The sequence below is a fragment of the Bradyrhizobium zhengyangense genome (assembly GCF_022012435.1).
Lineage (GTDB): Bacteria > Pseudomonadota > Alphaproteobacteria > Rhizobiales > Xanthobacteraceae > Bradyrhizobium > Bradyrhizobium zhengyangense.
The window spans coordinates 56,533-111,250 of the sequence record NZ_JAKLUA010000008.1 but is presented as its reverse complement, the minus strand read 5'-3'; the positions used below and the strand labels follow the sequence as shown (position 1 = coordinate 111,250).

Here is a 54,718-nt window from a genome sequence, read left to right as displayed (position 1 = left end):
ATGCCGGCACCACCAAGCACGTCGCCCATGGCAATCTCGAAGGGCTCTCGGCGGAAGATTTCCAGCGGCTCTACGGCGTCAACACCATCGGCCCGTTCCAGATGGTGCGTGCGGCGCGCAGCCTGCTCGAGGCTGCTGCAAACGCGTCGGGGCGCCCATCGGCTGTAGTGAACATTTCCTCCGTCGCCGGCATCAGCGGCGTCGGCTCGTCGATCGCGTATGCTGCGAGCAAGGGCGCGCTCAACACGATGACGCTGTCGCTCTCGCGTGCGCTGGCGCCCTTGATCCGCGTCAACACGGTGTGCCCCGGCTATATCGACACGCCCTGGTTCACGAAAGGCCGCGGCGAGGAGCAGGCAAAACAGGTGCGCGACAGCGTGATCGCAAAGGTGCCGCTGAAGGTCGCCTCTTCAGCCGAGGACATCGCGCAACTCGTCTGCTTCCTGGCGATGCCGGCCTCCAGCAACATGACCGGCGAGGTCGTGCGCATGGATGCGGGGATGCATTTGGTTACGTGATTGCGCACTCCGCTTGCGCCACCAACACAGTCGTCGTCCCGGCGCAGGCCGGGACGACGACGGAGTGTCAGGCGGTAGCGCGCCTCTTCCCCGCGCTCAAGCACTACCCCTTGATCACGCCGCTCGAAACCAGCCGGTGCCAGATGAACAGCACCACCACCGCGCCGATGGTGGCCATGATGAATCCCGCGCCCTGATCCGGGCCGTAATGGCCGATGGCCTGGCCAATGAAGGTCGCCAGAAACGCGCCGACGATGCCGAGGATGGTGGTGAGGATGAAACCGCTCGGGTTGTTCGGTCCCGGCGCCAGGAAACGCGCGATGAGGCCGGCAATGAAGCCGACGATGATGATCCACAACAGGCCGCCCATGCTCATGTCAGTGCTCCCCTTGCCGCGTAGGCGTCGATTCAACTTCAGCTAAATTCGTCCTGACAGCTCGTTCTCGGTCGGCAGCCGTCCGTCCGGCGTCAAATGATCGACCACCTGCGGCAGGTACTGGCTGAGGCCGGAGAGCAGCTCGTCGCGTGACAGGCCGCTTTGCGCCGACAGGCTCTGGATCTGGTCAGCGCCGAGCGCATTGGCGAGATCGCCGGGCGCGATCGGCTTGTTCTCGCCCTTGCCGACCCAGGTATTCGCGGTTTCGCCATGGCCGCCCTGCTGGAGCTGGTTGAGGAGATCGCCGAGGCCGCCGCTGAGCACGGAGCCGGCCGCGCCGCCCGCGAGCAGGCCGCCGAGGCCGCCCTTGAGGACATCACCGAGGCCACCGCCGCCGCCGAGAGCACCGCCAAGACCTCCGCCAAGACCACCACCAGGTCCCGCATTCACGGGCGGGGGCACGGGAGTCGGTGCCGATTGTGGTGCTGCGTTCGGCTGGCCTGCGGTCATATGCTTGAATGCCTTCCAGGCGAGCAGGCCGAGGATCGCCATGGTCATCGGTGACATGCCGCCGGAGGATGATTGTGAGCTCGGCGTGCTCGGGCCGCGCGGTCCGTTCTGCATGCCGTTGAGGACATCGAGTAGACCCATGGTGCTCTCCTTTGGCGTTCTCGTTCAGCGAACTCTCGCCGCTGACAGCGCCCCCGGAGCGAAAACATATGGGGCTCTGATGACGGTTACAAGGCAGATGCTCCTTGGCTGCAATGGGCAGGCGCCCTCGCCTGCGCTTGCCGGCTCTGCTATCGAAAGCCGGTCATTCAGGGAGCAAGTCAGGTGGGGACGGATCGACCGATCGTGGTGGCAGGCGCGGGCGCCATCGGCTGTTTTGTCGGCGGCATGCTGGCGGCTGCCGATCGCCGGGTCGCGCTGCTGGTGCGACCACGGGTGAAGACCGAGATCGAGCGGTTCGGCCTGCGGCTGACGGATTTCGACGGGGCCGAGACGAAGCTGGGTGCCGGCCGGGTAGCGCTGTCGGAGGATCCTGCGATCTTCCACAGCGCGGGCATCGTGCTTGTCACGGTCAAGAGCGCCGACACGGCTGATGTCGCTGATCAGATCGCGCAGCACGCGCCGCAGGATGCCGTGATCGTGTCGTTGCAGAATGGCGTCGGCAACGTTGCCATTTTGAACGAGCGTCTCGGCGGCCGCCGTGTGCTCGCCGGCATGGTGCCGTTCAACGTGGTCGCGATGGGCGAGGGGCGTTTCCACCGCTCGACCTCGGGCGACATCATTGTCGGCGAAGACGTGGAGAACACGGCGGCGGCGCTCTCGGTATCCGGTCTCACAATGCGTGGCAGCCGCGACATCACAGGCGTGCAATGGGGCAAGCTGATCATCAATCTGAACAACGCGCTCAGCGCGCTGTCTGACATGCCGCTCGCGGCCCAACTGGCAAGCCGTGACTGGCGACGGCTGTTCGCGGACCAGATGGCTGAGGGCCTCGCCGTGCTCAAGGCCGCCGGCATCACGCCGGCCTCGGCGACACCGATCCCGCCGAACTGGATGCCGACCTTGCTGCGATTGCCCGACATGGTCTTCAACGCAATCCTGGGGCGCACGATGAAGATCGATCCGCAGGCGCGCTCCTCGATGTGGCAGGATCTGAAGCAGGGCCGCAAGACCGAGATCGACTATCTCCAGGGCGCGGTCATCGCGCTCGCCGAGCAGAACAACGTCAATGTGCCGCTGATGCGCCGCATTGTTGCGCTGATCAAGGAGGTGGAAACGTCAGGCAAAGGCCCGCCGCGCCTTTCGCCGCAGCAAATTCGCGGTGTGGCTTGACCGCAGATGGAGGAACCGATGAGGCGTTGTCTTTTAATGGGGCTTGCGCTGGTCTCGCTCTGCGAGGCGTCGACGCTCGCTTACGCGAGGCCGCCGACTGTCATGAACTCTCCTGGCTATGACGCGCGCCTGCAGGAGAGCCGCAAGGCGCTTGAGAATTCACAGACGCCGACAACACCCACGACTGCCCCAGCCGCTGCACCGAAGCGCAGCAAGAAGAAGCACGCGAACTGAAGCAGCGCACTCCATTGTCGCCCTGAATCGGCGCTCCGCCCCGGACAACGCTACGCGTTGCCAAGGCTCGCATGTCCGGGATGACAGCGCAGTGCGCGGTGGCTATCTCAGCCCTTCTTCGCCGGCTTGCTGGGTGTCGGGTTGAACAGCTTCTTCAACTCGCTCAAACCTTCCGACAGGCGTGGCCATTCGCAGGAGAACGAGCCCTTGGTGCAGGGCGCGCCTTTCTGTCGCAACACTTTCGGCCGCTCGACAGGAACGGGCACGCGCTCGACCTCGGTTCGCAGCGCGACTTGCTGAAGCTGCTGCGCTTGCTGTTCCTGCTGCTCGCGCTGCTGTCGCGCCGTCGCCTGTGCCGCTTCGTTGCTGCGGCGCTGATCGGCGAGATAGGCGGTGTAGGACTCGTCGATCTTCTTCTGCTCTTCCGGCGTCGGATTGGGGCCTGCGATGTCGAAGCTGCGGTCCTGGAGGAAGTCGTAATAGGTGTAGCCGCCGCCTGCCTTGCGCCGGCCCGCGAACTTTGCATTGCAGTCGGCAAGTGCTGCGGTCTTTTCGGCCTTGCTTGCGGATTTTTCGGCGGCGTCGGCGCATTCCTCGAAATCGACAGGCGCGCGCTTCCACCATTGCGCGTGGGCATGCGGCAACGTCAGCAGAAAAACTCCTGCTGCGGCAACGAGGAACGGCGCCGCGCGACGCGATGCAACCACAATCGACATTCTACGAGAGCATTCCTTGTAAAACTCAACCCAAACTGAGTCGTGGCCGATTTTTGCCTCTTTCTCGCCGGCTTGTCACCCATGGAACCGGGGAATTTCATGGCTGGGCTGCTGACATTTTTTGCTTGACGTGGCTCGGGAGTCACAGCCGCCCGGCACATGATGCGCATAGAATTTTATCGGTTTGATGCGACAGGGACATGTTCGCCATGAGAGCGCTGAGCTGGATGGCCGCAATCGCTTTGGTGATGGTTTGCGGCCGCGCGCTGGCCGCGGAGGACGAGGTCCCTAACGACAAGCCGGTAAAGATCGTGGCCGATGCGCGGCTCTCGGTTGGCGGCCAGGGACTACTGCCGCTTTATCTCTCCAGCGACTGGTCGATGCCGCTGCCTGCGATCTCGCGCGCCGTCATCGTGCTGCATGGCCGCCTGCGCAATGCGGACGAATATTACATCTCTGCCCATACCGCGCAGGTCGCTGCCGGCGACGACGGCAGGAGTGCGCTCATGATCGTGCCGCAGTTCCTGGCGCAGGTCGATATCGACGCGCACAAGCTGCCCGCCGACATGCTGCGCTGGTCGCTGGCGGGATGGGAGGGCGGCGATGCCGCGCTCGCGCCGCATCCGGTTTCTTCCTTCGAGGCGCTCGATGCGATCCTGGCAAAACTCGCCGACCGGCGCATCTTCCCGAACTTGAAGCAGGTCGTGATTTCAGGCCATTCCGGCGGCGGCCAGGTCGCGCAACGCTACGCCATCGCCGGCAAGGGCGAGGCGGCACTATCGCGTCAGCATATCGACGTTCGCTACGTCGTCGCCAATCCGTCGTCCTATGCTTATTTCAGCGGCGAACGGCCGGTGCCGGCGATTGCCGCGTCCTGCCAGGGCTACAATGTCTGGAAATACGGCATGGACGGGCGGCCGCCTTATCTGGCGGACGCGACTCCGGCCGCGCTGGAGCAGCGCTATGTCGAGCGTGACGTCATCTATCTGCTCGGCGCGCTCGACACCAAGCCCGCGGCGGACAAGAGCTGCATGGGCGAGGCGCAAGGCCCCAATCGCTACGCCCGCGGTCATGCCTATGCCGATGCGATGGCCAAGCGCGGTCACGGCACGCCCAATCACAGGGTGTGGGACGTCGCCGGCGTCGGGCATGACGGCGACAAGATGCTGACCTCCAAATGCGGCCTCGCCGCGCTGTTCGATATCCCGGGCTGCGGCGCAGAGCGTTGATCTGGACGTCTTGAAGGCAGATGCTTGAAGGCGGATGCTTGAAGGGTGGCCTCCGGCTGTTACACTTCGTTTTGCGACGCGCTTCGCTCTGAGGCGACGCCAAGAACACGAAGTGGAAACGCCCGATGCTGCTGCCCCTATCCGATGTGCCGCGCTGGTATGCGCAACGCAAACCAGAGGGCACGATCGCCGTCCAGCATGGGCAGGACAGGCTGACATGGGACCAACTCGAGCGCGGTGCCAACAGGCGCGCGCGGGCGTTTGCAGCCAAGGGCGTCAAGCCCGGCGACTTTGTCGCGATCGGATTGCCGAACGGCAACGCATTTTTCGAGACCACGTTTGCGGTGTGGAAATGCGGGGCAACGCCGACCTCGCTGTCATGGCGGCTGCCGCGCGGCGAAGCCGCAGCCGTGCTCGACATCCTGAAGCCGGCGCTGGTGGTCGGCGGCGAAGCCGACTGGAACGCACCGAACCGGCTGCCCGCGGATTTCGCGCCGGACGGTTTCTCCGACGAGCAGATCGATCCGCCGGTGGCGCGCTACTGGAAGGCCATGACCTCAGGCGGCTCGACCGGCCGCCCAAAGGTGATCCTCGATCACAATCCTGCGGTGACCGACACGGCGGCAGCGCCGGCGCTCAACATGCCGTTCGGCGCCTCACTGCTTAATCCGAGCCCGCTCTATCACAATGCGCCATTCATCGTATCGCACTATGCGCTGTTCGGCGGCGGCAAGCTCACCGGCCTCGTCAAGTTCGACGCCGAGGAGACGCTGCGGCAGATTGAACGCGAGCGCGTGCAATGGGTCAATTTCGTCCCGACCATGATGCACCGGATCTGGGCGCTGCCGGAGAGCGTGCGCAATGCCTATGACGTGTCGAGCCTTCAGACCGTGTTTCACATGGCAGCTCCCATGCCGCCTTGGCTGAAGGAGAACTGGCGCCTGGCTTGGGCCGGAGAGGGTGTGGGAGCTCTATGGCGGCACCGAGCGGCAGGGCGCCTGCATCATATCAGGCACGGAATGGCTGACGCACAAGGGCTCGGTCGGCAAGATCGGCGAGACGGCGAAGCTCCGCATTATCGGCGAGGACGGCAACGACGTCGCGACAGGCGAGACTGGCGAGATCTACTTCCTCAACAATGACGGCAAGGATGCCACCTATCACTATCTCGGCGCCGAGCCGAAGCGTCGCGCCGACGGCTGGGAATCGCTCGGCGATATCGGTCGGCTGGACGCCGAGGGCTATCTCTATCTCGGCGACCGTCTCGCCGACATGGTGCTGCGCGGCGGCGCCAATATCTATCCGGCCGAGGTCGAGGCCGCCGTTTCCGAATGTCCGGGCGTGCGCTCCTGCGTGGTGGTGGGCTTGCCAGATCCGGAGCTCGGCCAACGCGTCCATGCGATCATCGAGCCGGAGGGGAACGCGGATGGCCAGGCCATTGCGGACGGCATGGCGGACTTTTTGAAAGATCGGCTCAGCCGCTACAAGCACCCGGAGAGCTTTGAGGTCGTCGACGCACCGCCGCGAGACGATTCCGGCAAGGTCCGCCGCACGCTGTTGCGCGACGAGCGCGCGACGTGGATGAAGGAAGGGCGCGCCTTCCGCATCATGCCGGCAAAGGCGCGGGCGCACGCCGAATAAGACATCACAAGGACCAGACTCCTTGACGATTACGATCGCAGCGAACAGCGTGCCGAAACCGCCCGCCGATATAACCGAGGGCTTTCGGAATGCGCCGACCTCGATCATTTCCGACAATCTCAGCCGGCTGCCGGGCGCGGTCGGGCTCAAGCCCTATCCTCGCAGCGGCAAGCTGGTGGGTGCCGTTTTCACGGTGCGCACCCGGCCCGGGGACAATCTCGCCATCCACCGCGCGCTCGAGCTGGTCGGCCCCGGCGAGATCAACGTGCCCGTGACCGTCGGCGGCAGCGTGATCTCGCCCGGCGACATCGTGGTCGGCGACGGGGACGGCGTGGTGTCGTTTCCCGCCGCCGGCGCCGCGACCCTGCTGGAGGCGGTGCGTGTCCAGTCAAGCGCGAGGACGACACACTGAAGGCGATCCGCGAGGGCCGTTATCAGGGGGCTTACGGGAAGTCCTGATCGGCAGCTTGTTGTTGAGCGGAGGGCTTCCGATTCGGCCCTCGCTTTGATATGTACACCTCCAGGCAACCTGCCTTATCGGTGGGTTCCGCGGTCCCGTAGCTCAGCCGGATAGAGCGGCGGTTTCCTAAACCGTAGGTCGCATGTTCGAGTCATGCCGGGATCGCCATTACGGCTTCAGGACGCTTGTGAGAAAGCGTGATGTCGCCTCATGCACGTCAGGCCGATTGAGGATGGTGTGCACGTTTGCGTCCACGACGAGGACCGCTGCGTGCGGATTTCCCTTCAGCGCACCACCGCAGTCGTCAGTGACGGCGTAGTCCTTGTTCCAGGGATTGCTCGGCGAGAAATAGGGATCACGCGCAGAGATCGCGTTGAAGACCGGCTCCTCGGGGCCGAAGCCCGGACGTGGACGATCGACAAAGTAGTTTGCCTCGCACGACCACGAATAGATGAGTCGCGCCGTGCTGACTGGACCTGCATAGCGGCTCACTGCGACCGAACCCTCGCTGGTGCCGGCGATCACGATCCGGGCGGGTCCACCCAGGCCCACGATTTGGAGGCGTTCAGCGCATACTCGAGTTCGGCAAGGCGTAGCGTGTGAACGCGTTCATAAATATCGACCGAGACCGGCGACGTGTAGGTCAGCCGATCTGGAATCGCCAGGCTGTCGGGTGCAACCGAGGCGAGCCCGAGCGCGTCGGCAAGCCAGATCTGGAAATCCTTGATGGCAGGTGCGACGCCGCTCGATCCATGCAACAGCACGACCAACGGCGCCTTACCAGCGACCTCGGGAGCCGCTGAGGCGAGGCCCTGCCAGCGGTGGCCGCCAGCCATTGCCGCTGGCAGGACGAGGCTGGCTCCTGCCCAAGTGGCCGCAAGATTTTCCGGGGTCGGTTCGAGCGTCTTGCCCTTGATGTCTCCCGGCTGGTCAGCAGCGAGTGCCGCCGCTGCTGTTAGAACTGATGCGAGGCAGGCGACCAGGCCCTGCCACATGGTGCCTCTCCCGATTGAAACCATCTCGAAGCTTAGCCCCTCATCGTGAACCGCTTTGACTCGTGATCCCAGCGGGAATGATAGCGGTCCAGGTGCGTGTACGAAAACTGGACCTCATGGCCTTCCTCTTCGCGCGAGGCGCCGAAGGCGGATCGCAGAACGAACGGGCACTAAGCGCAGTTGATTTGCTTCGCCGGTGTGAAAATTGCTAACAGAGGCGGCCGGGCTGGAAGTGCACCTCTCAGCCCGGTCGATGTTTGCCTGATCCGGAGATGACGATGCCTTTCGATTTGATCCTGCGCGGCGGGCGGGTGATCGACCCCTCCCAGAAGCTCGATGCCGTGACGGATGTCGCATTTTCGGGTGGCAAGGTCGCCGCGGTCGGCTCCGGGCTTAAGGCGGATCCAGCGACCGAAGTACGCGACGTCTCGCAGTTCATCGTGACCCCCGGGCTGATCGATCTCCACACCCATGTCTATTGGGGCGGCACCTCGCTCGGCATCGATGCCGAAGAGTTCTGCCGTAAATCCGGCGTCACCACCTCGGTCGACACCGGCAGCGCCGGTCCCGGCAATTTTGCAGGCTTCCGTAAGCATGTGATCGAGCCGAGCCAGGTCCGCATTCTCGCGTATTTGCACGTCTCCCATGCCGGCATTTTCGGCTTCTCGCACCGGATCATGGTCGGCGAGAGCGAGGAATTGCGGCTGATGAACCCGATCGAGGCGGCCAAGGTGGCGGACGCGAACCGCGACGTCATCGTCGGCATCAAGGTGCGGGTAGGGCTGCATTCCTCGGGCACCTCGGGTGCTGTGCCGCTCGATATCGCGGTTCAGGTTGCCGATGAGGTCGGCATGCCCCTGATGGCGCATATCGACCATCCGCCGCCGACCTATGAAGAGGTGCTCGCCCGCCTGCGTCCGGGCGATGTGCTCACCCATGCATTCCGGCCTTTCCCGAATTCGCCGGCGACTGCGCAGGGTACGGTGAAGAAGGCGGTGCTGGACGCGCGCGAGCGCGGCGTGCTGTTCGACATCGGCCACGGCAAGGGCTCGTTCGCGTTCAAGACCGCGCGTGCCATGCTCGCCAACGGCTTCTATCCTGATACCATCTCCTCCGACATCCATCAGCTCTGTATCGACGGCCCGGCCTTCGACCAGGTGACGACCATGTCGAAATTCCTGTGCATGGGCATGTCGCTGTCGGAGGTGATCAAGGCGTCGACCGAGAATGCCGCGATGGCGCTGCGGCGGCCCGAGCTCGGCAGCCTCAAGCCCGGCAGCGTCGGCGATGCCACGCTGATTTCGGTGAAGCAAGGCCAGTTCGACTATGAGGACGTCGTCGGCGAGCATCTCATCGGCGACAGGAAGATTGTCTCCGAAGGCGTCGTCATCGGCGGCCGCTGGTGGCATCCGAACTGAGCGCGCGCATCAGTCGCGTCCCGCCTCCATGATCGCCTTCGCGAGGCGCGCCGGATCGGAGAAGCACAGCTCGTGGCTGCCCGCCACCTGCACCAGGCGGAACAGGCCGAGCTTTTCCGAAAGCCGCGGATGCCAGCCATGGCTGTGCGGCAGCGCGGTGTCCTCGGTGCAGTTGATATAGGACTTCGCCAGTTGCATCTCGGCCGGATTCGCCTTCAGTGCGATCTTGTCGCTGAAGGTCGCAAGCGGGTGCGGATTGAGAATGTCATAGGCTTTTTGTGCCAGCGCGAGATCGGCATCGTTGATGAATGCCTCGCGCCAGATCGGGAACGGCAGCACCACCGAGCCATCGCCGCGTTCGGCCGCGATGGCATCGAACAGCCCGACATAGTGCGGCGGCACCATGTCGTTGAGGCTTTCGCCGTTGTTGGGCACGAAGGCATTCCAGTAGACCAGCCGCCGGATGCGATCGGCGGCGAGGTCTGCAACTCCGGTGATGACCATGCCCCCATAGGAATGGCCGACCAGAATGACGTCCTTGAGGTTGTTTTCGGCAAGGTAATCGGCGATCGACTGGATCGCCTCCTTCAGCCCCGTCGTCTTGGCGTCGCCCGGGCGGTTGCCTTTGATGGTGGGCGTGTAGACCTGATGGCCATGGGCGCGGATCGGCGCTGCGACGGGCTCGAACTCGACACCGGTGTGCCAGGCGCCATGGACGAGAACGTAGGTCGACATGTTGTAGCTCCCTCGGAAGACTGGTTAGATCGGTACGAGCTGGGTCTTTTGCGGCGCTCGCGAGACGCGGCGTACAATTTTTGTTGTGCGAAGTGTGAACCGGCGGACCATTTCCCGCTTGTCTGACGCTGAACCGGATTGGTCTTGGAGCGAACTGATGGCGCAGCTCACTTCCGAAAGTCGGCCCCGGCATCTGGTCTGGGACACCGGGGCAACGCGGCCGGAGGAGCAGTTCTCCTACTATCGCGAGGCGATCTGCCAGGCGTTCATGAACCTGACGCCGGAATCGGCAACGACCTCACGTTTTCCGGCCAAGGTCGAGGCGATCAAGATCGGCAATGGCGCGATCAACCGCGTGGTCTTTCCCGAGCATACCGTGCATCGCTCGCGTGCGGATATCGCGGCATCGACCGAAAGCTGCTTCTATCTGAACTTCAAGCTCGCCGGCCGCTGCCGCGTAGTTCAGGGCGGTCGCGACGTCAGCCTGTCGCGTGGCCAGGTCGGCATCTGCGACAGCGACCGTGAAGTGAAGCTTCTGCATGATCGCGGGCCGAGGCTGGAGGTTGCATCCTTCTGGGTGCCTTCGCGCGAGCTGCGCGACCGGCTGCCGCCATCCTTCGACTTCAGGGTCGAGCGCGTGTCGGACGACCCCTTCGTCGGTCATCTCATCGTCGAGACGGCGCGATCGCTGAATGCCGGCGCGCTGCGGATGACGGAAGGCGAAGCCGCCAGGCTGTTCGGCGTGCTGCTGGACCTCGTCGCGTTGAGCCTTTCCCGCCGCTCGCGCGCGCAGACCGCGGAGGCCGCCAGCTTTGCCGACGCGACGGCGCTCGCGCTTCGCCGCGCCGTGCATGAGCGTCTCTCCGAGCAGGGGCTGACTGTGGCTGAAGTCGCCGGCGCCGTCGGCATCAGCGAGCGCTACGTGCATAAGCTGTTCGAGCGCGCGGGCACCACGTTCTCGGACTATGTCATGGACCGCAGGCTGGACGGTGCAGCACGGGACTTGAACGATCCCGCGAAAGCAGGCCACGCGATCGGCTCCATCGCCTTCGACTGGGGCTTTTCGGACCTCTCCCATTTCACGCGGCGCTTCAAGCAGCGCTTCGGCTGCCGCCCGCGCGACTGGAGAGCGCGGTAGGCACTACAGCGACCGCGCGATCAACAGCTTCATGATTTCGTTGGTGCCGCCATAGATCTTCTGGATCCGGGAATCGATGAAGATGCGCGAGATCGGATATTCCTGCATGTAGCCGTAGCCGCCGAACAGCTGGAGGCATTCGTCGGCGGTCTGCACCTGCTTGTCCGAGCACCAATATTTCGCCATCGACGCGGTGACGGTGTCGAGGTCCTTGGCGACAAGGCGCTCGATGCACCAGTCGACGAAGACGCGCGCGATCATCGCTTCCGTCTTGCGTTCGGCGAGCGTGAAGGCGGTGTTCTGGAAATCCATCAGCGGCTTGCCGAAGGCCTTCCGCTCCTTGGTGTATTCGGTGGTGAGCTTGACGGCGCGCTCCATCGAGGCGACGGCGCCGACCGCGAGCGCGAGGCGCTCCTGCGGCAGTTGCTGCATCAGCTGGACAAAGCCCTGGCCCTCCTCCTTACCGAGCAGGTTTTCCGGCGGCACGGTGACGTTGTCGAAGAACAGCTCCGAGGTGTCGGAGGCATGCAGGCCGATCTTGTCGAGGTTGCGGCCACGCTTGTACCCCTCGGCACCTTCGGTCTCGACCACGATCAGTGAGATCCCCTTGGCGCCGGCTTCGCCGGTGCGTGCGACCACGACGACGAGATCGGCGGCCTGACCGTTGGTGATGAACGTCTTCTGGCCGTTGATGACGTAGGAATTGCCCTGCTTCTTCGCCGTCGTCTTGACGGCTTGCAGATCGGAGCCGGTGCCGGGCTCGGTCATGGCGATGGCGCCGACCATCTCGCCTGACGCCATCTTCGGCAGCCAGCGCTTCTTCTGCTCCTCCGAGCCGTAGTTGAGGATGTAATGGGCGACGATGGCGCTGTGCACGGAGACGCCCGTCGTCAGCTCCGGCACCGTGCTCTCGAGATCGTCAAGCACTGCCGCGTCGTAGGCAAAGGTCGCGCCCAGCCCGCCATATTCCTCCGGCACGCTTGCCAGCAGCGCACCCATCTCGCCGAGACCGCGCCAGGCGGAGCGGTCGACCATCTTCTGCTCACGCCATTTCTCGGCATGCGGCGCCAGGTCCTTGGCGAGATATTTCCGGAACTGGTCGCGGAAGATTTCGAGCTCTTCGGTCATCCAGGAGGAGCGGTAGGACATGATTATCCTCGGTTGATGCGGCTTCCCGGTTGGTAGGCCAGTGGGCCGCCGCAATTATTGTGTTTTCAGGCTGCGCCGGTGACGCTACCAAGGCGACCGTAGCAGCGTCTGTTGGGATGGTTGATTGTGGCTGTCAAAACCCAAGCCGTCAAAATCAAAGAGCTCAAGCTCGACATCGAACGCATCGGCCCAGTCTCGGCGATCCTGATGCAGCCGGACAATGCGCGCGCCTGCTGCGTGCTGGCGCACGGCGCCGGGACAGACATGCGGCATGCGTCGATGGACAAGATTGCAGTGGGCCTCGCAGAGCGCGGCATCGCGACGCTCCGCTTCAATTTTCCCTATACGGAGAACAAGCAGGGCCGTCCCGATCAGCCGGCGGTCGCGCATGCCACCATCCGCGCGGCGGTGGAGGAGGCTGCGCGACTGTGCCCGCGATTGAAGCTCGTCGCCGGCGGAAAGTCGTTCGGCGGCCGTATGACATCGCAGGCGCAGTCGAAGGCGGCTCTTCCAGGTGTCAGAGGGCTCGCTTTCCTCGGCTTTCCCCTGCATGCCGACAAGAAGCCGTCGACGGAGCGCGCCCAACATCTCGCCCATGTCGAGATCCCCATGCTGTTCCTGCAAGGTACGCGCGATGGGCTGGCCGATCTCGGCCTGCTCAGGCCAGTCGTTGCAGCGCTCGGGGCGAAGGCGACACTGCATGAGATCGAAGGCGGCGATCACTCCTTCGCGGTGCTGAAGAAGTCCGGTCGCACCAATGACGAGGCGCTTGCCGAGGTGCTCGACACGCTCGCGGGCTGGATCGACAAACTCGGCTGACACTCAGGCCGAGTACAGCCCCTTGTCGCGCGCCTTCTGGATCGCGAGCGCGGCGATCAGATCGAGCGTCGGCGTCGACAGGCCGGCGGTGCGCGCGAAGGCGGCGGGCGCCCTCACCAGCACGTCGATCTCCATGGCGCGGCCGAGCTCGTAATCCTGCAGCAGCGACGGCTTGTGATTGGGGGCGGGCCCGCTGCGCGTGGCGCGCTTGACCTCGGGGATGAAGTGCTGGGCGATGTCGTTGGCCTCGTTCAGCATGCGCGGGATGACTTCAGTGAAGGCCGGATCGTCGCGGACGCCGCGCGCGGTCTGGCCTGTCAGCAGGCACAGCACCGACAGCGACATGTTGGTCAGCAACTTTGACCAGATCGCCTCTCGGATCTCGGCCACGGGCGGCGATTCCAGCCGCGCATCGTTGAAGACGCCGCGGAGCTTTGTGATTCGGTCGCAATTGCGGTCGTCGCATTCGCCGATCAAGAGGCGATTGCGGTCCGGGGTGAGGTTCTGCACCACGCCCGGTGCAGTGACCTCGTTCGAGGAGAAGATGACGCCACCGATGATCCGCTCCTTTGGGATGCAGGCGCGCAAGCGTCCGCCGGGATCGAGGAAGCTGATATCCGGCGGTGTCGGGTGCCGCGGCGGCAGGCCGATACCGTACCACCAGGGAATTCCGTTCTGCGCGAACACGATGGCAGTGTCGTCCTGGAGCAGAGGCTTGATGCTGGAGACGAGCCCGGTCAACGCCGTGGCTTTCAGCGTCGAGATCACGACGTCCTGCGGGCCGAGCTGGGCCGGATCGCCAGAGGCGTTCACCTTGGCCGAAACCTCGGAATCACCGACGCGTAGCTTCAGGCCGTTGGCCCGCACCGCCTCCAGATGCGCGCCCCTCATGACGCACGAGACCTCGTGGCCGGCGCGGGCGAGCCTGACCGCGAGATGGCTTCCGACGGCGCCCGCGCCGAAAATGCAGATGCGCATATGATGTCCCGTCCCTGATCTCTTTGGTCTCGCCCGGCGCCAGCATGACACAAGCCGCCATGCGATGGGCGCGACCGCCCCACGCTGGAAAGATATGGATCGGAATGCGTTGCCTCGGCCATAGTGCGCGCCATCAGAATGACCGGAGGATCGCCGATGACTGCCAGCCCCGTCCTGTGGACCCTTGATGAGCGTGGGGTTGCGACCGTCACGTTGAACCGGCCGGAGGTGAACAACGCCTATGACGGCGCCCTGATATCAGGCGTGCTCGTGGCCATGGACGATCTGGGCAAGAAGCCGAATCTTCGCGTCGTCGTGCTCAAGGGCAATGGCAAGCATTTCCAGGCCGGCGCCGACCTCAAATGGATCAACGGCGTGCGGCCACAATCGCCTGAGGCCAACGAAGCGGCATCGCGGGCGACGTTCGAGGCCGTGCAGCGGCTCAACACCTTGCCGATCCCGACCGTGGCCCTGGTGCAGGGCGGCTGCTTCGGTGGCGGCACCGGCGTGATTGCCGCCTGCGACGTCGTGATCGCCGCCGACAACGCCCTGTTTTCCATCACCGAGGTACGCTGGGGCCTGACTGCCGCGATCATCATCCCACAGCTCTGCGACGCCATTGGTGTGCGGCAAGTCCGCCGTTACGCGCTGACCGGCGAACGCTTTGGCGCCGAGGACGCCCGTCGCATCGGCCTCGTCCACGAGGTGGTGCCGCTGGCCGATCTCGAAGCCGCGGGCAGCAAGGTGGTCGAGCAACTGCTCGCCAACGGGCCGGAAGCGTTGGCCGAGACCAAGCGGCTGGCACTGGAGAGCTCGTTCGGTGGCATGGCGGTGGACGATGCGGCCTATACGCGGCTCGTCCAGCTGCATTCGCTCAAGCGCCAGAGCGCCGAGGCGGCGGAGGGACTGGCCTCGTTCGCCGAGAAGCGGGCGGCGACGTGGGGAGGCGGCAAAGGCTGAGCTTCGCTCGATGCGGGCTACGGCGCAGCAATTCACAGCGACGGCGCGAGTGACGTTTTGAGCAGCGTGAGCAGCGCCTGCACCGCGGCGGCGTTGCGCCGGCGTTCGGGAATGGCGGCTTTCACCCACAATTCCGGAATCGGAAAGTCACGCAGCACCGGTTTCAGCGTGCCGTCGCGCAAGGCGTCTGCGACGAGATAATGAGACATCAGCGCGATGCCGTTGCCGGCGATCGCGCTGCGCGCCAGCACATGTCCCTCGTTGGACGAAAGCAGTGGGCTGACCTGGATGGTGATGCGGCCGCGCGGCCCGTCAAACACCCATTCGGGGCCCGTCGGCATGAAGCTGAGGCAACGATGCTCGACGAGGTCGCGCGGATGTTTTGGCGCGCCGTGCTTCCTTAAGTAAGCGGGCGAAGCACAGAGCAATCGCTTCAACGGCACCAGCGGCTCGTCGACCACGCCGCCGAAGGAGTGCGGGAAAGCGCCGATCGCGATGTCAAAACCCTCGCTGACGGGATCGACCGGGCGATCGATCAGCACGATCTCGAGCTTCAGTCGCGGGTTTTGCGTCTGGAATGCACTGAAGGCATCGGCAAGCCGCGCCACCGTCATCGAGGTCGGCGCCTTGATGCGGAGGTGATCGACGAGGTCGTGGCCCTTCTCGCCCATGCGCGAGAGCAGGTCGGTGGCATCAGTGACGACGCCGCGGGCGCGATGCACGTAGCGTTGCCCGGCTTCGGTCAGCCGCAATTGCCGGGTCGAGCGGTGGAACAGCGGCGTGCCGATCCGCGATTCGAGCTGCGTGACGCGTTTTGCCACCACTGACGTTGAGACATTGAGCTTTCGCGCGGCGGCCGAGAAGCCTGACGCGTCAGCGGTGGCGAGGAAGGCCTGAAGGTTCACCAGGATGTCCATGTCGACCTTTCGCGAATCGAGAAAGCTGATCGCATGTATTGGTGGATTGTAGCCCTCTGCGCGTTAATTCATAGTCGTCCCCAAGCAAGCGATTTTGGGAAGGACGCGCCATGCGGGCCATGACGATCAATGAACCGGCACGGCAGGTGCCGCTCTATGGCGAGTACGAGATCGTCGTGCTCGGCGGTGGCCCGGCCGGCATTGTCGCTGCGGCCTCAGCCGCGCGCGCCGGTCGAAAGACGCTACTGATCGAGCGCTACGGCTTTCTCGGCGGCATGGGCACCGCGGCCGGCGTCACCAATTTCTGTGGCCTGCACGGCAATGTCTACGGCGAAGCCGTCCGGCTGGTGCAGGGCATGGCGTCCGATCTGCTGGCGCGGATCGACCATCTGAACGGCCTCAATGCGCCGCATTTGATCCTCGGCAAGGTCTTTGCGCAGGCCTATGACACCGCGGCCTACAAGATCGCGGCGGACGAATTGCTCGCCGGCCACAAGGTGCACATGCTCTTCCATGCGCTCGGCGCTGGCGTTGTGATGGGTGCTGATCGCCGCATCGAAGCGCTGATGGTCGAGACCAAGGCCGGCCGGCGGGCGGTGCGCGCGGAAATCTTCATCGATTGCTCCGGCGACGGCGATCTCGCGGTCTGGGCCGGCGCGCCGTTCGAGATCGGCGACGAGCATGGTCATCCCATGTATCCGTCAATGATGGTCCGTCTCAACGGCATCGATCCCGCAAGGGCGGGCGATGCCTGGCGGACGATCCCGCAATTGATGGAAGCGGCGACCGCCGCCGGCACCCACAAATTCCCGCGCAAGAGCGCGATCGTGCGGCCTCAGAAATCCGGCATCGAATGGCGGGTCAATTTTACGCAAGTCGCGCGTGAAGATGGCCATGCCATCAACGGTGTCGAGCCCGATGATCTCACCCGCGGTGAGATCGAGGGCCGCAAGCAGGCGCTCGCCGCCTTTGAGTTCTTGCGCACGGTGCCCGGCTTTGAAAAGTCCTACATCGTCGACCTGCCGCCGCAGCTCGGCATCCGCGAGACGCGCCGCATCAAGGGTGGTTACCAGCTCAGCGGCGAGGATGTGCTCGGCTGTGCCTCGTTCGAGGATTCCATCGGCGTCAATGGCTGGCCGATCGAGGCCCATGTGCCGGGTGATGTCGTCTTCACCTTCCCGCCGATCCCGGAATCGCGCGGCTACAACGAATTGCCGTATCGCATGCTGGTGCCTGAGGGCGTAGACAATCTGCTGGTCGCCGGCCGCTGCGCCTCCATGACCCATGAGGGCCAGTCGGCGGCGCGTGTCTCCGGCGCCTGCTTCGTGATGGGGGAGGCGGCCGGTTCCGCGGCCGCGCTGGCCTTGTCCGGAAACCGGATCCCGCGTGACATACCGGTTGAAAAATTGCAGGAAACGTTGAAACAACAGGGCGCCTTTATCGGACGGGATGAGCCCGTGCCAAAGGGCCTGTAACGGACTGCAAAAAGAGAAATATTGGAGGAAGCGGGATGATCGGGATTGCGCGGGTCGCGGCACTTAGTCTTTTGGCTATGATGGCGATGGGCACGGCCAGGGCGGAGGATGCGCTGAAGGCCAAGGTCGGCGTGCTCCGCCTGTCGTCCTCTGCGCCCGTCTTCATCGCTCAGGACAAGGGCTATTTCCGCGAGGCCGGCCTCGACATCGAGCTGAAGTTTTTCGACGCGGCGCAGCCGATCGCTGTTGCCACCACCTCGGGCGACGTCGATTTCGGCGTCACGGCCTTCACCGCGGGCCTCTACAATCTCGCCGGCAAGGGCGTGCTGAAGGTGATCGGCGGCATGAGCCGCGAGAGGGCCGGCTATCCCCTGATCGGCTATTTCGCCAGCAACAACGCCTACGCTGCTGGCCTGAAGACGCCGAAGGATCTTGCGGGCAAGCGCATCGCGATGACCCAGGTCGGATCATCCTTCCATTATTCGCTAGGCCTGCTCGCCGACAAATACGGCTTCAAGCTTTCTGACGTGAAGATCGTGCCGCTGCAATCGCTGTCGAACGCAGCGGCGGCGCTGAAGGGCGAGACCGTCGATGCGGCGCTGCTGCCGATCTCGACGGCGCGCAAGCTGATGGACGATGGCGGCGCGAAGTTTTTGGGTTGGGTCGGCGACGAGACGCCGTGGCAGCTCGGCGCAGTGTTCGCCTCGCCGAAGACGCTGACCAACAAGGTTCTGGTGACGAAATTCCTCGGCGTGCTCGCCAAGGCCGATCGCGAATATCACGACGTGATCCTGGCTTCGATGAAGGACGGCAAAGCTCCGATCAACGACAAGACCAAGCCGCTGCTGGAGATCATCGCGAAGTACACCAATTTGCCGGTCGAGCAGGTGGTCGGCAACTGCGCCTATATCGACCCTGACGGCAAGCTCGACGTGAAGAACGTCGACAACCAGATCAAATGGCTCCAGGAGCAGGGATTTGCCGACAAGGGCTATGATGCGGATGCGATCATCGCCAAGGAATATGTGAAGGCGGATTGATGCTGCGCGCACTTCTCTCACCCTGTCATCCTGAGGTGCTGGGCTTGCGGCCTTCCGCAAGGCTCCCATTGCGGTGCGTTCGCACCGCAATGCTCGCGCCTCAGGATGACGGTTCGAGAAGGAGAGCGTGAGATGGACCTGATCGCCAATCACATCAGTCATCGCTTCGGCGATCTCGCCGTGCTCGACGACATCTCGTTCACGGTGAGCGCTGGCGAGGTGGTGGCGATCGTCGGTCCTTCCGGCTGCGGCAAGAGTACCCTGTTGTCGATCCTTGGCGGGCTTTTGCAGCCGACCTCGGGCGCGCCCGAACTGCGGGGAGCGCCGCCGGCGGACAGTCTCAATCCGCTCACCTTCGTGTTCCAGGACTTTGCGCTGCTGCCCTGGGCCACGGTGGAGCAAAACGTCGAATTCCCGCTGCTGCACACCCAGCTCTCGGCCGCGCAGCGCCGCGCGCTGGTTGAGGATGCCTTGCGTCGGACGGGGCTGACTGATTTTCGCAAGACCTATCCGAAGCAGCTCTCCGGCGGTATGCGCCAGCGCGTCGGCATCTCGCGCGCGCTCGCGGTGAAGCCGGCCATTCTCCTCATGGACGAACCGCTGTCGGCGCTGGATTCGCAGACGCGCGAACTCTTGATGGAAGATTTCGTGCGCCTGCTCGCCGATGGTGGCATGGGCGCGGTCTATGTCACGCACAATCTCGAAGAGGCCGCGCGGCTTGCCGACCGCATTGTGGTGCTGTCACGGCGACCAGGCCGTATTCGCGAGGTCGTTGCCGTGCCGATGACACGGGCGGCGCGGGGTGAAGCTGCTGCGCGCGAAAAACTGCTCGCGCTCCAGAACCAGATCTGGTCGTTGATCCGCAACGAGGCGATAGATGCCGAACGCGAGGTCCAGCATGCTTGATCGCGCGACCGAGACGTCAGCCAACGAAACGACGCGGCGCGTCCGCTTCCGCGGTGCGGGCTTCGTCCCCGCCAGCAGCCGGTTTGGCGGCTGGATTGCGCTCGCGCTTGTCATCGCGATCTGGCAGGCGGCCGGCAGTGCCAGGCTTGTCAATCCGCTATTCCTGCCGGCACCCTCGGCCATCGTGCGCGCGATCTATGAGCTCGCGATGTCGGGCGCGCTCTGGCAGCATCTTTCGGCCTCGCTGCTGCGCATCGGCGTCGGCTGGCTGCTGGGCACGGCGGCCGGTGTCGTGGTCGGTTTTGCCATCGGCCTGTCGCGCCTGGCGCGTAGCGTCGGCATCACCTTCATCTCGGCGCTGTTTCCGATTCCCAAGATCGCGCTGCTGCCGCTCTTGATCCTCTGGCTCGGCATCGGCGAAGAGCCGAAGATCGCGACCATTGCGCTCGGCGTGTTCTTCTCGACCGCAATCTCGGTCTATAGCGGTGTCGACGCCGTGCCGCGCAATCTCATTCGCATGGCACAGAGCTTCAACGTTCCGTTTGCCACCATCGTGCGCAAGGTGGTCTGGCCCGGCGCGCTGCCCGCGATCCTCGCCGGCTTCCGCATCACGGCGTCGGTCGCGCTGCTGCTTGTCGTCAGCGCGGAGATGATCGGCGCCCAATACGGCATCGGCGCCTTCGTGCTCCAGGCCGGCAATCTGATGCAGACGGATCAACTGCTTGCGGGCGTGGTGATCCTGTCGGTGTTCGGGCTTGTCGTGGGGAAGGTGATCAATCTTCTCGAAATCAAGCTGCTGCACTGGCGCTAGCCAGAGTCACCGCAGCCGTAGGGTGGGCAAGGCGCAAGCGTGCCCACCATTTCTTCATGAGTCGCGAAGACGTGGGCACGGCGCAAGGGCGCCTTTGCCCACCCTACGAGACCGGTGAACGTCAAGCGTTGCCGCGATCCTCGCGAAACAAATCCAGCTTCTGCTGCACCGGGCGATCCGAGAAACTAAACAGCACGGCGTCCTCGTCCGCCTCGTGCGTCACCCATTGCCAGCTCGGCACTACGAACAGATCCCGCGGGCCCCATTCGAACACGGCATCGCCGATGCGGCTGCGACCCTTGCCCTCGATCGGACAGAACACCGTCGCATCCGTTGAGCGATAGCGCGCAGTCTTGAAACCCTTCGGGAGCAGCTGGATGAACGTCCCTATGGTCGGCATCGCGAAATCGCCGGTCTCGGGGTTGCTGAATTTCAGCTTCAGACCGTGGCAGGCGTCCCACTCCTGGCTGGTCCTGGCCTTCTCCAGGGCCTCACGGGTGTAGGTGTAGGGATAGCTGAAGATCGGCGAGGTCTTCGATGACCGCTTCACATCGACCGGCAAGAGATTGTGGCCATAGCGCGCAAAGCTGTCGCCTGCGGGTTTTGTAATCTTCTGCTGATCTTCCTTCGATCCTTCCGCAAAGGAGCAGTCGAAGAACTGCACCAGCGGAATGTCGAGACCGTCGAGCCAAAACATCGGCTCGTCGGTCTCGTTGGAATGATCGTGCCAGGTCATCGACGGCGTGATGATGAAATCGCCGGGCTCCATCGCGGTGCGCTCGCCATCGACCGCGGTGTGGGCGCCCTTGCCCTCGAGCACGAAGCGCAGCGCCGACTGGCTATGCCGGTGCGCGGGCGCGACGTCGCCGGGCACCACCATCTGGACGCCGGCATAGAGTGAGGTCGTGATCTTCGACTGACCGCGAAGGCCCGGGTTCTCCAGCACCAGCACGCGCCGTTCGGCTTCCTTGGCGGTAATGAGCTTGCCGGCCTCCGTCATGTAGTCGCGGATGATGTCGAACTTCCAGAGATGCGGCCGGCAGGCGCTCTTCGGCTCGGGCGTGATCAGATCGCTCATCACGGTCCAAAGCGCGGTGAGATTCTCGCCGTCGATCTTCTTGTAGAACGCCTCGCGTTCCGGCGTCTTGGTCACGGCTTCCATGCTGAGCCTCCCTCGTCTTGGTGATTGACAGTATACTTACAATTTAGGTAGCGTCAACTTGACGAGCGACGTACAAGGTCGTTGTCATTCCGGGGCTCGCGAAGCGAGAACCCGGAATCTCGAGATTCCGGGTTCGGTCCTGCGGACCGCCCCGGAATGACGGGCAAGAAACTTTACGGGAGGGTCTTGATGAAGCTGCACGGCTATTTCCGCTCCAGCGCCGCCTATCGCGTCCGGATCGCGCTCAACCTCAAGGGCCTCGGCGCCGAGCATCTGCCGCATCATCTACGCAAGGGCGAGCAGCGCGCGCCCGCTTATCTTGCGATTAATCCGCAGGGCCTGGTGCCCGCGCTGGAGAACGACGCGGGAGCGGTGCTGACCCAATCTGTCGCGATCATCGAGTGGCTCGATGAGACGCATCCCAACCCGCCGCTGCTGCCGAAGGATGCGCTGCAGCGCGCCAAGGTGCGGGCGTTCGCGTTGGCGATCGCCTGCGACACTCATCCCGTGCAAAATTTGAAGGTGCTGGCGCGCTTGCGCGAGTTGGGCCTGCCGGAGGAGAAGGTCCAGGACTGGGCCGCCTGGGTCAATCGCGAGGGGCTGTCGGCCTGCGAGACGCTGATCATGGACGAGCCGGGTCCATTTTGTTTTGGCGCTGCTCCGACGCTTGCCGATCTCTGCCTGGTGCCGCAGCTCGCCAATGCGCGCCGCTTCGGCGTCGGCGTTTCCGCCTATCCGCGTCTGCTCAAGGCCGAGGCCGCCGCCAAGGCGCTGCCGGCCTTCGCCAACGCCGCACCGGAGAAGCAGCCCGATGCCGAGTAAGCCGCCGCTGCCTCCGATCACGATGGAAGCGGTCTATGCGGCGCCGGGCTATCTGTTCCGGCGCATGCAGCAGATCGCGGTCTCGATCTTCATGGAGGAGTGCAAGGCGTTCGACCTCACGCCGGTGCAATATGCGGCGCTGATCGCGATCCACACCCATCCCGGCATCGACGCGACGCGGCTGTCGGCGGTGATCGCGTTCGACCGCTCGACGCTGGGCAGCGTGATCGAACGTCTCCAGGCCAAGGACTTTGTCGAGCGCAAGCCGGCGCCCGAAGACAAGCGCATCAAGCTGCTCTATCTGACCAGGCAAGGCGCCGCGATCCTGCGCGAGATCATCCCCGCCGTCGAACGCGCCCAGGCGCGCATGTTGGAGCCGCTCAAGCCCACCGAGCGCAAGGCGCTGATGGGACTGATGTCGCAGCTCGTCGATCTCAACAACGAAGTCTCGCGCGTGCCGCTGCGGGCCGAGGATGCGCTGGAGCACCTGGGCAAGGCGGGGTAAAATTCTCCGCTGTCATTCCCCGCGAAAGCGGGGAATCCAGTACGCTGGCGGCCTCTCGGTTCAATCACGACTGCCTCTGAATATTGGATCGCCCGCTTTCGCGGGCGATGACACCGAGAGGTGGCGACATCGCCGGCCTCACATCCGCAACAACGCCTGCCGATCGATCTTCCCCGTGCCCGTCTTCGGCAGTTCGTCGATAAAGATCACCTCGCGCGGATATTTGTACGGCAGCAGCTTGCCCTTGACGTAATCCTGCAACCGCCGCGTCGCCTCGCTCTGGTCGGTCGCGCGGTTGTTCATCACCACCACCGCCTTCAGCGTCATGCGGCGATCCGGCAGCTCGGCGGCGAACACCGCGCATTCGCGGATGTCGGGGTGGTCGGCGAGGCACAGCTCGACCTCGAGCGGGTAGACCCACTGGCCCGAGATCTTGATGAGATCATCGGCGCGGCCGCGGAAGAAGTGGAAGCCGTCGCTGTCGCGGACGAAGCGATCGCCGGTGTAGATCCAGCCACCCTCGCGGATGGTCTCGGCGGATTTGTCCGGCCTGTTCCAATACAGCGGCGTGTTGGAATCGCCGCGCACCCACAGAATGCCTTCCTCGTTGTCGCCGACGTCGCGCCCCTCCTTGTCGCGCAGCGCGACCTCGTAGCCGGGCACGCGCAAGCCCGCGGCGCCGAGCTTCTTCTGCTCGGGTCGGTTGGAGAGATAGATGTGCAGCACCTCGGTCGAGCCGAGGCCTTCGACGATTTCGAGCCCGGTGAGCGACTTCCAGCCGTTGAAGACTTCGGCCGAGAGCACTTCCGCGGCTGACAGTGCCATGCGCAGGGACGAGAAATTTGTTCCGGCTGCGCCCTCAGCCTTGGTCAGCGAGGTGTAGAGCGTCGGCAGGCCGAAGAACACCGTCGGCTTGTATTGCTCGATCGCCGCAAAGATCGCAGCCGGCTTCGGCTGGCTCGGCAGCAGCAGCGTCGCTGCACCTGACGAGAACGGGAAGGTGATGGAATTGCCAAAGCCATAAGCGAAGAAGATCTTTGGCACCGAGAAGCAGATGTCGTCAGGCGTCAGCTTCAGCACGCTCTGCGCAAAAGCAAGCTCGCTATAGGCCATGTCGTGCTGAAGATGCACGATGCCCTTGGGTCGGCCGGTCGAGCCGGAGGAGTACATCCAGAACGCCATCTCGTTGCGATCGGTCTCAGCTTCCGCCAGCTCCGCCGGAAATTGCGATAGCCAATCCGCGGCTTCTATCGCCTTCGGCGCAGCGTGGTCGCCGATCGCGCCATTGACGACGATCAGTGTATGCAGGCTGGTGTCCTTGCAGGCCTCGGCATTGAAGCGCGCGCAGAATTCGGCATCCGCCACCGCAACAGCCGCGCCGGAATCGGCGAGATAGAATTGCAAGAGATCGGGCGGCGTCAGCGTATTGATCAGCAACGGTACGAAGCCGGCGCGCACGGCGCCGAAAAAGGCGGCCGGATAAGCCGGCGTATCGTCGAGGAACAGCAGCACGCGATCGCCGCGCGTCAGGCCGAGTGAGGCAAGGCCGTTGCCCCAACGGCAAGCCTCCGCGCAAAGCTCGGCATAGCTCCGCGTGCCCGCCGGGCCAATCAGCGCGAGCTTGTGGCCGCGCCCCTTGGCGAGATTGTCGAACAGCACGCGGCTGGCATTGTAAATCTCGGGAACGGCAAAGCCGATCTCGCGGGCGCCCGCGCTGTCCGCGGGCACCTGGTCCTGTATCGCGTTGGTCATGCCGTCGCCTCGCCTGCCTCGTCTCCGCTGCTCTTCTCGGCCTCGTAGCGCGCCATGAAGGCTGGTGACATCGCGCGCAGTCGGGAATCGTCGATGCGGCCGGAGCGGGTGATATAGCTATAGGCGAAGTCCATCAGGCCAAGCTGCATGTGCTGGGCGAAATGCTCGTACCAGAACGCGCTGGTGCGTGCGGCATTGACGAGCTTCTGCACCACGGGCTTGCGCGCGGCCTGGTAGCGATGCAGCGCGGTCGACAGATGGGCGTCCGATTCCAGCGCCTTGACCAGCGCGATCGCGTCCTCGATCGCGAGCCTCGTGCCTGAGCCGATGGAGAAATGCGCCGAGTGCAGCGCGTCCCCAATCAGCACCATGTTCTTGAACGACCAGTGCTCGTTCCAGACCCAGGGGAAATTGCGCCAGACCGATTTGTTGGAGACCAGGCAGTGGCCGCCGAGCGTGTCGGCGAACACCTCCTCGCACACGCCCTTGGACTGCTCGACGTCCTTGTAGGCGAAGCCGTAGGCCTGCCAGGTCGCGTGATCGCACTCGACCAGGAAGGTGCTCATGTTCGGCGAATAACGATAATGATGCGCGTTGAACGCGCCGCGGTCGGTCTTCACGAAGGTCTGCGACAGTGTGTCGAAACGCTTCGAGGTTCCGTACCAGACGAATTTGTTGGAGGAGTAGGACAGCGAGGTGCCGAAATCGCCCTCATAGGCGCGGCGCACGAGCGAGTTGAGGCCGTCGGCGGCGACGATCAGATCGTGGCCGTTGAGTTGGTCGATCGCCTGGATCTGGGTGTCGAAGCGCGGGGTGACGCCGACATCGAGCGCGCGTTGCTGCAGGAATTGCAGGAGTTCCAGCCGGCCAATCGAGGAGAAGCCGACACCGTCGATGGCGACGCTGTCGCCGCCGAGATTCAGCGTAATGTTCTCCCAGCTCTCCATATGCGGCGCGATTGCATCGACCGTCTCGGGGTCGTCGGCGCGCAAGAATTCAAGCGCCTGGTCGGAGAACACGACGCCAAAGCCCCAGGTCGCGTCGGCCGGGTTCTGTTCGAACAGGTCGACTTGATCCTCGGGGTGACGCTTCTTCCAGAGATAGGCGAAGTAGAGCCCGCCGGGCCCCCCGCCAATCACGGCGATCCGCAAATCCTGCCTCCCTAATTGACAGTATACTTACTATCTCAGGGTAGACTAATGGGCTCCGGTCTCCCACGCCAGCGGAATTATTGGCAAGGCGAGGTGCGCCGCAGCACGGCCGTGGGCACGCGCGTCGCGCGTGCCCAAACCCGTCAATTGCGAATCATAGCCAAACCGCGCCGGATTGACCACCCGGGGGGCGTCAGACGCAGCGCTTCACGTAGACCCCGTTCACCAGCACCCTGGTACAGCGAACCACTGGCACCGGGTGGCGAACCACGACGGCGCCGTTCGGTCCGGCGCAACCGGCGCGGTAGACCCCGCGGGCGCACACCACCGCATTGGCGTCGGAGGATTCGAAGGTCATCGTCGTCGCGAAGGCGAGTAGCGCGGACGCAATCAGCAGAAGTACACGCATGTCGTTTCTCCCGGTCTTGTCGTGATTGAAATCTGATATCGGCGAATGATTAGTCGCGAGGAGCGCGCGAAAATTCACGCGCGCCGCCCAAGATTGATGGCGCCGCGAGTTGCGTGCGGCTTATCGCGCAGCGAATGGTGCAAGCACGTCCTTGCAGGCCGGCGACAGCGACGCCGCATTACTGGCGATGCATTGCACGATGCGGCCGCCACCCGGCGCGACGCCGCCACAGAGCGAGCGAATGTCGGCGCCGCAAGCCGAGCGCACAATGAACAGCTCTTCGCGCGGCCGCAGCGGGCGCAGAACGATCACGGCGGGCGCGGCCGCCGGTGCTGCTCCGGCAGCGGGAGCAGCGGTGCCAGTTGCCGGCGCTGATGTCGCCGCTGCGCCGCCACCGGCCGCAGCAGTCACCGCTTTCGCGCAGGCCGCCGAAACCCTGGCCTTGTTTTTCTCGAGGCATTCCAGCGCGGGAGCGCCGCCTGGCGGCACGCTGGCGCAGACCTTGGGATAATCGGCGCGGCATGCGCTCTTGACGGCAGCGACCTGAGCGCCGCCCGGTTGCTTTGCCGCAGCACCCTTCGGTGCAGCTTCGGCGGCCGGCTTCGCCGCGGGTTCGGCGGCGGGAGCCGCTTCGGTCTTGGCTGGTTCGGATTTGGCAGGTTCAGATTTGGCCGGTTCGGATTTTGCCGGCGCAGCTTCGGTCTTGGGCGCTGCTGCCGGCTCGACCGCGCGAACCGCGGTCTGGCATCCCGCCGACAGGCTCGACATGTGGCTCTGCAAACACTGATATGCCTCGACGCCGCCCGGCGTCACGCTCGCGCAGTGCGCCATGAAATCCGAGCGGCATGCGGAGCGGATAGCGCTCTTCTGGGCCTCGGTCGGCGCTTGCGCGAATGCGCTTGTTGCAGTTGCGAAGAGTGCTGCGGCGAGCAACGCGTGACGCGTTGATGCGTGTTTCAACGTGTTGAACATTTGAGTGAATTCCTGCCCTGTCGGTAACGCCGACGATTTTCTAAATGTGTAATGCAATTGCAATCGTCGCGAGTGATGCCTCGCGAGCGATATCTTGGCCGCTTTGACCACTACCGCAAGTAGATAATGCCGGTGGAATTGCGACGTAACTTAGAGCATGATCCGGAAAAGTGTGCAGCGGTTTTCCGAAAGGATCATGCTCAGACGATACGTCGTCAGAGCCTGACCATGCGCTTGCCGCGGTTCTCGCCGGCAAGCAGTCCGATCAGCGCCTTCGGCGTGTTCTGCAATCCGTCGATAATGTCTTCCTGCACCTTCAGCTTGCCGGATTTCACCCAGGCCTGCAGATCGGCGAGCGCGCGCTGGCTGTCCTTCATGTAGTCCATCACGATGAAGCCCTGCATCACAAGCCGCTTCACCACGATCAGGCCGGGCACGCCGCGCGGGCCGTGCGCCGACGGCGCGCCGTCATATTGCGAGATCGCGCCGCAGCAGGCGATGCGGCCGTGATTGTTCATCTGCGGCAGGCAGGCTTCCAGAATGTCGCCGCCGACATTGTCGAAATAGACGTCGATGCCTTTGGGCGCCGCTGCGCGCAGCGCCTTGAACACCGCACCGTCCTTGTAGTCGACGGCGGCATCGAAGCCGAGCTCTGACGTCAGCCACTGGCACTTGTCCGCGCCACCGGCGATGCCGATGACGCGGCATCCTTTGATTTTGGCGATCTGTCCGACGATCGAGCCGACCGAGCCCGCGGCGGCGGAGACCACGACCGTCTCGCCCTCCCTGGGCTTGCCGACCTCAAGCAGGCCGAAATAGGCGGTGAGGCCGGCGATGCCGAACACGCTGAGCAGATGCGTCATCGGCTCGAGCTTCGGCATTTTCGTCAATTGCTTTGCGGGCACTGTAGCAAACTCCTGCCAACCGGTGTCGCCGAACACGATGTCGCCGGGCGCAAGCTCAGGCGCCTTCGAGCTGACCACCTCTGCAATGCCGCCGCCGGCCATCACGCTGTTGGCTTCGACCGCCGAGCGATAGGTCGCGCCGTGCATCCAGGCGCGGTTGGCAGCGTCGAGCGAGATGTAACGCACGCGCAGCAGGGCCTCGCCGTCCTTCGGTTCCGGCAGTGTGCCATCGACCATCTTGAAGTGCTCGGGGCCGAGCTTTCCGCTCGGCTTCTCCACCAGAAGAATTTGGCGATTGACGCTTCCAGTCATGGCGTTCCCTCTCTGATTGTTTGATGTTTATTGAAGCACTTGCCGCAAACAAAACGTGCAAGCCGCATTCGTTGTGCGCTGCATGAAGGCTAGATCGCCGCGTGCAGTTTCGCAACGGGAACATCCGGATCGAGCGACCGCACGCAAAGCGTGTTGCGTCGCTGTCATATCTGCGACATCATGAAGCGGCCGGTGTAGCGGGGGTCATTGATGTCGAACAGGTTTACGCAATACATTTTAGGCGCGATGGTGCTCGGCATCGTCATGGGCTCGGCGATCTACAATTTCCTGCCCGACACGCGGGGCGACTGGGCCTCCTCCATCAACCTCGTCGCCGTGATCTTCCTGCGCCTGATCAAGATGATCATCGCGCCGCTGGTGTTCGCGACCCTGGTCGGCGGCATCGCCCACATGGGATCGGGCTCCAAGCTCGGCCGCATCTTCGCCAAGACCATGGGCTGGTTCATCAGCGCATCCTTCGTCTCGCTGATGCTCGGCCTCGTGATGGTCAATCTGCTCCAGCCCGGCGCCAACTTCCCCGGTACGTTGCCGGACAAGGGACAGTCGACCGGCCTGGCGGTCTCCGCCTTCTCGCTAGAAAAATTCCTGACCCATTTGATCCCGACCTCGATCGCGGATGCGATGGCGCAGAATGAGATCCTTCAGATCGTGATCTTCGCGGTGTTCTTCTCGGTTGCGATGGGTGCATTGCCTGAGCGCTCCAAGCAGATCCTGTCGCTGATCGACGACCTCGGCCACATCATGCTGAAGGTGACGAGCTATGTGATGATGTTCGCGCCGTTTGCGGTCTGGGCCGCCATCACCGCCACCGTTGCCAAGAACGGCCTGCTGGTACTCTGGAAGCTCATCGTGTTCATGGGCGGCTTCTATCTCTCGCTGTTCATCCTCTGGGGCATCCTGGTGGCCGTCGGCTTCATCGTGATCGGGCCGCGCTACAGCCATTTGCTCCGCCTGATCCGCGAGCCGCTGATGATCGCGTTCTCCACCGCGAGCTCGGAAGCGGCCTACCCGAAGACGCTCGAAGGGCTCAACCGCTTCGGCGCCTCGTCGCGGATCTCGAGCTTCGTGCTGCCGCTCGGCTATTCGTTCAACCTCGACGGAACGATGATGTACTGCACCTTCGCGAGCATCTTCATCGCGCAGAGCTATCACATCGACATGCCGCTCGGCACGCAGCTCGCGATGCTGGCGACGTTGATGATCACCTCGAAGGGCGTCGCCGGCGTGCCGCGCGCCTCTCTCGTCGTGATCGCCTCGACGCTGTCGCAGTTCAACATCCCCGAGGCGGGCCTGCTCATGATCATGGGCATCGACACCTTCCTCGACATGGGCCGCAGCGCCACCAACGTGATCGGCAACACGCTGGCGACCTCGGTCGTGGCGAAGTGGGAAGGCGAGCTCGGGCCCGAGCATGCGATGGGACCGGGCGATGTCGTGCCTGAGGACATGGTGCCGGGCGAAGTGCCCGCGATGGCCGGTCATTGACGGGAGTGCGTCATGCGCCCTTTGACGGCGATTTCGAGCGGCCTGTTGCTGGCAGCGTGTCTGCTGGCGACGGGTGCCTCTGCCCAGAGCGGCGGCAGCGAAGGGCTTAGCCCGACGCTGTCGGCCATCAAGAACGCGCACGCCGTGCGGCTCGGCTATCGCGAGAGCTCGCCGCCGTTCTCGTTCCTCGACCAGGCTAACAGGCCGATCGGCTACAGCCTCGAGCTCTGCGAGGCCATCGTCGAGGAGATCGGCGTCGAGGTCGACGATCCCAATCTCAGAATCGACTACGTCAAGGTCACCTCGGACGATCGCATCGACGCGGTGCTCCAGAACAAGATCGATCTGGAATGCGGCTCGACCACGGCCAATTCCGAGCGCGGCAAGCGCGTCGCCTTCTCGCCGCTGATGTTCGTCGCCGGCACCAAGCTGATGGTGCCGAAGGCCTCCAGCGTCCAACAGCTGACCGACCTGAAGGGCAAGACCATCGTGGTGACGAAAGGCACCACCAACGAGCAGGCGGTGCAGGCGGCCGACAAGAAGCTTTCGCTGGGCCTCAACATCGCTGTCGGCGCCGACCATGAGCAGTCCTACCAGATGCTGGTTGACGGCAAGGCCGACGCCTTCGCGACCGACGACATCCTGCTCTCGGGCCTGATCGTCCGCCACAAGTCGCAGGACAAGTTCCGCGTAACAGGCGATTATCTGTCCTATGATCCCTACGGCATCATGTTCCGCAAGGGTGAGCCGCAACTGGCCGCCGTGGTCGAGCGCACCTTCCGCAAGCTCGGCTCCAACCACGATCTCGTGCCGCTCTACAACAAATGGTTCATCGCACGCATGCCGACCGGCGAGAAAATGAACGTGCCGATCTCGCTGCAGCTGGAGGAAGCGTTCAAGGCGATGGACGATTCTGCCAGCGCGAATAACTAGCGGCGGTCGGTTCTCTTTCCGTCATCCTGAGGTGCGAGGCCCGCGATGCGAATGCATCGCGGGTTGAGCCTCGAAGGATGAGCGGCCGTGATGCTGCTACAGCCGGGCCGTCCCCTTCGAGGGCCGCTGAAGAAGCGGCCACCTCAGGGTGACGGTGATGGATTGGTGCTCGCGGAAACATCCCCGAACATCCGATCCAGCGCCGCGTCATACGTCGCCTGCACCAGCTCCGGATGCAGCTTTGCAAGCGCCTCCATCATCACGCCGGAATTGATTTCCAGCACGCGCCAGTCGCCATCCACGCGCACCACGTCGATCGACGCAAAGGTGATGCCGATGGCGCGCGCCGCATCGATCGCGAGCTTCACGCAGGCCGTGCGCGCCTCGCCGTCCTCCAGCAACACCGGTTTGGCGCCGGCATCCAGATTGTGCCGCCAGTCCGCGCCACGCCGCTTGCTGTAGATAACGAGGGGCGCATCATCGAGCAGGATCACACGGACCTCTTCCTCGATCGCGACATAAGGCGAGATCACGAGCCCGGTGCTCATCGAAAAGACCTCGCCCGCCGCGTGGTCGAGCTCTGCCGCGATCGTCACCTTGAACACCGAGCGCCCCGATGTCCCTTCATTCGGCTTCACGACCACGCCTTGCGGATGGGCGCGAAGCAGCTCGAGCATTGCATCTCGCCAGTCGGGGCCGACGACATTCCTGCCCAGCTTCGGGTTGAGGAAGAGATGGTGGGGAATGCACGGCACGCAAGCGAGCGACAGCGCCTCTGATGTCGCCGATTTGTCGCTCGCGAGCCGATGCGCGATCGCGCTGTTGAGGCCGATGTCGTAGCCGAAGGCAAAGCGGCGCATCTCGCCGCGGCGCATTGCGATCAGCCAGCCGTCGGCGCGAACGTCCACGTCGATGCCATGGCGCGCGCCATAGCGTCTGATCGCCTGGACGAAGATTCGCTCGCTGGTCGCCATATCCTGATCGTTCCGGGCGCCAAAAGCCGCAGAAATGCGGGAAATCGCGCCAACGCGGGGTGAAAGTCAGAGCTATTCTTAATGAAATTCTCGCGAGCGCGATGGAAATTAAGTGCTGCTTTCGCGCCCGGAAGGGAAAAGAAATTGCCCTTTGCGCGGCCCCGACAGCAGATCCGTTAATGATGTCACCATTTCCGCCGCAAATGCCGGTTTGACCGGCATCAATTGCATCCGGAACGAGGTTGATTATTGGTCTCAATGGCGTAGATCACACACGCGAAATCCTCCGCCATGGCAATGGTGTCCGCCCGTTTTCAGGGCCGGGCAACGCTTTTGCCCGAAAACCGCAAGACATTCGGAATATCGAAAATCATGAGCGCGTTTTACCGAGAGAAGGTTCTTTCCGTCCAGCACTGGACCGACACACTGTTCAGCTTCCGCGCCACGCGCGACACCGGCTTCCGCTTCCAGAACGGCCAGTTCGCCATGATCGGCCTCGAGGTCGACGGCCGTCCGCTGCTGCGGGCCTACAGCATGGCCAGCGCCAACCACGAGGAAGAGCTCGAGTTCTTCTCGATCAAGGTGCAGGACGGTCCGCTGACCTCGCGCCTGCAGAAGATCAAGGAAGGCGACACCATCCTGGTCGGCCGCAAGGCGACCGGCACGCTGATCACCGACAACCTCATCCCCGGCAAGCGGCTGATGCTGCTCTCGACCGGCACCGGCCTTGCGCCCTTCGCCAGTCTGATCAAGGACCCCGAGGTCTATGAGCAGTTTGAGAGCATCGTGCTGGTGCACGGCTGCCGCCAGGTCTCCGAGCTCGCTTACGGCGAGAAGCTGGTCGCGAATTTGCGCGAGGACGAGCTGTTCGGCGAGCTGCTCGCCGACAAGCTGATCTATTATCCGACCGTGACCCGCGAGCCCTTCAAGAACCGTGGCCGCATCACCGACCTCATCAACTCCGAACAGATCTTCAACGATATCGGCCAAGGCCCGCTCAACATCGAGACCGACCGCATCATGATGTGCGGCAGCCCGGCGATGCTCGAGGAGCTGAAGGTGATGTTCGAGAGCCGCGACTTCGTCGAGGGAAGCGGCAACAAGCCCGGTCATTTCGTGATCGAGAAGGCATTCGTCGAGCGCTAAGCCCGGCACTTGTCGTGCCGGGCTACCAGCCCTAAAACTCCGCCGTCGTCCCGGGCAAGCGCGCCCAAAGCGCGCGCCGATCCGGGACCGCCGCGCAAGCCCTTCGCTCGTCGCGCATAGCCACAGGGAGCCGCTATGCGAAGACCCGGAGTGACACCTTACTTCCAACCACAAAATCCTGTGGTTATGGACCCCGGGTCTGCGCTTACGCTTGCCCGGGGATGACGGCTCCGTTGTGGCTGGTGCCGCGACCCCTCCCATGCCGCTACTGCTGCAGTGCAACAGGCCTAACCTCTCGGTGGATTGATTTATCCCGACCGAATTCGCTAGCCTGAAACAAGCGCTGCGTCATATCCGTATGACAGGTGCGGGCGTATCGTACCGCCTGATGCTGGCGAGAGGGTGGGAATCGTGGCCGACAACAACAAGACGCAGGAATCGCCCAAACGTTTGCCGTTGGCGGAAGAGGGGATCATGGAAACCCTTCTGCTTCCGTTCTCGCCGCGCTTCATCGTCCTGACGATCTGCGCGGTCGTCACGGCACTCCTGATTGGCATCGCCATCGCCGACCGCAGGATTTTCGACATCCTGCTGGTCCCGATCTGCATCTTCGGCGCGCTCACGCTGCTCGGCGTCCGCGACCTCATGCAGAAGAGCCATGCGGTGCTGCGGAACTACCCGATATCGGCGCACATCCGTTTCCTCCTGGAGGAAATCCGTCCGGAGATGCGGCAGTACTTCTTCGAGAGCGAGAAGGACGGCATGCCGTTCTCGCGCGACACCCGCGCGGTGGTCTATCAGCGCGCCAAGATGCAGCTCGACAAGCGTCCGTTCGGCACCCAGGAGGATGTCTACCGCGAGGGCTATGAGTGGATGCATCACTCGGTGTCGCCGAAGGCGCACGCCGAGGAGAAGTTTCGCGTCACCATCGGCGGGCCGGATTGTGCGAAGCCCTATTCGGCCTCGGTGTTCAACATCTCGGCCATGAGCTTTGGCGCGCTCAGCCCGAATGCGGTGCGCGCGCTCAATGCCGGTGCCAGGAAGGGCGGCTTCGCCCATGACACCGGCGAGGGCGGCTTCAGTCCCTATCACGCCGAGATGGGCGGTGACGTCATCTGGGAGATCGGCTCCGGCTATTTCGGCTGCCGCCATCTCGACGGCACCTTCGATCCGGAGGCATTCGCGCGCGTTGCGAGCCAGGACCAGATCAAGATGGTCGAGCTCAAGATTAGCCAGGGCGCCAAGCCCGGCCATGGCGGCGTGCTGCCGGCGGCGAAAGTCTCGGAAGAAATCTCCAAGATCCGCGGCGTCGCGATGGGCGAGGACTGCATTTCGCCGGCCTCGCATCGCGCCTTCTCGACTCCCACGGGCATGATGCAGTTCGTCGCCGAGATGCGCAGGCTTTCAGGTGGCAAGCCGGCCGGCTTCAAGCTCTGTATCGGCCATCCCTGGGAGTTTCTGGCGATCTGCAAGGCGATGCTGGAGACCGGCATCTACCCCGACTTTATCGTGGTCGACGGCAATGAAGGCGGCACTGGTGCTGCGCCGCTCGAATTCATGGACCATCTGGGCATGCCGATGCGCGAGGGCGTCAATTTCGTCCACAACGCGCTGATCGGCATCAATGCGCGCGACCGCATCAAGCTCGGCGCGTCAGGCAAGATCGCGACTGCCTTCGACATGGCGCGCGCGATGGCAATCGGCGCCGACTGGTGCAATTCGGCGCGCGGCTTCATGTTCTCGCTCGGCTGCATCCAGTCGCTGAGCTGCCACACCGACCGCTGCCCAACCGGCGTTGCGACCCAGGATCCGACCCGGGCGCGCGCGCTCTATGTGCCGCTCAAGATCGACCGCGTGCACAATTATCACCACGCCACGCTGCACTCGCTGACCGAGCTGATCGCCGCGGCCGGCCTCGAGCATCCGCAGCAGCTGCGCCCGATCCATTTCAGCCAGCGGACGTCGACGACCAAGGTGCAGTCCTTCGCGCAGCTCTACCCAGAGCTACGTCCGGGCGAACTGCTCGAAGGCACGGAGGACCCGCGGTTCCGCGACGCCTGGCGGATGGCCCAGGCGGCATCGTTCCAGCCGTTGTGAGGGTTCCCGCATCCGTAGCGGCGTAAATTCGCCTGCATCAGGGTTGTTTTAACCTTCGTGTCAGCTTGGGGTGTAAAATGTCCCGATGGACGAAGAGCGCCGCAACAAGGCCAGGCACCGCGTATTGAAGGCCGGAACCATTGAGTTCGGCGGCGGCGCGATCGATTGCACCGTCCGCAATTTCTCCGACACCGGCGCCGCCCTCGACGTCACCAGCCCGGTCGGCATTCCCGAGCATTTCACCCTGAACATCAAGGCCGAGGGTGTGCACCTGCCCTGCACGGTGGTGTGGCGCAAGGAAAAGCGGATAGGGGTGCGGTTCGGGTGAGGCTGGCGGCGCGAGCTCGTGCTCACCCCGTCTCTACCTCACCCCGCCGGCTCGCCAGAATCTTGTCGATCCGCCGGCCATCGAGATCGACCACCTCGATATGCCAGCCGGCGAAGTCGAAGGCGTCGCCGACGTTGGGCAGCACGGTGAATTGTTGCAGCACGAGGCCCGCAACCGTGTTGTAGCGGTGATGCGGCGGCAGCTCGACGCTCAGGAGCTCGCCGAACTCGTCAACCGGCATCCAGCCTGAGACAAGCAGCGAGCCGTCTGCGCGCCTGACATAGGCCGGCTCCGGTGGGCCTTCCTCCGAATGGAAGGCGCCGACGATCGATTCCAGAATATCAGCCGTCGTCACCACGCCTTCGAAGGCACCATATTCGTCGTAGACGAAACCGACGTGAACCGGCGCAACCCTCAGGATTGCCAGCACATCGCGGGCATCGGCTGATGCGGGAATGCTCGGCGCTTCGCGGACGAGTGCCCGCAGATCCGGCGTGCGCTCATTCATGTACGCGACCAGCAGATCCTTTGCCTGAAGCACGCCGATGGGTGTGTCGCGATCGCCGTCGGAGACGGGAAAGCGCGAATGCGGGCTCTTGGCGATGATCGCTTGAATTGCTTCCGGAGCATCATTCAGGTCGATCTCGTCGACCTCCGTGCGCGGCGTCATCACCGCGCCGACCGGGCGGTCGCCGAGCCGCATCACGCCCGCGATCATTTCCTTCTCGCCGGGCTCGAGCACACCGGCGCTTTCGGCCTCGTTGACGAGATGATGGATCTCGTCCTCCGAGACTTTCTCTTCGGCCTTGCCGCCGCGACCGAGCAGGGTGAGGATCAGCTTGCCGGAAAGGTCGAGCAGAAACACCAGCGGCAGCGAGACGCGCGCCAGCACATGCATCGCCGGCGCGACCTTGACCGCGATGCTTTCGGGATCGCGCAGCGCCACCTGCTTCGGCACCAGCTCGCCGACGATCAGTGTCGCATAGGTGATGATGGTGACGACGATGCCGACACCGACGATATCGGCAATGCCTGACGACATGCCGAGCTCGACCAGCCATTGCGCCAGCCGCTGCCCGAGCGTCGCGCCGGAGAAGGCGCCGGAGAGCACGCCGACCAGCGTGATGCCGATCTGCACGGTCGAAAGGAACTTTCCGGGATCGGCGGCGAGCGACAGCGCGCGCTCGGCACCGCGCACGCCCTTGGCCGCCAGCAGCGATAGCCGCGCCGGGCGCGATGAAACCACGGCCAGCTCCGACATGGAGAGTAGCCCGTTGATGACGATCAGGACGACGACGATGATGAGTTCGACGGATAACATTGCGCGCAAGGGGGAAAGGCCGATGAGCCCGGCGGACACCGGACCAAGCCCGTTATATATGAACCCGAGGCGCGCTTTGCCCGGTTCCGACCAAATTGTCGCACCGGGCAGGAATGATCACTGCCGTGCTCAGAATTCGCCGTGCAGCCGTCCTGAGAACACCGAGACCGGCCCACGATCGGCATTGTAGGCAGGATTGACGATGAGCTGGTAGTCGGCGGTAAATGTCAGCGCCTTGTTCAGCGCGTAGGCGTAATAGGTTTCCAGCACGCGCTCCTTCCTGTAGTTGAGCGCGCCGTCGCCGATCAGCGGACCGAGACCGCCGGCGGCGAGGAAGTCGCGATGGTCCTGCGAGAGGCCGTTGACGGCGCCGGCAATGGCGACGACGTCGTCCGGTCGGCCCCATTTGGTGCCCTTCACAGAGACGCCACCGGATAGGCTGCGGTCGATGTCGGTGAAGGCCATGATCTCGTTGCGGCCGTCGTTCCAGCTCCAGCGGCCGAACACGCCGATGTCATCGGTAACGGCCTGCTCGAGGTTGAGCGCGTAGCCGTATTTGATGCGGCCGCGGCGGGTCTGGCTGATGTCGAGATTGAGCGCGGGATTATCCAGCGTCTCGCGATAGCTGCCCGAGAAGTCGCTATTGACGAAGCCGAGCGTGCGCAGCTTGCCGGGCTGACCGAACAGCGAATAGCGTGTTTCAAGTTCCGCGACATATTCGCCGCGGCGGCCGACATTCATGTCGAAATTGTTCGAGTTCGACGTGGCGTCCATCAGGAAGTAGCCGCCGCGCAGCGCCCATTGCTTCTGGTTCAATTCGGCGGTGGCGCCATAGCCGAGGCCGAGCTTGTCGGCGGCATAGTCGAAGGCGCCCGAGGCCCAGATCGACCAGTTCATGAAATCCTTGCGCGGATCGTGCGCGTAGGAATTGCCGTCGAATACGTCAACGACGGAGAATTTGCCGACCTGCAAGGTGAGGCGCGAGATGTCGGCCTTGCCGGCGAGTTGGAGCTGGCCGCTGGCAAGCTCTTCCTGTTCGCCGCCGAAGCCGAAAGTTTGGCGGACGAACAGCCGCGAGGCATTGAAGTGCGGATAGGGGAAGCCGGATTTCTGCGCTTCGCCATTGGGGAAACCCGCTGCGCCGGTGGTGTTGTTGAAGCCAAAACCCTGCAACAGCTCGGGATTGAAATAGACCTCGCCGCCATCCCACAGCCGCGCATTGAGATAGAGCGAGTTGCTCCACGTCTCTTGTAAATCCGGCGACGTCGTCAGGCTGTTCGGCCCGGTATAGGGCGCGCTGAAGGATGGATGTCCCTGCGCCAGGAAGGTCGACTGACCGTGGATTTCCCATCGGCTCGATTCGGTGTCGGTGATATCGGACTTGGGATTGTAGCTCGGTATCCCCGGCCAATCGATCTTGCGATTGAGCCCGATCCGAAGGCTCTGGAAATCCATCGTGGACGAATATTGCCCGCCCGACGGGAAGGTGACGTTGGCGTTCTCGAACTTGCTGTAGAGATATTCGAGCCGCGCGCTCCAATGCGGCGCGAAGGCATATTCGACGCCACCGCCGGCGGTCCAGCCGAACCGGGTGTTCAGCACCTTCTCTTCGTTGCCGCCCGTCGGCGTCGAGAGAAATCGTTCGCCGGCAAAGGCTGCGCCGCCAGTCGCATAGAACAGCCAATTGCCAGTGGTGTAACCGAGACGGGCGCGCAGACTCGCAACGTAGTCCCAGCGTTCCTCCACGCCGGACAGCGCCGTCGCAGCCGATGACACCACGTGGTTGGAGGGCAGATAGTTCGGAAAGGAAATGTCGCCTTCAACACCGAGCAGCAGGCCAGAGTTGAAGCGCCAATTGTAACCGGCTTGCACGCCCCCGGTCGCGCCGTTGAAGACGTTGTTGTCGGTGGCGACCGTGGGATCGGTCAGAGTTGCCGAGGAGGTGCCGCGGGTGAGGCCGGCATGCGCGCCGATATAGAGGCCGGTCCAGTCGTAGACAGCCTTTGGTGCCGGTGCCTTCAGTGGCAGGTCAGCAGCACGGGAGGCCCCGGGAAGAGCCATCACGCCGGCGGTGATTGCCGCCGCCGTCCGCAGCAACTGATATCGATGACCTCTCAACGTCAAAACACACGCCCCCAAGACGCAAATTTACCCCAGCCGCTCCGACATCCCTGCCGATTCGCGGCGATCCTGTCATCAGGGTCTTGGCTGTTTACGCGATCAAACGAGATGAACTCGTTTCGACGCGATTTCATCCCGCCCTGCGCTCGTTCGGAGCTTATTGCTAATAGTTCGCAATAGCAACTCGTCCAGAATGTCGCAGCGGATGGTTGGCATCCTTATGTGACGGTATTGCTACAAATTCCCGGCGCGGAAAAAGGATGACCCCGCCCGGGGGGACAGCCGGGCGGGGTCGGGGGCACGACACGGGGTGGATGAGGCGCCCGTGTCGGACGCAGGATCCACGTAAGATTGGCCTCAAATACTCAGATCAGTAGCAAGTACGAACGCGGCCGACGTACTGGCCGAAGGCGTTGTACTGGGCGACCCAGCCGCAGCGGTGATAGCCGTAGTAATAGGGTTCGTTGCTGGCGGCGATCGCGGTGCCGACGATGGCGGCAGTGGCGATGCCGGCGCCGACACCCCAGCCCCAGCCGAGCGGCTTGGCCTGAGCGGTCGAGGTCGTTGACGCGACACCAGCGGTGACGGTGAGGGCTGCGAGAGCGACGGCGGCAATCTTGGTCTTGATCGACATGTGAAATTCCATCCGGGTTGAGGCGGTCCGTTGTGGTCCGCGTGCCCAATTGGACGAAGGCTTGCCGGATCAGGTTCGAGCGCGCGCGCCGCGACTCGCCGCTCCGGCTCTTTCTCGAACGATTTCAGGTGGATGAGAGCTAGCCGAGGGGACCCTTGGCGAGCCTGTTCACGTCGAAGTTATCGACCTCAGTCAGCAGCTCGCAAAAGGCGCGTGCGCCCTGGTCGAGCAGCTGCTCGCCCTTCGCCGGCACCGCCAGCGTCGCATTGCCGATCGCGCCGCTCGGGTGCAGATCCTGCGCCTGCCAGGCAAAGGGCGCGGGCCGCTGCGTCGAGAGCCAGCGATATTGTTGCTCCATCGCGATGCTGCTCGCGGGAAAATCCGCGATCGCGTTGGCGCGCACCTGGTCGGGATAGCGCGCCAGCATGATCGAGGTCTCGACCGCACCACCATGAATGCCGTGGCGCACTTCATCTGATGGGAACAGCTTGTCCGCAGCCGACAGCCGCGACCACGACGTCGTCACCACGAACAGCTTTTGATGCGCACGAAGATCCTGCGCCACCAGCATCATCGCCGCGCTGTTGCCGCCGTGGCTGGTGATGATGACGAGCTTTTTCACGCCGCGTCGTGCGATGTCCTCGCCGATTCCCGTCCAGCGCCTCAGCGCCACCTCGGTCGGCAGCGTCTGCGTGCCCGGATAGTCGATATGCTCGGTGGAGATGCCGACGGGTTCAACGGGCAGGAACGTCACCGGAAGAGACTCGGGCAGCAGCTCGTGCACGCGCGCCAGATAGGCCTCGCCGATCAGCACGTCAGTCTCGTATGGCAGATGCGGGCCGTGCTGCTCGGTCGCCGCCAGCGGCAGCACCGCGATCCAGCGCGACGCTTCCGTCGGACCAATGTCGGTCCAGCGGATCTCGGTCCAGTCGCGGGAAGGCGTCATCAAGGTTTCTTTGCCCGAATTTGTCACGTAGTTTGGGGTTATCAGGGGACGCGGGCCCGGCCGGCTCGCGTCCCCTGATGTGTTGCGGTTCTATCGTGTTGTTGTCACATCGGCTAGAAGCGATCGACGGAGTGCATTCATGAGCCCCTCTCATCTGCGGCGAGCGTTAATGGCGGGCTTGCTGGCCTCTGTGGTATCGATCCTGCCGGCGCGCAGCGAGACCCTGGACAAGGTCACCTTCGGCACCAATTGGGTCGCCGAGGCCGAGCATGGCGGCTTCTTCCAGGCGGTCGCAGACGGCACCTACAAGAAGTACGGGCTCGATGTCAGCATCGTGCCGGGCGGGCCGAACGAGAACAACCGGATGCTGTTGGTCGCCGGCAAGATCGATTTCTTCATGGCTGCGAACACGCTGATGTCGTTCGACGCGGTCGCCAACAACGTTCCCGTGGTGACGATCGCCGCGATGTTCCAGAAGGACCCGCAGGTGCTGCTGTCGCAGCCCGACGCGAAGGTCGCCAAGCTTGAGGACCTCAAGCCGCTGACGCTGTTCGTTTCCAAGGAGGGCATGTCCAGCTATTTCCAGTGGCTCAAGTCCGAATACGGCTTCAGCGAGAAGAACGTCCGCCCCTATAATTTCAATCCGCAGCCCTTCATCGCCAATCCCAAGAGCGCGATGCAGGGCTACGTTACATCAGAGCCCTTCGCGGTCGAGAAAGCCGGCGGCTTCAAGCCCAACGTCATCCTGCTCGCCGATGCAGGCTTCAACACCTATTCGACGCTGATCGAGACCCGCCGCGACATCGTCGAGAAGAAGCCGGACCTGGTGCAGCGCTTCGTCGATGCCTCGATCGTCGGCTGGTACAATTACATCTATGGCGACAATTCCGCCGGCAATGCCATGATCAAGAAGCTCAATCCTGAAATGACCGACGATCTGCTCGCCTATTCCGTCGCCAAGATGAAGGAGTACGGCATCGTCGATTCCGGCGACAGCGTGAAGGGCGGCATCGGCGCGATGAGCGACGAGCGCTACACGTCCTTCTTCAACAAGATGGTGAAGGCCGGCGTGGTGAAGGGCGATCTCGACTTCCGCAAGTCCTACACGTTGCGCTTCGTCAACAAGGGCGTCGGCGTCGAGCTGCGCCCCGCCAAGCCGTAACGCCAGCGTTGATGTCGTCAGCCAAGCCTTCATCCACGGTCGAGGCCAGCCTGACGGCGCTTGCCGTCAGCCTGCGCGGCGTGACGAAGGTCTACGACACCGGCGTCATGGCGCTCGGTCCGCTCGATCTCGCGGTCCGCAAAGGCGAGTTCATCTCGCTGCTCGGGCCCTCGGGCTGCGGCAAATCGACGGCGCTGCGGCTGATTGCAGGGCTCAGCCAAGCATCATCGGGCACAGTGCGGGTGTCGCGCCACGAGGGCGAGGTGCAAATTGGCCATATTCGTCAAGGTCATGGCATCGGCTTCGTGTTCCAGGAGCCGACCCTGATGCCGTGGAGTAGCGTGCGCGAGAACGTGCGGCTGCCGCTGAAGCTTGGCGGCATCGCGAAGGCCGAAGGGCGGGCACGCGCCGATGCGGCGCTCGCGAGCGTCGGGCTTGCCGACTTCGCCGATGCGTTTCCGCGCGAATTGTCCGGCGGCATGAAGATGCGGGTCTCGCTCGCCCGCGCGCTCGTCACCGATCCTGACATCCTGCTCATGGATGAGCCGTTCGCCGCGCTCGACGAAATCACGCGCTTCCGCCTCAACAACGATCTGCTGGCGCTGTGGCGCAGCCTTGGCAAGACCGTCATCTTCGTCACCCATTCGGTGTTCGAATCCGTCTACCTGTCGCAGCGCGTCGTGGTCATGACGGCGCGGCCCGGCCGCATCCAGGCCGATATCCGCATCGAAACGGTCGAGCCGCGCGGCGAGGAGTTTCGCACCTCGGCGGCGTACTCGGATTATTGCCGGCGCGTCTCGGCCGCGCTCGCGCCGTCTTATTCAGGGCAGTCGACGCTGTGAACGCGCAAGCCCCGGTCCCCGCAAAGCCGTCGGGCGCGCAAAGCGCGGTGCGCTTCGTGCTGCCCATCATCGTGTTCGCGGCGGGCCTTGCCGTCTGGGAGCTCGTGGTTCGCATCAGGGAGATTCCGCCTTACGTGTTGCCGGCGCCGTCAGCGATCTTCCTGACGCTGATCAAGGACTGGGCGGTGTTGTCACAATCGCTCGCCGCCACGCTGCTGACGACGCTGGAAGGTTTTGTCGCCGCAAGCATCGGCGGCATCGCGCTGGCGCTGTTGTTCAACCAGTCGAAATGGGTGGAATATTCGCTGTTCCCCTATGCCGTCGTGCTGCAGGTGACGCCTGTCATCGCGATCGCGCCGCTGCTGCTGATCTATCTGGAGCAGCAGACTGCCGTCGTCGTCTGCGCCTTCATCGTCGCCTTCTTCCCGGTGCTGTCCAACACCACGCTCGGGCTCAATTCGGTTGACCGCAATCTCGCCGGCCTGTTCCAGCTTTATGGCGCATCCAAGCCCCAAACCCTGCGTTTCCTGAAACTGCCCGCAGCATTGCCCTATATTTTGGGCGGCCTGCGCATCGCTGGCGGCTTGTCGTTGATCGGCGCCGTCGTCGCCGAGATCGCTGCGGGAACGGCGGGTGCCGGCTCGGGCCTTGCCTACAGGATCGCCGAGTCGGGCTATCGCTTGAACATACCCCGCATGTTCGCAGCGCTGCTGTTGTTGTCGCTGGCCGGGATTGTCATCTATGGGGTGCTGGCGCTAATTTCCCACCTCGTTTTACGGCGCTGGCATGAGAGCGCGCTTGGAAAGGAAAACTGATGTCTACCGGTTCGATTTCGTCCGACAAGATCGATCTTTTGATCTATGGGCCGGCGCGGCCGATCCTCGAGAACGGGTTTTCCGATCATTTCGTCGTGCACAAGGCCGAGACGCGCGGTGACCTCGAGCGGCTGACGCCGGCGATCCGCGACAAGATCCGCGGCGTCGCCGTGACCTATCACACCGTCCGCGCCGACAAGGATTCGCTGTCGCAGCTGCCCAAGATCGAGATGGTGGCGAGCTTCGGCGTCGGCTACGACCATATCGACGCCAAATACGCGGCCGAGCACGACATCATCGTCACCAACACGCCCGACGTGCTGACCGAGGAAGTCGCCGACGTCGCGATGGGCCTTCTGATCTCCACTGTGCGCGAATTCATCAAGGCCGATCGCTATGTGCGCTCGGGTCTCTGGCAGACGCAGAACTATCCGCTCAGCGTCGGCTCGCTGCGCGACCGCAAGGTCGGCATCGTCGGCATGGGCCGGATCGGGCAGGCCATCGCGCGCCGGCTCGATGCCTCGCTGGTGCCGGTGGTCTATCACTCCCGCAATCCGTCCAAGGACGTCTCCTACAAGCACTACCCTGACCTGATCGAAATGGCGAAGGCCGTGGACACGCTTGTCGTGATCGTGCCCGGCGGCGCTGCTACCGACAAGATGATCAATGCGGAGGTGCTGAAGGCGCTCGGCCCGCGCGGCGTGCTGGTCAACGTCGCCCGCGGTTCCGTCGTCGACGAGCAGGCACTGGTCCAGGCGCTGAAATCAGGCACCATCCTCGCCGCCGGTCTCGATGTATTTGCCGCCGAGCCGAACGTGCCTGACGAGCTCAAGGCCATGCAGAACGTCGTGTTGCTGCCGCATATCGGTTCGGCCTCGGTGGTGACGCGCAACGCCATGGACCAGCTCGTGGTCGACAACCTCAAATCATGGTTCTCCGGCAAGCCGCCGCTGACGCCGGTGGCCGAGACGCCGTTCAAGGGGCGCTGATGCAAATTCTCAGGGTCGTTGCATTCGCCGTCGCGGCCGGCATGGCCGCGATCGGCATCGCGCATGCGCAGGACGCGACGACCCTGAAAAAGGAGATGGTCGGGCAGTGGGAGCTCTCGACCACCGAACGCAGCAAGACCTGCGTCGTCACGATGAAGGGCGACGCCGCGGGACAGGGGTTCAAGCTCGAGCTTGAGCCGGCCTGCAAGGCCGCGCTGCCCTTCACCAAGGACATCGTCGCCTGGAGCGTCAAGGGCCTGGATATCGTCCGCTTGCAGGATGCATCAGGTGAATCCGTGATCGACTTCACCGAGGTCGAGGCCGGTATCTTCGAAGGGCTCCGACAGGGCGAGGGCGTCTACATCCTGCAGGACCTCGCTGCCGCCCGCTCCATGGCCAAGTCGATGGACCAGATGATCGGCGACTGGGCGATGGTCCGGGGCAATGGCCAGCCGATCTGCGGGATAACGCTGACCAACACGGAAGCCGACCAGGACAATTTCCAGGTTTTCCTCAAGCCGAAATGCGACGCGGCCATCACCCAGTTCAATCCGACGCAATGGCGGCTCGAGCGCGGCCAGATCATCCTGATGTCGAAATCAGGCGAGGTCTGGCAGTTCGAGGCCGACGACAATGCACAATGGCGGCGGGTTCCCGATACGGCCGACCCCTTGATCATGCTGCGCCAATAGGGGCCCGTCCGGTCCCGCAATTTTTCTGGGGCTCATGTCGATCCGGCACCGGCTGGATCGTCATCTGGATAGCGAGCTGATCGCGCGGCCGGCCCGGCCGTGTCTCGCCTTATCAGGAGTTTTGCATGCGGTTCATGTACATCGTCACCTCCAGTCAGCCCATGAAAGGCCCGAGCCCCGCGCTGATGGAGGCCATGCAGAAAATATCCGAGCGGGAAATCAAGGCCGGCCGGATGATCGACAATGGCGGGCTGATGCCGCTTGCGACCGGCGCCCGCGTGCGCATCGTCGACGGCGAGCTCAGCGTGATCGATGGCCCTTTTATCGAGGCCAAGGAAGTGATCGGCGGCTACGCCATTTTCGAGCTGCGCGACAAGGCGGAGGCCCTGGCCATGGCCAAGGAATTCATGCAGCTGCACCTCGATCACATGCCGGGCTGGGACGGGACCTGCGAATTGCGGGCGTTCGCCACGCCGGGCGTGGACGGGGCCTGCGAGGTTGATGCCAAATCGGCCGTAGCCGCTCACGCCTGATGGCCACCTGCGCGCCACCCGGTCGGCGGCGATGACGGCCGCCGACATCGATCAAGCCGTCCGTGCCACGATTCACGCAACCTGGCGCATCGTGCAGCCGCGGCTGATCGCGACGCTGTCGCGGATGTTGCGCGACGTGCCGCTTGCTGAAGAGCTGACCCAGGACGCGCTGGTGGCGGCGCTGGAAGCGTGGCCCGCCACCGGTGTCCCGGATAATCCCGGCGCCTGGCTGATGACGACCGCGAGGCGCCGTGCGCTCGATCATCTGCGCCGCGGCAGGATGCTGAGCGACAAGCACGACATGCTGGCGCGGGACATGTTGCAGGAGCAGGGGATCGTGCCCGATTTCGATGCCGCGCTCGACGACGACATCGGCGATGAGTTGCTGCGGCTGATCTTCACGGCTTGTCATCCGATCCTGTCGCGCGAGGCGCGCGCGGCACTGGCGCTGCGCATGATCTGCGGCTTGACCACGTCCGAGATCGCGCGCGCCTATCTCGTGCCCGAAGCCACCATCTCCCAGCGTATCCTTCGCGCCAAGCGGTCGCTGTCGAATTCCGGTCTCGCCTATGAGACGCCATCAGGTGAGGCTCTCTCGGAGCGTCTCGCCTCGGTGCTCGAGGTCGTCTACCTGATCTTCAACGAGGGCTATCTCGCGGCGCATGGCGAGGAATGGCTGCGTCCGCAGCTCTGCGACGAGGCGCTGCGCATGGGGCGGGTGCTCGCGGGTCTCGCCCCGGACGAGCCGGAGGTGCACGGCCTTGTCGCCCTGATGGATTTGAATGCCTCGCGGGCCCGTGCGCGGACCGATGCGAACGGTGATCCCGTTCTGCTGATGGATCAGGATCGCGCGCTCTGGGACTGGTTGCAGATCCGCAGCGGCCTGCATTCGCTCGAACGCGCCGGCGACCTCGGAGGCGCCGGTGGATTCTACGCGCTCCAGGCCGCGATTGCGGCGTGCCACGCCAGAGCGGAGACTGCCGCAGCGACCAACTGGCAGCGCATTGCACAGCTTTACGCCGAGCTGGCACTGCTGGTGCGCTCGCCGATCATTGAGCTCAACCGTGCGGTTGCGGTCGGCATGGCCGAGGGGCCGCAAGCCGGCCTCGACCTGCTGGACGCAGTCGCTGGCGAGCCGGCGCTGGCGACCTATCATCATCTGCCGGCGGTTCGCGGCGACCTGCTGCAAAAGCTTGGACGGCTCGCAGAAGCGCGGCAGGCTTTCGAAGCCGCCGCGCATCTTGCGACCAACGGACGCGAGCGTGTGCTGATGCGGCGCCGCGCCGCCGCCCTCGACGCTTAGACTATCCAGAGCATGATCCGGAAAAGTGCGCAGCGGTTTTCCCTCGCGACAAACGCGGAACGCGTTTGCGCGGAGATCATGCTTGAACAACAACCCAAAGCGCGACGACGATTCATCCCAATCTCATCGCGCTTCAGGTCGTCACCTTGGGCGGCGGCGCGGTGCCCTGGGCCCATTTCTCCATCTTGCCGAGCACGCCCCACGCGGTCAGCGCGAGCGAGATCGGGAGCGCGAATTGGCTCAGGCCCGGCACCGCACTCGCGATCGTTCCCAACAGCCCCGCAAGACCTCCCGCATTGGGGCTTGCGGTCACCGCGGAAAGCAGCGCGGTGATGAGCGAGCCGCCGATACCGAGCGCCGTCTTCTTGCCGTCGAGCATCTTGCCGATGGTCTCGCCAAGCGCACCGTTGACCTGGCCGAGCACGGGCTTGCCGTCCTTGTTGAGAAGGGTGCTCAGCAGGTCGACGATCGGTTTCAGTTGATCGGCAGGTGCGGGTGCAGGGGCGCCTGGTGTGGTTGGTCCAGTCGTCGGGACTGCGTTGTTGGCGAGAGCCAGAAGCCGTTCGAGCAGGCCGATCGGATCGTTGGCCACTGTCGTCCCTCCGGATATGACATTTCCTGACGTCGTGCCTCCCTTGGTCGCGCCTCCGCCTTGCAGCAATTGCCCAAGACTCTCCAGGCGCGACAGGATCTGGGACAGATCGACGGTGGGCATCTGGACCGGTTGTATCCCTGCGCGCGTGACGGCTGCGATCGTGGTCCCGTCGAGCAAGCCGGTGTCCTGCAGGCCGTTCTGCTGCTGGAACAGCGAAACCGCCGCCTTGGTCTTCGGTCCGCTGATACCGTCTTCGACCAGGGGCGGCTTGGCGCCGAGCCTGTTGAGGGTCTGCTGCATCAGCAGCACCGACGACGTCTCGTCCTCGTCGGGCTCGGAATGCGGGGCAATGGACGGGCTGTCGTCGAAATTGATCGAGGAATCCTGCGACATCATCGCGTGCAGGATGACCGCGGTGCCGAGCTGGGAATCGATATGGTTGGGATCGAAAACGTGGTCGGCCACGAATTTGCCGGCCCTCGCCTCGGGCTGCCCGTACAGGGTCGAGCCGCCGTAGAGGTAAGGCGAGTTGACGCCCTTGGCGTGATAGCCAAGGCCGTTGAAGCATTCGAGCCGGTACAGGGTGCGCGCGATGCACCAGTCCTGCGCGCCGACGAAGTTCTGGATCCTCAGCGCATCCACGGCGCCTTCGACAAACGAGGCGAACGGGCCGCGCCCTTTCGGAACGAGGCTTGTCACGCGATGCAGCGACTCGCCGTTGCCGAGATAGGTATCGAAATCGAAATTGGATTCGCGATAGTGGCAGAGCGCGACGAAGCACCAGGGCACGCCGGTCAGCCGCTCGACCTGCTGGTAGGTCGCCTTGCCGCTGATGGCCTTGCGTGCCGTTGCCTTGGCCTCGGCAAGTCGTGCGGGCCGGATCTGGAGATTGGCCCAGTTGCTCTCATACCCGCTCTTCAGGCTCTCGTATGACACCATTTCCTGCTCCCGCGAGTTGATGAAATATCGGTTCGTTGTGCAAATCAGGCGTGAGCCGCGTGCTGCCGTCGGGCGGGCACGTCCTCTGGGTGTGGTTCGGCAAATGTGGCAGGCCATCGCCGGAGTGCGTGTGAAATGACTTACAGATGCGGCGCGAAAGGTTGCGGTCAAAGGACGCAATCGTCCCCACACGCAACGCGGGAACCGGCCGAGCGGCCGTCCGTTAGCAATCAGGATGGTCCAGCTCGAGAATCTAGCAATGGCCAAGCGAATCCTTGCGATCGGCATCGAACCCGGCAGTGCGGATTACAGCGCCTTTCCGCAGCTCACGCCCGCGCTCGTGCGCAACTATATCGAAGCGCAGCTCCTGCGCCTGCGCGGCCTCGGCTACGAGGTCACAAGCTGTCTGATTGATCTCGATGCGACCGCTGAAGCTGCGGTGACGGCGGCGCTGCGCGACGAGCGCTTCGACTGCGTCGTCATCGGCGCGGGCCTGCGCGAGCCGAAGGAGCGGCTACGGCTGTTCGAGAAAGTGCTCAACCTCGTCCATCAGCTGGCGCCGCAGGCTGCGATCTGCTTCAACACGACGCCCGCCGACACCGCCGAAGCCGTGCAGCGCTGGGTCGATCCGTGATCGCGGCAAGCGCCTCTTTCCGGTGGTGCGCGGATCATGTTGCATGATAGGATTCATGCAACCATTCCTAGAGCATAATTTTGCCGGATCCTGCGATGCTCAGAGCCGTCGTCATCGTCGTTGTCGCCCTTGCGTTGTCCGCCTGCGATGTCGTCGCCGTCGTGAAGGACGGCATGCGTCAGGCCGCGGCGGTCGAAGGCGATCTCGAGCAGTTGACCGGCGTCAAGCCGCAGGTCGGCTTTAACTGGCACAATGGACGCCTCACATCGGTGACCGTCCTGTTTCCGAAGCTTTATGACACCAAGCCCCTGGGGGATCTCGCCGGCCTCGTGCGCGCGGCGGTAATCAAGGAATTCAAGCAGACGCCGGACGCGATCGTGCTCTCATTTACACTCGACAAAGGGCCCTCGATCTGAGGCGGTGCAAAGGTCGTCGATGGGTGTCGCGACAGGCAGGCGCTTTGGCGCGAGGATCGGGGGTGTGCCGAATCCAGGCGAAATTTCTAGCCCGGGATCGCTTCAAACGCTATGACTGACCCGATCAAATGGAGGATTCGGAATGCTTCGACGCCTTGGAATTGCAGTATGTTTCTCGGTTGCGATGGCCGTCCCGGTCCATGACGCGATGGCGCAGGACGCCGTCGGCGGCGCCATCATCGGCGGCGTGGGCGGGGCGATTGTGGGCGGCGCGCTTGGCGGTGGCCGCGGTGCGGCCATCGGTGCCGTCGTCGGCGCCGGCACCGGAGCCGCAATCGCCGCCGAAGGCGAACGCCGCCGCTCCGGCTATTATGCCTATCAGCGCGGCTGCTACATGCAGCGCCGGGACGGCCGTTACGTCCCGGTCGATCCCAGGTACTGCTACTGAGGCGATCTCGCGCCGGCGCTGTCTCGCACGCGCCGGCTTGCCATGTCTGATCTGATCGTTGTGTCTGATCGCGCTGCTTAAGCGGCGCTGGCCCGTGTGACTGCGTCGCCAAGCACGGCATTGGTGTAGGCCTTGCCGCCGATGCCCCACAGGCCGTCCACCGCATAGAACCATGTTGACGACAATCCGCTTGCGCGGCTTGCGACCATATCACGATCGTTATATAACGATCGTGATTGCGATCGCACGGCGCGGGCGACGCCGTCAATAAAGAGGCCGCGCGCGCATGATCGCGGCTGCCGGCCGTGGCTTCCGCCGCCGGGGCAATTCAAGCGAGGAGTGCGAGATATGCGCCTGTCGAACTATCTCTTTTTCACGACCCAGTGTGAACCGGCGCTTGCCTTCTACGCGGCGTGCGGTCTCGGCAACGTCACCGAGATCATGCGTCATGGCCAGCCCGGCATGCCGCTCCGGAATCCCGCGATGCGGGGCAAGATCATGCACGCGAAGTTCGAAGGCCCCGGCATCTGTTTCTATGCATCGGACAACGACGACGCCGAGCCGATGCGCGGCTCCGCTCATATCCTGATCATGGATGATCAGGAGGCAACCACAGATCTGTTCGCGCGTCTTGCCGAGGGCGGCACGATCACCACGCCGCTCGGCATCCAGCCCTGGGGTGACTATTACGGCAAGCTCACCGATCGCTTCGGTGTGCAATGGATGTTGAACTGCGCGTTGGCGCGCGCTTAGGGCGAGAGCCTGGCGCCCGTCGCAATCAATTTCGCGCCGCCGGCGCTTCCGGCATGATCTGTCGCAGCGGCTCCGGCGAGATCGATATCTGGCCGGTGAACGGACGGTCGTGTGCCGCGATCAGCAGCACCGAGGTGGCGACGCCGGTCGCGAACAGGCCCATCGCGATCGCCGATCCCAGATATTCAGATCAGCCGCATTCCGCGCAAGCTCGCATGCCCGCTCTTGCCGACGATGATGTGGTCGTGCACCGAAATCCCGAGCGGCTTGGCGATCTCGATGATTGCCTTGGTCATCTGGATGTCGGCTTGCGATGGCGAGGGGTCGCCGCTGGGATGATTGTGCACCAAAATTAGCGCAGTCGCCGACAGCTCCAGTGCGCGCTTGATCACCTCGCGCGGATAGACCGGGGTGTGGTCGACGGTGCCGGTCTGCTGCACCTCGTCGGCGATGAGCTGGTTGCGCTTGTCGAGAAAGAGCAGGCGAAACTGCTCCTTGTCGGCGAAGGCCATGCTGGTGCGGCAATAGGCGATCACCTCGTTCCAGGACGATAGCGCGTTGCGGCTGTTGACCTCGCCCTTGGCGACGCGATGCGCGGCCGCCGCGATCAGCTTGAGCTGGTTGATCGCGGCCTCGCCGACGCCGTCGACCTCGCGCAGCCGTGCCACCGGCGCATGCACGACCTCGGCGAATGAGCCGAACACCTTGATCAGCGTCTTCGCCAAGGGCTTGGTGTCGCGTCGCGGCAGCGCCGGAAACAGCGCCATCTCCAACAGCTCATAGTCGCTGAGCGCGTCCGCGCCGGCGCTGTAGAAGCGCTCGCGCAGCCGCTCGCGATGGCCGAGATAGTGCGGCGTGTCGTCGGGCTTGCTCTTGTCGGCGTCGGTCTTGGTGGGCATCGCGCGCCAGCATTGCCGCGGATCATCGCTTTTGCAACCGTCAATTGCGGCGGTTTCGGCCGCGCGTGGCGAAGAGAGGTCCTTTCGCGGCCGGTGATAGGCGCCTCACGCGCTTCACAAAAAAATTCGACTTCACCGTTTCCAGCCGGCCGGCCCATTCGTCTTGCTATCTGTGAGCTCCCCATATTCCGCGCGCCCTCCGGCGGGCAGGTCGAGCTCCTGATGGAGATCAATCGATGTGGCCGTTCCGAAGTCTTTCACGCCGCACAGTTCTTGCGCGGAGTGCCGTCGCGACCCTTGCCGTGGCCGCGCCGACCCTCAGCCGGCCTGCGAAATCAGAGACCGACGAACGCAAGGCTCGCCTCGACCGGGTGATCGATCGCGCTATAGCCGCGCGGCGCATCGTCGGCAGCGTCGTCTTGGTGATGCGGGATGGCGACTTCGTCTATCGCCGTGCTGCTGGTTTTGCGGATCGCGAGGCCGCGTCGCCGATGCGCGAGGACGCCATGTTCCGCCTTGCCTCACTGTCGAAGCCGATCGTCTCGGCCGCCGCCATGATGCTGGTCGAGCGCGGCGTGCTGGATCCGCAGGACCCCGTCACCAAATGGCTGCCGGATTTCCGGCCGCAGACCGCGGATGGAAGAATCCCGGAGATCACCATCCATCATCTGCTCACTCATACCGCCGGCCTCTCCTATGGATTCCTGCAGCCGCCTGATAGCCCCTATCAGCGTGCCGGAATCTCCGACGGCCTCGACCGGTCCGACATCACGCTCGACGAGGAGATCCGCCGTATCGCCGCCGCGCCGCTGCTCTACCAGCCGGGCACGCGATGGGGCTATTCGCTCGCGACCGACGTGCTCGGCGCCGTCATCGCGAAGGCGACCGGCGAGCCCCTGCCGGACGCTGTCCGCCGCCTGGTCACGACGCCGCTTGCGATGCGTGACACGACCTTCGTCGTCGAGGACGGAGCGCGGCTCGCGGTGCCCTACGTCGACGGCAAGCCGGGGCCGGCGCGGATGGCAGACCCGCATCTTGTGCCCTTCCGGGGCCCCGGGATCATTCATGCCTCGCCCTCGCGCGCGCTCGATCATCAGGCCTTTCCGTCGGGCGGCGCCGGCCTTGTCAGCACGGCCGGCGATTATGCCCGCCTTGCCGAGGCGCTCCGCCTCGGTGGCGCGCCGGTCCTGAAAGCGTCGACGGTACAGCGGATGACGACCAGCCGGATCGGCGAACTGACGCCGACGGGACTTCCCGCCTGGGGTTTTGGCTACGGGGCTTTCGTGCTGAAGGACAGCGCATTGGCGAAATCGCCGCAAGGGGCGGGAACATGGACCTTCAACTGCGCCTATGGCCAGAGCTTTTTCGTCGATCCCGTCGCAAGGCTGACCGTCATCGCCTTCACCAATACCGGGCTTGAGGGCGGTTTTGGTGCTTTCCCGGTCGAAATTCGTGACGCGGTCTATGGGCAGGGCAGCTGAGCGAAAAAAATCTGCACCGACCGTTTCCTTTTCACCTCCCGTTCGTCTCAGCGGTATGGGCCTCGCCGAGCGGCCAGAACAATCTTCGAAGGAGAACCTCGATGCCAGAGATCAAAACCAGGCCATCGCGACGAGTCGTCGTTGCCACCGGCCTTGGTGCCGGCGCACTGCTCGCCGCCCAGATCGTCCCGTCCCACAGCCAGACCAGGAGTTCCAACATGGAAGCCACCATCCGCACCGGCAGCGACATCACCACCCTCGTCAACGTCTTCACGGTCGAGCCTGACAACCAGCAGAAGCTGGTCCAGCTCCTGAAAGAGGGCACGGAGACTTTCTTCAGCAAGCAGCCCGGCTTCATCTCGTCCAGCGTGCACGCCGGCAAGGAGGGCGGCCGCGCCATCAACTATTCGCAGTGGCGGAACGCCGAGGATATCGAGAATTTCCGCAAGGATCCGAAATTCGCGCCTTACATCCAGCGCCTCGCCGCGATTGCGAAGGCCGAGACCATCCTGTGCGAGGTCGTCGAGGTCAATCACGCCTGACCTGCGTGTGGCGCTGCGATCTCGGTTGACGTATCACGCGTACGGATGACGGGAGGCCTGGCTTGGCAGACGATGTGACCGGCAATGGTGCGGGGGCGGTCCGACAAACCGCCCTTCAGGCTCTCGAACGCCTTGCAGTGGAGATGCGGCCGCAGCTGCATCGTTACTGCGCGCGCATGACGGGCTCCGTTATCGACGGCGAGGACGTGCTTCAGGAGGCGCTGCTCAAGGCGTTCGAGGCCGCACCGGGGACCGAGCCGCTGGACAATCCGGAAGGCTGGCTGTTCCGCATCGCCCATAATTCGGCGCTGGATTTCCTGCGCCGGCGCGCCCGCTACAACGCTGCTCACGCCGATGAAGATCTGGACATGATCCCCGCTTTGACCAGCCCCGTGACCGAACGCGAGACCGTCACCGCGAGCCTCGGGACCTTCATGCGCCTGCCGGTGGCGCAGCGCAGCGCGGTCATCCTGCGCGACGTGCTCGGATATTCCGTCGACGAGGTCTGCAGCATCATGTGCGGGAGCGTTGCGGCCACCAAGGGCGCACTGCAACGCGGCCGCGTTCGCCTGCGTGAACTCGCGGCGGAGCCCGACGACGTCAGGCCTCCTGAACTCGAGACCGCCGAACGCGCCCGCCTGACACACTATGTCGAGCGCTTCAACGCGCGCGATTTCGAGTCCTTGCGCGACATGCTGGCCGACGATGTGCGGCTGGAGATGGTCAACCGGACGCGCCGGGCCGGCCGCCGCGACGTCAGCGAATATTTCGGGCGCTATGCCGAGACCAGCCCCTGGCATTGCGTCCCGGGCTTCGTCGATCGGCGCCCTGCGATCATCATGTTCGATCCGCAGGATCCCTCAGGTCCGCCGCGCTACTTCGTCCTCCTCGATTGGGAAAACGGCAGCATCGTCAACATCAGGGATTTTCTGTTCGCGCATTACGCAATCGAAGGCGCAGAGCTGTTCACGCTGGACCGATGAAGTCGAGGTGGAAGCAGATCAGCCGATCTGCTTCTCGCCATGCCGCTCCGAGAGCGTGAAGATCTCGACGCCGGTGGCGGTGACGCCGACCGAGTGCTCGAACTGCGCCGACAGCGAGCGATCGCGCGTCACAGCGGTCCAGCCGTCGGACAGGATCTTCACATGCGGCTTGCCGAGATTGATCATCGGCTCGATGGTGAAGAACATGCCGGGCTTGAGCTGCACGCCTTCGCCGGGCCGGCCGATATGGATGATGTTCGGCTCGTCGTGGAACATGCGGCCGAGACCATGGCCGCAGAAATCGCGCACCACGCTCATGCCCTGCGGCTCGACGAAGCT

General features: G+C 63.9%; 58 protein-coding genes, 1 tRNA gene and 2 pseudogenes (2 of these 61 running past the window's edge). 36 read left to right on the top strand and 25 right to left on the bottom strand.

The genetic code is table 11. The features are described 5' to 3' along the window. Positions 1–518 carry the 3' portion of an SDR family NAD(P)-dependent oxidoreductase gene (locus tag L6637_RS24280; protein WP_237872172.1) on the top strand. 268 nt of this gene lie to the left of the window's left edge, so 518 of the gene's 786 nt are visible here — the last part of the coding sequence; its start codon lies off the left edge, out of view; its stop codon occupies positions 516–518. 103 nt (positions 519–621) lie between these two features. On the opposite strand, the gene L6637_RS24275 is transcribed toward L6637_RS24280, so the two are convergent. Together L6637_RS24275 and L6637_RS24270 are read right to left on the bottom strand one after the other, a co-directional pair. Next, positions 622–894: a GlsB/YeaQ/YmgE family stress response membrane protein gene (locus tag L6637_RS24275; RefSeq protein WP_237872170.1), complete on the bottom strand. Its 273-nt coding sequence runs from the start codon at positions 892–894 to the stop codon at positions 622–624. A 42-nt stretch (positions 895–936) separates the two neighbouring features. Further along, positions 937–1,545, bottom strand: a complete 609-nt coding sequence (locus L6637_RS24270) for a YidB family protein (RefSeq protein ID WP_237860012.1) — start codon at positions 1,543–1,545, stop codon at positions 937–939. A gap of 183 nt (positions 1,546–1,728) precedes the next feature. On the opposite strand from L6637_RS24270, the gene L6637_RS24265 reads away from it, so the two are divergent. Continuing rightward, positions 1,729–2,736 (top strand): 2-dehydropantoate 2-reductase, encoded by a 1,008-nt coding sequence (locus L6637_RS24265; protein WP_237872168.1) that lies wholly within the window; start codon positions 1,729–1,731, stop codon positions 2,734–2,736. Between the two features lie 18 nt (positions 2,737–2,754). Further along, positions 2,755–2,970 (top strand): hypothetical protein, encoded by a 216-nt coding sequence (locus L6637_RS24260; RefSeq protein ID WP_237872166.1) that lies wholly within the window; start codon positions 2,755–2,757, stop codon positions 2,968–2,970. 107 nt (positions 2,971–3,077) lie between these two features. On the opposite strand, the gene L6637_RS24255 is transcribed toward L6637_RS24260, so the two are convergent. After that, on the bottom strand, positions 3,078–3,686 hold the full coding sequence (locus L6637_RS24255; protein WP_237872164.1) for a hypothetical protein: 609 nt from the start codon (positions 3,684–3,686) through the stop codon (positions 3,078–3,080). Between the two features lie 209 nt (positions 3,687–3,895). Between L6637_RS24255 and L6637_RS24250 the strand changes: the two genes are divergently transcribed. The 4 genes and pseudogenes from L6637_RS24250 to L6637_RS24235 all read left to right on the top strand — a co-directional run bounded on the left by L6637_RS24250 (position 3,896) and on the right by L6637_RS24235 (position 7,184). Further along, positions 3,896–4,915 carry an alpha/beta hydrolase gene (locus tag L6637_RS24250; protein ID WP_237872352.1) on the top strand — a complete coding sequence of 340 codons (1,020 nt, stop codon included), beginning with the start codon at positions 3,896–3,898 and terminating at the stop codon, positions 4,913–4,915. 125 nt (positions 4,916–5,040) lie between these two features. Further along, positions 5,041–6,556: pseudogene (locus L6637_RS24245) on the top strand (AMP-binding protein). 22 nt (positions 6,557–6,578) lie between these two features. Then, positions 6,579–7,015, top strand: a pseudogene (locus tag L6637_RS24240) (RraA family protein). Between the two features lie 92 nt (positions 7,016–7,107). Further along, a tRNA-Arg gene (locus tag L6637_RS24235) sits at positions 7,108–7,184 on the top strand. Here the strand turns inward: L6637_RS24235 and L6637_RS42615 are convergent. Together L6637_RS42615 and L6637_RS42610 are read right to left on the bottom strand one after the other, a co-directional pair. Next, a complete protein-coding gene (locus L6637_RS42615) occupies positions 7,185–7,541 on the bottom strand; it encodes a hypothetical protein (protein ID WP_338076866.1) in 357 nt (118 codons plus the stop codon). It lies immediately after the preceding tRNA gene. After that, a complete protein-coding gene (locus tag L6637_RS42610) occupies positions 7,538–8,011 on the bottom strand; it encodes a dienelactone hydrolase family protein (RefSeq protein ID WP_338076865.1) in 474 nt (157 codons plus the stop codon). The genes L6637_RS42615 and L6637_RS42610 overlap by 4 nt, the downstream gene beginning before the upstream one ends. Before the next feature lie 278 nt (positions 8,012–8,289). Between L6637_RS42610 and L6637_RS24225 the strand changes: the two genes are divergently transcribed. Next, positions 8,290–9,429, top strand: a complete 1,140-nt coding sequence (locus tag L6637_RS24225) for an amidohydrolase/deacetylase family metallohydrolase (RefSeq protein WP_237860002.1) — start codon at positions 8,290–8,292, stop codon at positions 9,427–9,429. Between the two features lie 9 nt (positions 9,430–9,438). Here L6637_RS24225 and L6637_RS24220 read toward each other — a convergent pair whose 3' ends face one another. Then, positions 9,439–10,164 (bottom strand): alpha/beta hydrolase, encoded by a 726-nt coding sequence (locus L6637_RS24220; RefSeq protein WP_237859999.1) that lies wholly within the window; start codon positions 10,162–10,164, stop codon positions 9,439–9,441. A 157-nt stretch (positions 10,165–10,321) separates the two neighbouring features. Here L6637_RS24220 and L6637_RS24215 point away from each other — a divergent pair, with 157 nt between their 5' ends. Next, positions 10,322–11,302, top strand: coding sequence for a helix-turn-helix domain-containing protein (locus L6637_RS24215; protein WP_237872162.1), 981 nt, complete (start codon positions 10,322–10,324; stop codon positions 11,300–11,302). 3 nt (positions 11,303–11,305) lie between these two features. Here the strand turns inward: L6637_RS24215 and L6637_RS24210 are convergent, their stop codons facing one another. Beyond that, on the bottom strand, positions 11,306–12,451 hold the full coding sequence (locus tag L6637_RS24210; RefSeq protein ID WP_237859996.1) for an acyl-CoA dehydrogenase family protein: 1,146 nt from the start codon (positions 12,449–12,451) through the stop codon (positions 11,306–11,308). Positions 12,452–12,571: 120 nt separating this feature from the next. Between L6637_RS24210 and L6637_RS24205 the strand changes: the two genes are divergently transcribed. Further along, complete coding sequence (locus L6637_RS24205) at positions 12,572–13,270, top strand: alpha/beta hydrolase family protein (RefSeq protein ID WP_237861294.1); 699 nt, start codon at positions 12,572–12,574, stop codon at positions 13,268–13,270. A 3-nt stretch (positions 13,271–13,273) separates the two neighbouring features. Here the strand turns inward: L6637_RS24205 and L6637_RS24200 are convergent, their stop codons facing one another. Further along, positions 13,274–14,248: a ketopantoate reductase family protein gene (locus L6637_RS24200; RefSeq protein ID WP_237872160.1), complete on the bottom strand. Its 975-nt coding sequence runs from the start codon at positions 14,246–14,248 to the stop codon at positions 13,274–13,276. A gap of 156 nt (positions 14,249–14,404) precedes the next feature. Between L6637_RS24200 and L6637_RS24195 the strand changes: the two genes are divergently transcribed. Beyond that, positions 14,405–15,208: an enoyl-CoA hydratase-related protein gene (locus tag L6637_RS24195; protein ID WP_237859993.1), complete on the top strand. Its 804-nt coding sequence runs from the start codon at positions 14,405–14,407 to the stop codon at positions 15,206–15,208. A 32-nt stretch (positions 15,209–15,240) separates the two neighbouring features. Here L6637_RS24195 and L6637_RS24190 read toward each other — a convergent pair whose 3' ends face one another. After that, positions 15,241–16,125, bottom strand: a complete 885-nt coding sequence (locus tag L6637_RS24190; RefSeq protein WP_237859991.1) for a LysR family transcriptional regulator — start codon at positions 16,123–16,125, stop codon at positions 15,241–15,243. A 110-nt stretch (positions 16,126–16,235) separates the two neighbouring features. Between L6637_RS24190 and L6637_RS24185 the strand changes: the two genes are divergently transcribed. The 4 genes from L6637_RS24185 (at position 16,236) to L6637_RS24170 (ending at position 20,357) form a co-directional block, all read left to right on the top strand. Beyond that, positions 16,236–17,600 carry an FAD-dependent oxidoreductase gene (locus L6637_RS24185; RefSeq protein ID WP_237859988.1) on the top strand — a complete coding sequence of 455 codons (1,365 nt, stop codon included), beginning with the start codon at positions 16,236–16,238 and terminating at the stop codon, positions 17,598–17,600. 35 nt (positions 17,601–17,635) lie between these two features. Beyond that, a complete protein-coding gene (locus tag L6637_RS24180) occupies positions 17,636–18,640 on the top strand; it encodes an ABC transporter substrate-binding protein (RefSeq protein ID WP_237859987.1) in 1,005 nt (334 codons plus the stop codon). A 132-nt stretch (positions 18,641–18,772) separates the two neighbouring features. Continuing rightward, positions 18,773–19,546, top strand: a complete 774-nt coding sequence (locus tag L6637_RS24175) for an ABC transporter ATP-binding protein (RefSeq protein WP_237859985.1) — start codon at positions 18,773–18,775, stop codon at positions 19,544–19,546. Then, entirely contained in the window at positions 19,539–20,357 is an 819-nt protein-coding gene (locus L6637_RS24170) for an ABC transporter permease (RefSeq protein ID WP_237859983.1), read from the top strand. The genes L6637_RS24175 and L6637_RS24170 overlap by 8 nt, the downstream gene beginning before the upstream one ends. A gap of 121 nt (positions 20,358–20,478) precedes the next feature. Here L6637_RS24170 and gtdA read toward each other — a convergent pair whose 3' ends face one another. Further along, on the bottom strand, positions 20,479–21,519 hold the full coding sequence (gtdA, locus tag L6637_RS24165; RefSeq protein ID WP_237872158.1) for a gentisate 1,2-dioxygenase: 1,041 nt from the start codon (positions 21,517–21,519) through the stop codon (positions 20,479–20,481). 189 nt (positions 21,520–21,708) lie between these two features. On the opposite strand from gtdA, the gene maiA reads away from it, so the two are divergent. After that, positions 21,709–22,341, top strand: a complete 633-nt coding sequence (gene maiA / locus L6637_RS24160; protein ID WP_237872156.1) for a maleylacetoacetate isomerase — start codon at positions 21,709–21,711, stop codon at positions 22,339–22,341. After that, positions 22,331–22,846: a MarR family winged helix-turn-helix transcriptional regulator gene (locus L6637_RS24155; RefSeq protein WP_237872154.1), complete on the top strand. Its 516-nt coding sequence runs from the start codon at positions 22,331–22,333 to the stop codon at positions 22,844–22,846. The genes maiA and L6637_RS24155 overlap by 11 nt, the downstream gene beginning before the upstream one ends. 138 nt (positions 22,847–22,984) lie before the next feature. Here the strand turns inward: L6637_RS24155 and L6637_RS24150 are convergent, their stop codons facing one another. The 5 genes from L6637_RS24150 to L6637_RS24130 form a co-directional block, all read right to left on the bottom strand. After that, positions 22,985–24,598: a benzoate-CoA ligase family protein gene (locus tag L6637_RS24150; RefSeq protein ID WP_237859971.1), complete on the bottom strand. Its 1,614-nt coding sequence runs from the start codon at positions 24,596–24,598 to the stop codon at positions 22,985–22,987. After that, a complete protein-coding gene (locus tag L6637_RS24145) occupies positions 24,595–25,749 on the bottom strand; it encodes an FAD-dependent monooxygenase (RefSeq protein WP_237859968.1) in 1,155 nt (384 codons plus the stop codon). The genes L6637_RS24150 and L6637_RS24145 overlap by 4 nt, the downstream gene beginning before the upstream one ends. Before the next feature lie 193 nt (positions 25,750–25,942). Then, entirely contained in the window at positions 25,943–26,158 is a 216-nt protein-coding gene (locus L6637_RS24140) for a hypothetical protein (RefSeq protein WP_237859965.1), read from the bottom strand. Between the two features lie 120 nt (positions 26,159–26,278). Next, positions 26,279–27,130, bottom strand: coding sequence for a cysteine rich repeat-containing protein (locus L6637_RS24135; protein WP_237859962.1), 852 nt, complete (start codon positions 27,128–27,130; stop codon positions 26,279–26,281). A gap of 215 nt (positions 27,131–27,345) precedes the next feature. Further along, positions 27,346–28,347 carry an NADP-dependent oxidoreductase gene (locus L6637_RS24130; protein ID WP_237859961.1) on the bottom strand — a complete coding sequence of 334 codons (1,002 nt, stop codon included), beginning with the start codon at positions 28,345–28,347 and terminating at the stop codon, positions 27,346–27,348. Between the two features lie 210 nt (positions 28,348–28,557). Between L6637_RS24130 and L6637_RS24125 the strand changes: the two genes are divergently transcribed. Both L6637_RS24125 and L6637_RS24120 read left to right on the top strand, forming a co-directional pair. Next, a complete protein-coding gene (locus tag L6637_RS24125) occupies positions 28,558–29,853 on the top strand; it encodes a dicarboxylate/amino acid:cation symporter (protein ID WP_237859959.1) in 1,296 nt (431 codons plus the stop codon). Between the two features lie 12 nt (positions 29,854–29,865). Next, on the top strand, positions 29,866–30,786 hold the full coding sequence (locus tag L6637_RS24120) for an amino acid ABC transporter substrate-binding protein (RefSeq protein WP_237859957.1): 921 nt from the start codon (positions 29,866–29,868) through the stop codon (positions 30,784–30,786). Positions 30,787–30,929: 143 nt separating this feature from the next. Here the strand turns inward: L6637_RS24120 and L6637_RS24115 are convergent, their stop codons facing one another. After that, positions 30,930–31,760 (bottom strand): ATP-grasp domain-containing protein, encoded by an 831-nt coding sequence (locus L6637_RS24115; protein WP_237859955.1) that lies wholly within the window; start codon positions 31,758–31,760, stop codon positions 30,930–30,932. 372 nt (positions 31,761–32,132) lie between these two features. On the opposite strand from L6637_RS24115, the gene L6637_RS24110 reads away from it, so the two are divergent. From L6637_RS24110 to L6637_RS24100, 3 genes are all read left to right on the top strand, one after another. After that, positions 32,133–32,906, top strand: coding sequence for a ferredoxin--NADP reductase (locus L6637_RS24110; RefSeq protein ID WP_237859953.1), 774 nt, complete (start codon positions 32,133–32,135; stop codon positions 32,904–32,906). 474 nt (positions 32,907–33,380) lie between these two features. Then, the gene (locus L6637_RS24105; RefSeq protein ID WP_237859951.1) at positions 33,381–35,003 is read left to right on the top strand and encodes an FMN-binding glutamate synthase family protein; all 1,623 of its coding nucleotides are present in this window, start codon (positions 33,381–33,383) and stop codon (positions 35,001–35,003) included. A gap of 85 nt (positions 35,004–35,088) precedes the next feature. Beyond that, positions 35,089–35,331, top strand: a complete 243-nt coding sequence (locus tag L6637_RS24100; RefSeq protein ID WP_194465759.1) for a PilZ domain-containing protein — start codon at positions 35,089–35,091, stop codon at positions 35,329–35,331. Positions 35,332–35,353: 22 nt separating this feature from the next. Here the strand turns inward: L6637_RS24100 and L6637_RS24095 are convergent, their stop codons facing one another. The 4 genes from L6637_RS24095 to L6637_RS24080 form a co-directional block, all read right to left on the bottom strand. Then, positions 35,354–36,652, bottom strand: a complete 1,299-nt coding sequence (locus tag L6637_RS24095; protein ID WP_237859949.1) for a hemolysin family protein — start codon at positions 36,650–36,652, stop codon at positions 35,354–35,356. A 129-nt stretch (positions 36,653–36,781) separates the two neighbouring features. Then, entirely contained in the window at positions 36,782–38,713 is a 1,932-nt protein-coding gene (locus L6637_RS24090) for a carbohydrate porin (RefSeq protein ID WP_237861293.1), read from the bottom strand. A 430-nt stretch (positions 38,714–39,143) separates the two neighbouring features. Next, entirely contained in the window at positions 39,144–39,407 is a 264-nt protein-coding gene (locus L6637_RS24085) for a hypothetical protein (protein WP_237859947.1), read from the bottom strand. Positions 39,408–39,546: 139 nt separating this feature from the next. Further along, entirely contained in the window at positions 39,547–40,353 is an 807-nt protein-coding gene (locus L6637_RS24080; protein ID WP_237859944.1) for a creatininase family protein, read from the bottom strand. Positions 40,354–40,492: 139 nt separating this feature from the next. Here L6637_RS24080 and L6637_RS24075 point away from each other — a divergent pair, with 139 nt between their 5' ends. The 7 genes from L6637_RS24075 (at position 40,493) to L6637_RS24045 (ending at position 46,689) form a co-directional block, all read left to right on the top strand. Continuing rightward, complete coding sequence (locus L6637_RS24075) at positions 40,493–41,515, top strand: ABC transporter substrate-binding protein (RefSeq protein ID WP_237859940.1); 1,023 nt, start codon at positions 40,493–40,495, stop codon at positions 41,513–41,515. A gap of 11 nt (positions 41,516–41,526) precedes the next feature. Next, the gene (locus L6637_RS24070) at positions 41,527–42,357 is read left to right on the top strand and encodes an ABC transporter ATP-binding protein (RefSeq protein ID WP_237859938.1); all 831 of its coding nucleotides are present in this window, start codon (positions 41,527–41,529) and stop codon (positions 42,355–42,357) included. Continuing rightward, complete coding sequence (locus L6637_RS24065) at positions 42,354–43,172, top strand: ABC transporter permease (RefSeq protein WP_237859937.1); 819 nt, start codon at positions 42,354–42,356, stop codon at positions 43,170–43,172. Before L6637_RS24070 ends, L6637_RS24065 begins: the two co-directional genes overlap by 4 nt. Then, positions 43,172–44,161 (top strand): 2-hydroxyacid dehydrogenase, encoded by a 990-nt coding sequence (locus L6637_RS24060; protein WP_237872151.1) that lies wholly within the window; start codon positions 43,172–43,174, stop codon positions 44,159–44,161. Before L6637_RS24065 ends, L6637_RS24060 begins: the two co-directional genes overlap by 1 nt. Next, positions 44,161–44,853: a protease inhibitor Inh/omp19 family protein gene (locus L6637_RS24055; protein ID WP_237859933.1), complete on the top strand. Its 693-nt coding sequence runs from the start codon at positions 44,161–44,163 to the stop codon at positions 44,851–44,853. The genes L6637_RS24060 and L6637_RS24055 overlap by 1 nt, the downstream gene beginning before the upstream one ends. A gap of 125 nt (positions 44,854–44,978) precedes the next feature. Next, positions 44,979–45,386, top strand: coding sequence for a YciI family protein (locus L6637_RS24050; protein WP_237859931.1), 408 nt, complete (start codon positions 44,979–44,981; stop codon positions 45,384–45,386). A 31-nt stretch (positions 45,387–45,417) separates the two neighbouring features. Next, positions 45,418–46,689: an RNA polymerase sigma factor gene (locus L6637_RS24045; RefSeq protein ID WP_237859929.1), complete on the top strand. Its 1,272-nt coding sequence runs from the start codon at positions 45,418–45,420 to the stop codon at positions 46,687–46,689. A gap of 133 nt (positions 46,690–46,822) precedes the next feature. Here the strand turns inward: L6637_RS24045 and L6637_RS24040 are convergent, their stop codons facing one another. Beyond that, positions 46,823–48,223 (bottom strand): peptidoglycan-binding protein, encoded by a 1,401-nt coding sequence (locus tag L6637_RS24040; protein WP_237859928.1) that lies wholly within the window; start codon positions 48,221–48,223, stop codon positions 46,823–46,825. 259 nt (positions 48,224–48,482) lie between these two features. On the opposite strand from L6637_RS24040, the gene L6637_RS24035 reads away from it, so the two are divergent. The 3 genes from L6637_RS24035 to L6637_RS24025 all read left to right on the top strand — a co-directional run bounded on the left by L6637_RS24035 (position 48,483) and on the right by L6637_RS24025 (position 49,721). Next, positions 48,483–48,857, top strand: coding sequence for a hypothetical protein (locus L6637_RS24035; protein WP_237859927.1), 375 nt, complete (start codon positions 48,483–48,485; stop codon positions 48,855–48,857). A gap of 95 nt (positions 48,858–48,952) precedes the next feature. Further along, positions 48,953–49,273 carry a hypothetical protein gene (locus L6637_RS24030; RefSeq protein WP_237859925.1) on the top strand — a complete coding sequence of 107 codons (321 nt, stop codon included), beginning with the start codon at positions 48,953–48,955 and terminating at the stop codon, positions 49,271–49,273. A 142-nt stretch (positions 49,274–49,415) separates the two neighbouring features. Next, complete coding sequence (locus tag L6637_RS24025; protein ID WP_237859923.1) at positions 49,416–49,721, top strand: hypothetical protein; 306 nt, start codon at positions 49,416–49,418, stop codon at positions 49,719–49,721. Positions 49,722–49,798: 77 nt separating this feature from the next. On the opposite strand, the gene L6637_RS42425 is transcribed toward L6637_RS24025, so the two are convergent. Further along, a complete protein-coding gene (locus L6637_RS42425; protein WP_271608057.1) occupies positions 49,799–49,930 on the bottom strand; it encodes a hypothetical protein in 132 nt (43 codons plus the stop codon). Positions 49,931–50,069: 139 nt separating this feature from the next. Here L6637_RS42425 and L6637_RS24020 point away from each other — a divergent pair, with 139 nt between their 5' ends. After that, on the top strand, positions 50,070–50,474 hold the full coding sequence (locus L6637_RS24020) for a VOC family protein (RefSeq protein ID WP_237859921.1): 405 nt from the start codon (positions 50,070–50,072) through the stop codon (positions 50,472–50,474). A gap of 25 nt (positions 50,475–50,499) precedes the next feature. Here L6637_RS24020 and L6637_RS24015 read toward each other — a convergent pair whose 3' ends face one another. Next, positions 50,500–50,637: a bestrophin-like domain gene (locus L6637_RS24015; RefSeq protein WP_237859919.1), complete on the bottom strand. Its 138-nt coding sequence runs from the start codon at positions 50,635–50,637 to the stop codon at positions 50,500–50,502. Between the two features lie 22 nt (positions 50,638–50,659). Continuing rightward, on the bottom strand, positions 50,660–51,373 hold the full coding sequence (radC, locus tag L6637_RS24010; RefSeq protein ID WP_237859917.1) for a RadC family protein: 714 nt from the start codon (positions 51,371–51,373) through the stop codon (positions 50,660–50,662). A 236-nt stretch (positions 51,374–51,609) separates the two neighbouring features. On the opposite strand from radC, the gene L6637_RS24005 reads away from it, so the two are divergent. From L6637_RS24005 to L6637_RS23995, 3 genes are all read left to right on the top strand, one after another. Continuing rightward, positions 51,610–52,854 carry a serine hydrolase domain-containing protein gene (locus L6637_RS24005; RefSeq protein WP_237859915.1) on the top strand — a complete coding sequence of 415 codons (1,245 nt, stop codon included), beginning with the start codon at positions 51,610–51,612 and terminating at the stop codon, positions 52,852–52,854. A gap of 101 nt (positions 52,855–52,955) precedes the next feature. After that, positions 52,956–53,396: an antibiotic biosynthesis monooxygenase family protein gene (locus tag L6637_RS24000; RefSeq protein WP_237859913.1), complete on the top strand. Its 441-nt coding sequence runs from the start codon at positions 52,956–52,958 to the stop codon at positions 53,394–53,396. Between the two features lie 62 nt (positions 53,397–53,458). Further along, positions 53,459–54,379: a sigma-70 family RNA polymerase sigma factor gene (locus L6637_RS23995; RefSeq protein WP_276575768.1), complete on the top strand. Its 921-nt coding sequence runs from the start codon at positions 53,459–53,461 to the stop codon at positions 54,377–54,379. 18 nt (positions 54,380–54,397) lie between these two features. On the opposite strand, the gene map is transcribed toward L6637_RS23995, so the two are convergent. Continuing rightward, positions 54,398–54,718, bottom strand: the final stretch of a protein-coding gene (gene map, locus L6637_RS23990) for a type I methionyl aminopeptidase (protein WP_237859911.1). 498 nt of this gene lie beyond the right edge of the window; only the last 321 of its 819 coding nucleotides appear in the window; the start codon falls outside the window, past its right edge; its stop codon occupies positions 54,398–54,400.

Bases quoted from the DNA above. Each gene is read 5' to 3' on its own strand.
- L6637_RS24275 (WP_237872170.1), bottom strand. From the start codon at position 894: ATGAGCATGGGCGGCCTGTTGTGGATCATCATCGTCGGCTTCATTGCC.
- L6637_RS24270 (WP_237860012.1), bottom strand. From the start codon at position 1,545: ATGGGTCTACTCGATGTCCTCAACGGCATGCAGAACGGACCGCGCGGC.
- L6637_RS24260 (WP_237872166.1), top strand. From the start codon at position 2,755: ATGAGGCGTTGTCTTTTAATGGGGCTTGCGCTGGTCTCGCTCTGCGAG.
- L6637_RS24255 (WP_237872164.1), bottom strand. From the start codon at position 3,686: ATGTCGATTGTGGTTGCATCGCGTCGCGCGGCGCCGTTCCTCGTTGCC.
- L6637_RS24250 (WP_237872352.1), top strand. From the start codon at position 3,896: ATGAGAGCGCTGAGCTGGATGGCCGCAATCGCTTTGGTGATGGTTTGC.
- L6637_RS42610 (WP_338076865.1), bottom strand. From the start codon at position 8,011: ATGTGGCAGGGCCTGGTCGCCTGCCTCGCATCAGTTCTAACAGCAGCG.
- L6637_RS24225 (WP_237860002.1), top strand. From the start codon at position 8,290: ATGCCTTTCGATTTGATCCTGCGCGGCGGGCGGGTGATCGACCCCTCC.
- L6637_RS24220 (WP_237859999.1), bottom strand. From the start codon at position 10,164: ATGTCGACCTACGTTCTCGTCCATGGCGCCTGGCACACCGGTGTCGAG.
- L6637_RS24215 (WP_237872162.1), top strand. From the start codon at position 10,322: ATGGCGCAGCTCACTTCCGAAAGTCGGCCCCGGCATCTGGTCTGGGAC.
- L6637_RS24210 (WP_237859996.1), bottom strand. From the start codon at position 12,451: ATGTCCTACCGCTCCTCCTGGATGACCGAAGAGCTCGAAATCTTCCGC.
- L6637_RS24200 (WP_237872160.1), bottom strand. From the start codon at position 14,248: ATGCGCATCTGCATTTTCGGCGCGGGCGCCGTCGGAAGCCATCTCGCG.
- L6637_RS24195 (WP_237859993.1), top strand. From the start codon at position 14,405: ATGACTGCCAGCCCCGTCCTGTGGACCCTTGATGAGCGTGGGGTTGCG.
- L6637_RS24190 (WP_237859991.1), bottom strand. From the start codon at position 16,125: ATGGACATCCTGGTGAACCTTCAGGCCTTCCTCGCCACCGCTGACGCG.
- L6637_RS24185 (WP_237859988.1), top strand. From the start codon at position 16,236: ATGCGGGCCATGACGATCAATGAACCGGCACGGCAGGTGCCGCTCTAT.
- L6637_RS24180 (WP_237859987.1), top strand. From the start codon at position 17,636: ATGATCGGGATTGCGCGGGTCGCGGCACTTAGTCTTTTGGCTATGATG.
- L6637_RS24175 (WP_237859985.1), top strand. From the start codon at position 18,773: ATGGACCTGATCGCCAATCACATCAGTCATCGCTTCGGCGATCTCGCC.
- L6637_RS24170 (WP_237859983.1), top strand. From the start codon at position 19,539: ATGCTTGATCGCGCGACCGAGACGTCAGCCAACGAAACGACGCGGCGC.
- gtdA (WP_237872158.1), bottom strand. From the start codon at position 21,519: ATGGAAGCCGTGACCAAGACGCCGGAACGCGAGGCGTTCTACAAGAAG.
- maiA (WP_237872156.1), top strand. From the start codon at position 21,709: ATGAAGCTGCACGGCTATTTCCGCTCCAGCGCCGCCTATCGCGTCCGG.
- L6637_RS24155 (WP_237872154.1), top strand. From the start codon at position 22,331: ATGCCGAGTAAGCCGCCGCTGCCTCCGATCACGATGGAAGCGGTCTAT.
- L6637_RS24150 (WP_237859971.1), bottom strand. From the start codon at position 24,598: ATGACCAACGCGATACAGGACCAGGTGCCCGCGGACAGCGCGGGCGCC.
- L6637_RS24140 (WP_237859965.1), bottom strand. From the start codon at position 26,158: ATGCGTGTACTTCTGCTGATTGCGTCCGCGCTACTCGCCTTCGCGACG.
- L6637_RS24135 (WP_237859962.1), bottom strand. From the start codon at position 27,130: ATGTTCAACACGTTGAAACACGCATCAACGCGTCACGCGTTGCTCGCC.
- L6637_RS24130 (WP_237859961.1), bottom strand. From the start codon at position 28,347: ATGACTGGAAGCGTCAATCGCCAAATTCTTCTGGTGGAGAAGCCGAGC.
- L6637_RS24125 (WP_237859959.1), top strand. From the start codon at position 28,558: ATGTCGAACAGGTTTACGCAATACATTTTAGGCGCGATGGTGCTCGGC.
- L6637_RS24120 (WP_237859957.1), top strand. From the start codon at position 29,866: ATGCGCCCTTTGACGGCGATTTCGAGCGGCCTGTTGCTGGCAGCGTGT.
- L6637_RS24115 (WP_237859955.1), bottom strand. From the start codon at position 31,760: ATGGCGACCAGCGAGCGAATCTTCGTCCAGGCGATCAGACGCTATGGC.
- L6637_RS24110 (WP_237859953.1), top strand. From the start codon at position 32,133: ATGAGCGCGTTTTACCGAGAGAAGGTTCTTTCCGTCCAGCACTGGACC.
- L6637_RS24105 (WP_237859951.1), top strand. From the start codon at position 33,381: ATGGAAACCCTTCTGCTTCCGTTCTCGCCGCGCTTCATCGTCCTGACG.
- L6637_RS24100 (WP_194465759.1), top strand. From the start codon at position 35,089: ATGGACGAAGAGCGCCGCAACAAGGCCAGGCACCGCGTATTGAAGGCC.
- L6637_RS24095 (WP_237859949.1), bottom strand. From the start codon at position 36,652: ATGTTATCCGTCGAACTCATCATCGTCGTCGTCCTGATCGTCATCAAC.
- L6637_RS24090 (WP_237861293.1), bottom strand. From the start codon at position 38,713: ATGGCTCTTCCCGGGGCCTCCCGTGCTGCTGACCTGCCACTGAAGGCA.
- L6637_RS24085 (WP_237859947.1), bottom strand. From the start codon at position 39,407: ATGTCGATCAAGACCAAGATTGCCGCCGTCGCTCTCGCAGCCCTCACC.
- L6637_RS24080 (WP_237859944.1), bottom strand. From the start codon at position 40,353: ATGACGCCTTCCCGCGACTGGACCGAGATCCGCTGGACCGACATTGGT.
- L6637_RS24075 (WP_237859940.1), top strand. From the start codon at position 40,493: ATGAGCCCCTCTCATCTGCGGCGAGCGTTAATGGCGGGCTTGCTGGCC.
- L6637_RS24070 (WP_237859938.1), top strand. From the start codon at position 41,527: ATGTCGTCAGCCAAGCCTTCATCCACGGTCGAGGCCAGCCTGACGGCG.
- L6637_RS24060 (WP_237872151.1), top strand. From the start codon at position 43,172: ATGTCTACCGGTTCGATTTCGTCCGACAAGATCGATCTTTTGATCTAT.
- L6637_RS24055 (WP_237859933.1), top strand. From the start codon at position 44,161: ATGCAAATTCTCAGGGTCGTTGCATTCGCCGTCGCGGCCGGCATGGCC.
- L6637_RS24050 (WP_237859931.1), top strand. From the start codon at position 44,979: ATGCGGTTCATGTACATCGTCACCTCCAGTCAGCCCATGAAAGGCCCG.
- L6637_RS24045 (WP_237859929.1), top strand. From the start codon at position 45,418: ATGACGGCCGCCGACATCGATCAAGCCGTCCGTGCCACGATTCACGCA.
- L6637_RS24040 (WP_237859928.1), bottom strand. From the start codon at position 48,223: ATGGTGTCATACGAGAGCCTGAAGAGCGGGTATGAGAGCAACTGGGCC.
- L6637_RS24035 (WP_237859927.1), top strand. From the start codon at position 48,483: ATGGCCAAGCGAATCCTTGCGATCGGCATCGAACCCGGCAGTGCGGAT.
- L6637_RS24030 (WP_237859925.1), top strand. From the start codon at position 48,953: ATGCTCAGAGCCGTCGTCATCGTCGTTGTCGCCCTTGCGTTGTCCGCC.
- L6637_RS24025 (WP_237859923.1), top strand. From the start codon at position 49,416: ATGCTTCGACGCCTTGGAATTGCAGTATGTTTCTCGGTTGCGATGGCC.
- L6637_RS42425 (WP_271608057.1), bottom strand. From the start codon at position 49,930: ATGGTCGCAAGCCGCGCAAGCGGATTGTCGTCAACATGGTTCTATGCG.
- L6637_RS24020 (WP_237859921.1), top strand. From the start codon at position 50,070: ATGCGCCTGTCGAACTATCTCTTTTTCACGACCCAGTGTGAACCGGCG.
- L6637_RS24015 (WP_237859919.1), bottom strand. From the start codon at position 50,637: ATGGGCCTGTTCGCGACCGGCGTCGCCACCTCGGTGCTGCTGATCGCG.
- radC (WP_237859917.1), bottom strand. From the start codon at position 51,373: ATGCCCACCAAGACCGACGCCGACAAGAGCAAGCCCGACGACACGCCG.
- L6637_RS24005 (WP_237859915.1), top strand. From the start codon at position 51,610: ATGTGGCCGTTCCGAAGTCTTTCACGCCGCACAGTTCTTGCGCGGAGT.
- L6637_RS24000 (WP_237859913.1), top strand. From the start codon at position 52,956: ATGCCAGAGATCAAAACCAGGCCATCGCGACGAGTCGTCGTTGCCACC.